The 56,869-nt window shown below is 67.0% G+C and carries 55 protein-coding genes and 1 pseudogene (2 of these 56 cut by a window edge); 31 read left to right on the top strand and 25 right to left on the bottom strand.

Annotated features, from left to right (window positions below; all coding sequences use genetic code 11):
- The 3 genes and pseudogenes from ACQHI0_RS10800 to ACQHI0_RS10790 form a co-directional block, all read left to right on the top strand.
- On the top strand, positions 1-670 hold the 3' portion of the coding sequence (locus ACQHI0_RS10800; protein ID WP_427907804.1) for a hypothetical protein. The gene continues 500 nt to the left of window position 1, outside the view; only the last 670 of its 1,170 coding nucleotides appear in the window; its start codon lies off the left edge, out of view; the stop codon is at positions 668-670.
- A gap of 183 nt (positions 671-853) precedes the next feature.
- Complete coding sequence (locus ACQHI0_RS10795; RefSeq protein WP_427907803.1) at positions 854-1,939, top strand: hypothetical protein; 1,086 nt, start codon at positions 854-856, stop codon at positions 1,937-1,939.
- 760 nt (positions 1,940-2,699) lie between these two features.
- Positions 2,700-5,252, top strand: a pseudogene (locus tag ACQHI0_RS10790) (Tn3 family transposase).
- 28 nt (positions 5,253-5,280) lie between these two features.
- On the opposite strand, the gene ACQHI0_RS10785 reads toward ACQHI0_RS10790, so the two are convergent.
- Complete coding sequence (locus ACQHI0_RS10785) at positions 5,281-6,393, bottom strand: hypothetical protein (RefSeq protein ID WP_427907802.1); 1,113 nt, start codon at positions 6,391-6,393, stop codon at positions 5,281-5,283.
- Positions 6,394-6,516: 123 nt separating this feature from the next.
- Here ACQHI0_RS10785 and ACQHI0_RS10780 point away from each other — a divergent pair, with 123 nt between their 5' ends.
- The 4 genes from ACQHI0_RS10780 (at position 6,517) to ACQHI0_RS10765 (ending at position 8,492) form a co-directional block, all read left to right on the top strand.
- Positions 6,517-7,143 carry a TetR/AcrR family transcriptional regulator gene (locus ACQHI0_RS10780; RefSeq protein WP_427907801.1) on the top strand — a complete coding sequence of 209 codons (627 nt, stop codon included), beginning with the start codon at positions 6,517-6,519 and terminating at the stop codon, positions 7,141-7,143.
- Positions 7,144-7,292: 149 nt separating this feature from the next.
- Positions 7,293-7,748, top strand: coding sequence for a hypothetical protein (locus tag ACQHI0_RS10775; protein WP_427907800.1), 456 nt, complete (start codon positions 7,293-7,295; stop codon positions 7,746-7,748).
- Positions 7,738-8,085, top strand: coding sequence for a hypothetical protein (locus tag ACQHI0_RS10770; protein ID WP_427907799.1), 348 nt, complete (start codon positions 7,738-7,740; stop codon positions 8,083-8,085). The genes ACQHI0_RS10775 and ACQHI0_RS10770 overlap by 11 nt, the downstream gene beginning before the upstream one ends.
- Positions 7,986-8,492 (top strand): GNAT family N-acetyltransferase, encoded by a 507-nt coding sequence (locus ACQHI0_RS10765; protein WP_427907798.1) that lies wholly within the window; start codon positions 7,986-7,988, stop codon positions 8,490-8,492. The genes ACQHI0_RS10770 and ACQHI0_RS10765 overlap by 100 nt, the downstream gene beginning before the upstream one ends.
- 16 nt (positions 8,493-8,508) lie before the next feature.
- Here ACQHI0_RS10765 and ACQHI0_RS10760 read toward each other — a convergent pair whose 3' ends face one another.
- Complete coding sequence (locus ACQHI0_RS10760) at positions 8,509-8,853, bottom strand: DUF1330 domain-containing protein (protein ID WP_427907797.1); 345 nt, start codon at positions 8,851-8,853, stop codon at positions 8,509-8,511.
- A 113-nt stretch (positions 8,854-8,966) separates the two neighbouring features.
- On the bottom strand, positions 8,967-10,418 hold the full coding sequence (locus ACQHI0_RS10755; protein ID WP_427907796.1) for an amidase: 1,452 nt from the start codon (positions 10,416-10,418) through the stop codon (positions 8,967-8,969).
- 378 nt (positions 10,419-10,796) lie between these two features.
- Here ACQHI0_RS10755 and ACQHI0_RS10750 point away from each other — a divergent pair, with 378 nt between their 5' ends.
- The 3 genes from ACQHI0_RS10750 to ACQHI0_RS10740 all read left to right on the top strand — a co-directional run bounded on the left by ACQHI0_RS10750 (position 10,797) and on the right by ACQHI0_RS10740 (position 13,478).
- Positions 10,797-11,078, top strand: coding sequence for a hypothetical protein (locus tag ACQHI0_RS10750; protein ID WP_427907795.1), 282 nt, complete (start codon positions 10,797-10,799; stop codon positions 11,076-11,078).
- A 134-nt stretch (positions 11,079-11,212) separates the two neighbouring features.
- A complete protein-coding gene (locus ACQHI0_RS10745; protein ID WP_427907794.1) occupies positions 11,213-12,184 on the top strand; it encodes a helix-turn-helix transcriptional regulator in 972 nt (323 codons plus the stop codon).
- A gap of 55 nt (positions 12,185-12,239) precedes the next feature.
- A complete protein-coding gene (locus ACQHI0_RS10740) occupies positions 12,240-13,478 on the top strand; it encodes an MFS transporter (RefSeq protein ID WP_427907793.1) in 1,239 nt (412 codons plus the stop codon).
- Positions 13,479-13,552: 74 nt separating this feature from the next.
- On the opposite strand, the gene ACQHI0_RS10735 is transcribed toward ACQHI0_RS10740, so the two are convergent.
- Positions 13,553-13,990: an SRPBCC family protein gene (locus ACQHI0_RS10735; protein ID WP_427907792.1), complete on the bottom strand. Its 438-nt coding sequence runs from the start codon at positions 13,988-13,990 to the stop codon at positions 13,553-13,555.
- Positions 13,991-14,104: 114 nt separating this feature from the next.
- Here ACQHI0_RS10735 and ACQHI0_RS10730 point away from each other — a divergent pair, with 114 nt between their 5' ends.
- Positions 14,105-14,881, top strand: a complete 777-nt coding sequence (locus ACQHI0_RS10730; RefSeq protein ID WP_427907791.1) for a helix-turn-helix domain-containing protein — start codon at positions 14,105-14,107, stop codon at positions 14,879-14,881.
- Between the two features lie 156 nt (positions 14,882-15,037).
- Here ACQHI0_RS10730 and ACQHI0_RS10725 read toward each other — a convergent pair whose 3' ends face one another.
- Positions 15,038-16,210 (bottom strand): macrolide family glycosyltransferase, encoded by a 1,173-nt coding sequence (locus tag ACQHI0_RS10725; protein WP_427907790.1) that lies wholly within the window; start codon positions 16,208-16,210, stop codon positions 15,038-15,040.
- A 5-nt stretch (positions 16,211-16,215) separates the two neighbouring features.
- Positions 16,216-16,896, bottom strand: coding sequence for a CatB-related O-acetyltransferase (locus tag ACQHI0_RS10720; RefSeq protein WP_427907789.1), 681 nt, complete (start codon positions 16,894-16,896; stop codon positions 16,216-16,218).
- 95 nt (positions 16,897-16,991) lie between these two features.
- On the opposite strand from ACQHI0_RS10720, the gene ACQHI0_RS10715 reads away from it, so the two are divergent.
- A complete protein-coding gene (locus ACQHI0_RS10715) occupies positions 16,992-17,603 on the top strand; it encodes a TetR/AcrR family transcriptional regulator (protein WP_427907788.1) in 612 nt (203 codons plus the stop codon).
- Positions 17,604-17,817: 214 nt separating this feature from the next.
- Here the strand turns inward: ACQHI0_RS10715 and ACQHI0_RS10710 are convergent, their stop codons facing one another.
- Both ACQHI0_RS10710 and ACQHI0_RS10705 read right to left on the bottom strand, forming a co-directional pair.
- On the bottom strand, positions 17,818-18,462 hold the full coding sequence (locus ACQHI0_RS10710; protein ID WP_427907787.1) for a DUF4097 family beta strand repeat-containing protein: 645 nt from the start codon (positions 18,460-18,462) through the stop codon (positions 17,818-17,820).
- 125 nt (positions 18,463-18,587) lie between these two features.
- Positions 18,588-19,118 carry a pyridoxamine 5'-phosphate oxidase family protein gene (locus ACQHI0_RS10705; RefSeq protein WP_427907786.1) on the bottom strand — a complete coding sequence of 177 codons (531 nt, stop codon included), beginning with the start codon at positions 19,116-19,118 and terminating at the stop codon, positions 18,588-18,590.
- 203 nt (positions 19,119-19,321) lie between these two features.
- Here ACQHI0_RS10705 and ACQHI0_RS10700 point away from each other — a divergent pair, with 203 nt between their 5' ends.
- Both ACQHI0_RS10700 and ACQHI0_RS10695 read left to right on the top strand, forming a co-directional pair.
- Positions 19,322-21,565 (top strand): ATP-binding protein, encoded by a 2,244-nt coding sequence (locus tag ACQHI0_RS10700; RefSeq protein ID WP_427907785.1) that lies wholly within the window; start codon positions 19,322-19,324, stop codon positions 21,563-21,565.
- Between the two features lie 113 nt (positions 21,566-21,678).
- Positions 21,679-22,485, top strand: a complete 807-nt coding sequence (locus tag ACQHI0_RS10695) for an IclR family transcriptional regulator (protein ID WP_427907784.1) — start codon at positions 21,679-21,681, stop codon at positions 22,483-22,485.
- 24 nt (positions 22,486-22,509) lie between these two features.
- Here the strand turns inward: ACQHI0_RS10695 and ACQHI0_RS10690 are convergent, their stop codons facing one another.
- On the bottom strand, positions 22,510-23,160 hold the full coding sequence (locus tag ACQHI0_RS10690) for a tyrosine-protein phosphatase (RefSeq protein ID WP_427907783.1): 651 nt from the start codon (positions 23,158-23,160) through the stop codon (positions 22,510-22,512).
- A 45-nt stretch (positions 23,161-23,205) separates the two neighbouring features.
- Positions 23,206-24,327: an epoxide hydrolase family protein gene (locus ACQHI0_RS10685; protein ID WP_427907782.1), complete on the bottom strand. Its 1,122-nt coding sequence runs from the start codon at positions 24,325-24,327 to the stop codon at positions 23,206-23,208.
- Positions 24,328-24,429: 102 nt separating this feature from the next.
- On the opposite strand from ACQHI0_RS10685, the gene ACQHI0_RS10680 reads away from it, so the two are divergent.
- Entirely contained in the window at positions 24,430-24,957 is a 528-nt protein-coding gene (locus ACQHI0_RS10680) for a MarR family winged helix-turn-helix transcriptional regulator (protein WP_427907781.1), read from the top strand.
- 23 nt (positions 24,958-24,980) lie between these two features.
- Here the strand turns inward: ACQHI0_RS10680 and ACQHI0_RS10675 are convergent, their stop codons facing one another.
- Entirely contained in the window at positions 24,981-26,102 is a 1,122-nt protein-coding gene (locus ACQHI0_RS10675; RefSeq protein WP_427907780.1) for an acyl-CoA dehydrogenase family protein, read from the bottom strand.
- Between the two features lie 90 nt (positions 26,103-26,192).
- Between ACQHI0_RS10675 and ACQHI0_RS10670 the strand changes: the two genes are divergently transcribed.
- From ACQHI0_RS10670 to ACQHI0_RS10660, 3 genes are all read left to right on the top strand, one after another.
- Positions 26,193-26,891 (top strand): winged helix-turn-helix transcriptional regulator, encoded by a 699-nt coding sequence (locus tag ACQHI0_RS10670; RefSeq protein WP_427907779.1) that lies wholly within the window; start codon positions 26,193-26,195, stop codon positions 26,889-26,891.
- Positions 26,892-26,975: 84 nt separating this feature from the next.
- Positions 26,976-27,215, top strand: coding sequence for a hypothetical protein (locus ACQHI0_RS10665; RefSeq protein WP_427907778.1), 240 nt, complete (start codon positions 26,976-26,978; stop codon positions 27,213-27,215).
- Positions 27,216-27,324: 109 nt separating this feature from the next.
- Positions 27,325-28,527: a site-specific integrase gene (locus ACQHI0_RS10660; protein WP_427907777.1), complete on the top strand. Its 1,203-nt coding sequence runs from the start codon at positions 27,325-27,327 to the stop codon at positions 28,525-28,527.
- Position 28,528: 1 nt separating this feature from the next.
- Here ACQHI0_RS10660 and ACQHI0_RS10655 read toward each other — a convergent pair whose 3' ends face one another.
- Positions 28,529-29,011, bottom strand: a complete 483-nt coding sequence (locus ACQHI0_RS10655) for a nitroreductase family deazaflavin-dependent oxidoreductase (protein WP_427907776.1) — start codon at positions 29,009-29,011, stop codon at positions 28,529-28,531.
- Between the two features lie 110 nt (positions 29,012-29,121).
- Here ACQHI0_RS10655 and ACQHI0_RS10650 point away from each other — a divergent pair, with 110 nt between their 5' ends.
- The 3 genes from ACQHI0_RS10650 to ACQHI0_RS10640 all read left to right on the top strand — a co-directional run bounded on the left by ACQHI0_RS10650 (position 29,122) and on the right by ACQHI0_RS10640 (position 31,987).
- Positions 29,122-29,667 carry a nitroreductase/quinone reductase family protein gene (locus ACQHI0_RS10650; protein ID WP_427907775.1) on the top strand — a complete coding sequence of 182 codons (546 nt, stop codon included), beginning with the start codon at positions 29,122-29,124 and terminating at the stop codon, positions 29,665-29,667.
- Positions 29,668-29,903: 236 nt separating this feature from the next.
- Positions 29,904-31,226: a family 1 glycosylhydrolase gene (locus ACQHI0_RS10645; RefSeq protein WP_427907774.1), complete on the top strand. Its 1,323-nt coding sequence runs from the start codon at positions 29,904-29,906 to the stop codon at positions 31,224-31,226.
- Positions 31,227-31,264: 38 nt separating this feature from the next.
- Positions 31,265-31,987 (top strand): TetR/AcrR family transcriptional regulator, encoded by a 723-nt coding sequence (locus ACQHI0_RS10640; RefSeq protein ID WP_427907773.1) that lies wholly within the window; start codon positions 31,265-31,267, stop codon positions 31,985-31,987.
- 16 nt (positions 31,988-32,003) lie between these two features.
- Here ACQHI0_RS10640 and ACQHI0_RS10635 read toward each other — a convergent pair whose 3' ends face one another.
- The 4 genes from ACQHI0_RS10635 to ACQHI0_RS10620 form a co-directional block, all read right to left on the bottom strand.
- On the bottom strand, positions 32,004-33,002 hold the full coding sequence (locus ACQHI0_RS10635) for an AurF N-oxygenase family protein (RefSeq protein WP_427907772.1): 999 nt from the start codon (positions 33,000-33,002) through the stop codon (positions 32,004-32,006).
- A gap of 121 nt (positions 33,003-33,123) precedes the next feature.
- A complete protein-coding gene (locus tag ACQHI0_RS10630; protein WP_427907771.1) occupies positions 33,124-33,717 on the bottom strand; it encodes a hypothetical protein in 594 nt (197 codons plus the stop codon).
- Positions 33,718-33,800: 83 nt separating this feature from the next.
- A complete protein-coding gene (locus ACQHI0_RS10625) occupies positions 33,801-34,541 on the bottom strand; it encodes a TetR/AcrR family transcriptional regulator (RefSeq protein WP_427907770.1) in 741 nt (246 codons plus the stop codon).
- A 7-nt stretch (positions 34,542-34,548) separates the two neighbouring features.
- The gene (locus ACQHI0_RS10620; RefSeq protein WP_427907769.1) at positions 34,549-35,262 is read right to left on the bottom strand and encodes a MerR family transcriptional regulator; all 714 of its coding nucleotides are present in this window, start codon (positions 35,260-35,262) and stop codon (positions 34,549-34,551) included.
- A gap of 99 nt (positions 35,263-35,361) precedes the next feature.
- Here ACQHI0_RS10620 and ACQHI0_RS10615 point away from each other — a divergent pair, with 99 nt between their 5' ends.
- Both ACQHI0_RS10615 and ACQHI0_RS10610 read left to right on the top strand, forming a co-directional pair.
- Complete coding sequence (locus ACQHI0_RS10615; protein ID WP_427907768.1) at positions 35,362-37,089, top strand: GMC oxidoreductase; 1,728 nt, start codon at positions 35,362-35,364, stop codon at positions 37,087-37,089.
- Between the two features lie 103 nt (positions 37,090-37,192).
- Positions 37,193-38,128 (top strand): NAD-dependent epimerase/dehydratase family protein, encoded by a 936-nt coding sequence (locus ACQHI0_RS10610; RefSeq protein ID WP_427907767.1) that lies wholly within the window; start codon positions 37,193-37,195, stop codon positions 38,126-38,128.
- A 42-nt stretch (positions 38,129-38,170) separates the two neighbouring features.
- On the opposite strand, the gene ACQHI0_RS10605 is transcribed toward ACQHI0_RS10610, so the two are convergent.
- The 3 genes from ACQHI0_RS10605 to ACQHI0_RS10595 all read right to left on the bottom strand — a co-directional run bounded on the left by ACQHI0_RS10605 (position 38,171) and on the right by ACQHI0_RS10595 (position 41,732).
- The gene (locus ACQHI0_RS10605) at positions 38,171-39,052 is read right to left on the bottom strand and encodes a DUF5995 family protein (protein WP_427907766.1); all 882 of its coding nucleotides are present in this window, start codon (positions 39,050-39,052) and stop codon (positions 38,171-38,173) included.
- Between the two features lie 92 nt (positions 39,053-39,144).
- The gene (locus ACQHI0_RS10600) at positions 39,145-40,572 is read right to left on the bottom strand and encodes a hypothetical protein (protein ID WP_427907765.1); all 1,428 of its coding nucleotides are present in this window, start codon (positions 40,570-40,572) and stop codon (positions 39,145-39,147) included.
- Between the two features lie 227 nt (positions 40,573-40,799).
- Complete coding sequence (locus ACQHI0_RS10595) at positions 40,800-41,732, bottom strand: IclR family transcriptional regulator (RefSeq protein WP_427907764.1); 933 nt, start codon at positions 41,730-41,732, stop codon at positions 40,800-40,802.
- A gap of 83 nt (positions 41,733-41,815) precedes the next feature.
- Here ACQHI0_RS10595 and cysD point away from each other — a divergent pair, with 83 nt between their 5' ends.
- The 5 genes from cysD to ACQHI0_RS10570 are packed head-to-tail and all read left to right on the top strand — an operon-like array spanning position 41,816 to position 47,742.
- Positions 41,816-42,721 carry a sulfate adenylyltransferase subunit CysD gene (cysD, locus tag ACQHI0_RS10590; RefSeq protein WP_427907763.1) on the top strand — a complete coding sequence of 302 codons (906 nt, stop codon included), beginning with the start codon at positions 41,816-41,818 and terminating at the stop codon, positions 42,719-42,721.
- Entirely contained in the window at positions 42,721-44,601 is a 1,881-nt protein-coding gene (cysC, locus tag ACQHI0_RS10585) for an adenylyl-sulfate kinase (protein WP_427907762.1), read from the top strand. The genes cysD and cysC overlap by 1 nt, the downstream gene beginning before the upstream one ends.
- Entirely contained in the window at positions 44,598-45,815 is a 1,218-nt protein-coding gene (locus ACQHI0_RS10580) for a hypothetical protein (protein WP_427907761.1), read from the top strand. Before cysC ends, ACQHI0_RS10580 begins: the two co-directional genes overlap by 4 nt.
- A complete protein-coding gene (locus tag ACQHI0_RS10575) occupies positions 45,812-46,597 on the top strand; it encodes an SDR family oxidoreductase (protein ID WP_427907760.1) in 786 nt (261 codons plus the stop codon). The genes ACQHI0_RS10580 and ACQHI0_RS10575 overlap by 4 nt, the downstream gene beginning before the upstream one ends.
- 11 nt (positions 46,598-46,608) lie before the next feature.
- Positions 46,609-47,742: a sulfotransferase family protein gene (locus ACQHI0_RS10570; protein ID WP_427907759.1), complete on the top strand. Its 1,134-nt coding sequence runs from the start codon at positions 46,609-46,611 to the stop codon at positions 47,740-47,742.
- A gap of 14 nt (positions 47,743-47,756) precedes the next feature.
- On the opposite strand, the gene ACQHI0_RS10565 is transcribed toward ACQHI0_RS10570, so the two are convergent.
- The 4 genes from ACQHI0_RS10565 to ACQHI0_RS10550 form a co-directional block, all read right to left on the bottom strand.
- Complete coding sequence (locus ACQHI0_RS10565; protein WP_427907758.1) at positions 47,757-48,296, bottom strand: hypothetical protein; 540 nt, start codon at positions 48,294-48,296, stop codon at positions 47,757-47,759.
- Between the two features lie 55 nt (positions 48,297-48,351).
- Positions 48,352-50,160 carry an exonuclease domain-containing protein gene (locus ACQHI0_RS10560; RefSeq protein ID WP_427907757.1) on the bottom strand — a complete coding sequence of 603 codons (1,809 nt, stop codon included), beginning with the start codon at positions 50,158-50,160 and terminating at the stop codon, positions 48,352-48,354.
- Positions 50,161-50,317: 157 nt separating this feature from the next.
- Positions 50,318-51,538: a serine hydrolase domain-containing protein gene (locus ACQHI0_RS10555; protein WP_427907756.1), complete on the bottom strand. Its 1,221-nt coding sequence runs from the start codon at positions 51,536-51,538 to the stop codon at positions 50,318-50,320.
- Between the two features lie 165 nt (positions 51,539-51,703).
- Positions 51,704-52,177: a MarR family winged helix-turn-helix transcriptional regulator gene (locus ACQHI0_RS10550; protein ID WP_427907755.1), complete on the bottom strand. Its 474-nt coding sequence runs from the start codon at positions 52,175-52,177 to the stop codon at positions 51,704-51,706.
- 106 nt (positions 52,178-52,283) lie between these two features.
- On the opposite strand from ACQHI0_RS10550, the gene ACQHI0_RS10545 reads away from it, so the two are divergent.
- The gene (locus tag ACQHI0_RS10545; protein WP_427907754.1) at positions 52,284-53,414 is read left to right on the top strand and encodes a GDSL-type esterase/lipase family protein; all 1,131 of its coding nucleotides are present in this window, start codon (positions 52,284-52,286) and stop codon (positions 53,412-53,414) included.
- A gap of 56 nt (positions 53,415-53,470) precedes the next feature.
- Here ACQHI0_RS10545 and ACQHI0_RS10540 read toward each other — a convergent pair whose 3' ends face one another.
- On the bottom strand, positions 53,471-54,163 hold the full coding sequence (locus tag ACQHI0_RS10540) for a disulfide bond formation protein B (RefSeq protein WP_427907753.1): 693 nt from the start codon (positions 54,161-54,163) through the stop codon (positions 53,471-53,473).
- Positions 54,160-54,324 (bottom strand): DUF5993 family protein, encoded by a 165-nt coding sequence (locus tag ACQHI0_RS10535; protein ID WP_427907752.1) that lies wholly within the window; start codon positions 54,322-54,324, stop codon positions 54,160-54,162. Before ACQHI0_RS10535 ends, ACQHI0_RS10540 begins: the two co-directional genes overlap by 4 nt.
- A 125-nt stretch (positions 54,325-54,449) precedes the next feature.
- Here ACQHI0_RS10535 and ACQHI0_RS10530 point away from each other — a divergent pair, with 125 nt between their 5' ends.
- Both ACQHI0_RS10530 and ACQHI0_RS10525 read left to right on the top strand, forming a co-directional pair.
- The gene (locus ACQHI0_RS10530; protein WP_427907751.1) at positions 54,450-55,646 is read left to right on the top strand and encodes an MFS transporter; all 1,197 of its coding nucleotides are present in this window, start codon (positions 54,450-54,452) and stop codon (positions 55,644-55,646) included.
- Positions 55,647-55,699: 53 nt separating this feature from the next.
- Positions 55,700-56,869, top strand: partial view of a nitrate reductase subunit alpha gene (locus tag ACQHI0_RS10525; protein WP_427907750.1) — the beginning only. 2,517 nt of this gene lie beyond the right edge of the window; 1,170 of the gene's 3,687 nt are visible here — the first part of the coding sequence; its start codon is at positions 55,700-55,702; the stop codon falls past the right edge of the window.

The raw sequence follows: 56,869 nt of genomic DNA, 5'->3' as shown, positions 1-56,869 counted from the left end.
GACCTCTGCGCATGCAACCTTCCGAAAGGGCGTCTACGCCACCGATCAGACTGAGACGGTAGACCTGTACCGCAACGGCATCGTTCACGGCACGCTGCCCAACTACAACAACATCATGGTCGCAACCAAGGCGTGGAATCGCCTGTTCGCTGTGGTCGACTGGGCCCTGGCCGAGGAGAAGCGGCAGGCGCCCGTCCAGCCTGACCCTACTCCGGAAGAGTCGTTAGAGAAGCTACTTTCGACAATCGAGCAGTCCAGCGACACAAAGCGGCGGATGGCCGCATTCCAACCCGAAACACTCCGATCCGGCGATCAGGGGATGGAGCTACATCCGGGATACCTTGCGTGCCAGGAGTTTCTGACGTTATGGACCCGCACAAACTATGGTCACATGCCCAAATCGCTTGCCCGTCATTCGAAACGCACACCGATCGTTCCGCCCGCGAAAATGCGAAAGCGCTATGACAAGTACCGACTGACCGCATTCGAGATCCTTGCTGTGGATCAGCCAGCCCTGGCCATGTGCAACATCACGGTCAAGCTCACTATCAACGACCGCGACTATGAGCCGACGCTCCGTTGGATATGGGAAGATCCTGACGGTGGCATCCACCCCGACACAGGTCAGTGGCGGCTGTACACGTCGTGGCCGAGCGAAATGATGACCTAGCAAGCCTGACACGGCCGACGAGCGAAAACCGAGATCAACTTCGCCCAAGCCGTTCGGGCTCGGCGGGCGGCTGCCGCTCCTCCTCCGCGAGAGACGACTTCATGGGACGCTTGAGGTTTCCGCAGCAAGGTCTCCCGACTCGGTCGCCCTGGTCTCCTGCCGCATTAGCATGAGCCACAGGCGGTGGCGAACGAGGCGCATGAAGGGTGGATTGGATTGATGTCGAGAAGTCGCGGAGACAGCAGAAAGAAGACGAAGGAGCTGGCTCTTTTCCTTACGGTCTTTGACACGAACCGGTTCGACTACACAGAAAGTGAACGACCCGACTTCTTGCTCAAGCGCACAGGGTCCGAGGAGTGGTCCTACGGTGTGGAGATCACCGAACTGTTCGCCAGCGAATCCGATGCCCGACTGATGAATGTTCCGGGCTACTTCGATGACATCCTCGCTGGCAAGATCAGTCGGAAGGGGTCACCGTATCGGCACGCCGATGATGTGCAGGAACTGCCAGTGCAGTCAGTTACGGTGCTCGACAAGGATGGCAACGTCAAGCACGAAGGCCTTCGGGTAATCTTCCGTGAGCAAAACCCAGAGGATCTGCACGGACGCAAGCTCGCGGCGCGGATCATCGATAAGAACACCCTCGCACCTGACTACCTCAAACAGGTGGCCCGCGTCGATCTACTCGTTTATGACTGGATCGAACACGGACCTCTTGTCGGTGAGTCGCATGACGTTGGTGAACTGCTCGTGGAGGAGTTGCGAGACGCTCTCAACGAGTCACCATTCGGCGAGGTCTATCTCGTCGCTACAACCAAAAACGACAATCAGGTCTACCGACCCCTCCGGCTGCTGAGTCTGCTCGAGGCCGCGTTCGTCTTCACCCGTTCGTTTGACGATACTGCGGAGATCGTCCAGTCTCTGGACCACGTCGAAATGACCCGACTGTTCGCTCACGCGGCCCGCGCACGGGGACTCCGGATTGGATTCGCCTGCGGCGACGACTCGTTCGTAACTTACGGTGGTGCGGGAGTTCGGTTCACAGAGACAGGGATCGAGCTCATCGAGTTCGAAGCCGAGCTCCCGGAGACGGCCGATGAACTGCCCACCGCACCGCTCGATCGCACCAGACTGGCGTCCATCATCGACAGCTACATGAGGACCTCACGTCGAGCACGGTTTCAGTCAGGCCTGGTGGCAAGTGCATGCGTACCGATTGGTGTGACGATGGGGTGGAAATCGGCAGCTCAAAACGATGAGCGTCAGTAGGTCGGCCCGGTTCGAGGAGGATTCGCGTCGACTGAGAAGGTCGACGGACTCAACGCGACCTCGGACACCAGGTAAGGCTCGAAGGTTCGCATCAGTTGGCTATCCAGCCGACGAGCGCGAACTGAGATCAACCTCGTCCAAGCCGTTCGACCTCCGCCCCGAGCTCCCCCCTTGGTCGACGTCGAGCGTGCTTGCTGATGACCTAGGCTTCGCCAGCGGGACCGATGCACGCGGCTGCGACTCCGCCCTGCGCTGGCTGACAGTGCCGGTACTGGGCAAGCCACCCCGTGCCGCAGAACGATACGGGCCGTTGCCCAGGGTTACGGGCAGAATCGCCTTTAGCTACTGACAGCACTTGACGTGTGCAACGACCCGGCAGCGCCGCGAGCAGGCAATATGTCAGCCAATGACAGCATAAGCGTCATCAGAATGTCAGTAGCTTGCCGGTCGCTGACAGCGGGTCCCGGGGGTACGTCGGATCGCAAGCGACAGTCGTGCGCCCCACCAAGGGCAGGCTGCTACCCGTCGCTCGACGAAGGCCGCCGACCACTGGTGAAGTCCGCACCAGGCGGTGAACTACATTGCAGAACAGCATGTTCCGACATTCGGCTCTATAACCCAAGACGGAGCTACTGACATCCTCATGACGCATCGCACTGACACTTTCATGACGTGTCTCACCTGGTTCGGCCTGCGGTGATGGCTGGTTGCTGGTTGGCTTGGCTCCCAACGCTATTGGTTGGTGTGGGAGGTCGGTTTCGTGGCGACGCGGGTGTTCGCGGATGGGGAATGGCCCGCTGCGGGAGTTCCCGGAGATCGGGCGTGAAGAGCTGTTCCGGTTCTTCACGCTCTCGCCTGCGGATCTGGCGTTCGTCGATCCCGGGCGCGGCCGCGGCCCGGCTGATCGGCTCGGGATCGCGATCGCGATCGCGTTGTGCACGTTGCCGTGGCTGGGATTCGTGCCCGATCGGGTGGTGACCGCCCCACCGATCGCGGTAGCGCGCCTGGCTGAGCAGTTGCGGGTCGACGGTACCGAGATCCGTTCCTACGGACGCCGCGCGCAGACCCGCACCGACCACCTTCGGCTGGTCGCCCAGTACCTCGGGTGGCGGGCGGCGGGTGCGCTCGAACTCAAGGAGCTCGACGAGTTCCTGCTCGCGCGGGCGATGGAACACGATTCTCCGACTCTGCTGTTCCGGTTGGGGTGTGAGTAGTACCTGATCTCGGCGCGGGTGATCCGGCCAGGCCCGGTGAGCATGGTCGAACGCATCGCCCACGCCCGCGAGCAGGCCCAGCGCGAGAAGCTGGCGTTCCTGCGCGGCCTGGGCGCGGATCGCCTGGATATGTCGGTGCTGCGGCGGTATCCGATCCTGCTCACGGTGCTGGCCCAGTCCGGTACCGACGTTCTCGGCGAAGTTCGGTGCCGCCGAGCGCCGGATGCAGCAGGAACTAGCCGAGTGTGGCAAGTCCGGGGAGGACCGCCAAGGGTTGCTCGACGACCTCCTGGCGATCGTCACCGATCCGGCGGTGGCCGATGATGAGATCGGTGCGCTGATCCGGGGGGAGAAGATCGGGTGGGAGCGCCTGCGCGCTGCGCTCGCGCAGGCCAAGCCCCGGTTGCCGCGTGATCACCGGCATCTGGCCGCGCTGGATTCCTCCTACAACTACCTGCGCCAGTTCACTCCCGCGGTGCTGTCGACGGGTGGGGTTCGCCGGCGGCACCGCCGCGTCCGAGCTGCTGATCGCGGTCGCGATGCTGCGCGAGCTCAACGCCACCGGCCGGCGGAAGGTGTTCGACGAGGCCCCGACCGGTTTCGTGCCCACGAAGTGGCGCGGGTACCTCGATGCGGCGCGAAAGTCCGGTAGCGCCACCGCCTACCGGCATTACTGGGAGCTGTGCGTGCTGCTCGGGTTGCGCGACGGGCTGCGCAGCGGGGACGTGTTCGTGCCCGGCTCACGCCGCTACGCCGACCCGGCCGCCTACCTACTCACTTTCGAGCAGTGGGCTCCGCAAAGTAGCGAGTTCTGCCGCCTGGTGGGGCGCTCGGCCGATCCCGGCGTCGCCCTGGCCGCCGTGGTCGACGAACTGCACACCGCCCTCGGTGAACTGGAGGCGGTGCTCGCCGAAGGGGAGGGCCCGGTGCTGGTCGACGAGGACGGGGACCTGGTGATCTCGCCGTTGACCGCGGAGGACGTTCCGGCCGAGGCGATCTCGCTCAAGGCCGAGCTGACCGAGATGTTGCCGTTCGCGCCGATCGTGTCGTTGCTGATCGAGCTGGACAAGCGCACGCGCTACCTGGATTGCTTCACCCACGCCGGCGGCCAAGCGAGCCGCACGCGAGAGTTGAAACGCAACCTGATCGCGGTGCTGCTGGCGCACTCGACCAACCTCGGGTTGACCCGGATGGCCGAAGCATGCGGCATCTCCTACGACATCTTGTCCTGGACCGACGAATGGTATGTGCGCGAGGAAACCCTGCGCGCGGCCAACCTGGTGCTCATCGACTACCACCAGCGTCTGCCGCTGACCACGGTGTTCGGCTCCGGCACAGTGTCCTCGAGCGACGGGCAGCGATTCCCCACGCGCGGGAAGTCGACGACCGCGCGGCCGATGAGCCGCTACTTCGCCCATGAGGGTCTGTCGACCTATACCCATGTCACCGACCAGCACGCCACCTACGGCACCAAGGTGATCGTGGCGACCAAACGCGAAGCCCACTACGTCCTGGACGAGATCCTGGGCAATGCCACCGATCTGCCGATCACCGAGCACGCCACCGACACCCACGGGGTCACCCTGGTCAACTTCGGGCACGCCACCGCGTCGCTGCTGGTCGGCAAGCTCTCGGCGTCGGGGCGCCAGAACACCCTGGCCGCGGCGTTGAAGGAGTACGGGGCGCTGCGGCGCACGATCTACGCCGCGAAGTACATTTCCGATCCGGACTACCGGCGCAAGATCTCCCGCCAGCTCAACAAGGGCGAATCCCTGCACGCGCTGCGCCGGGACCTGCTGTATGCCCACGAGGGCATGATCCGGGCCCGCTACCTCGCCGACCAGACCGAGCAAGCGTGGTGTTTGACCCTCGCGACGAACGCCGTGATCGCCTGGACCACCGAGTATTACGGGCTCGCCGTGGAACAGATGCGCCGGGCAGGGCAGCGTATCGACGACGAGGTCTTGGCCCACATCAGCCCGGCGCACAGCGCCAACATCAACTTCTTCGGCGCGATCGAAGTCGACATCAACGCCGAACTCGCCCAGCTGGGCCCGACCGGATATCGGCCTTTGCGGGTGCGCGACACACTGTTCTGACCGGGTTGTCTCCCGACGGGTGGTGATGTTAATGGGGTGTAACGGGAAGGGGATGGCTGCGGCCGCGCTGCGTGGTGATGGCCAATCCGGGCCCCGAGCGTTTGCGGCGGAGAGCGAAGACTGTGCCGATGCCGACGTGGGCGGTGATGGTGATCAGCAGGGCCTGGGTGCAGAACTCGGCCAGGCCGGTGGTCGTCGAGAACAGGGCCGATAGTTGCCCGGCAGCCAACAGGGGGATGTTGGCGTAACCGAAGCCGGTGTGGAAGCGGCGTAGTCGGTTGCCTCTCGGCGGTAACCCGTAGATGGTGATGCCGAGTTGGGCGTGGATGATGAGCAGGACCTGGTAGACCGCCTGGGCCACGGCGAGCAGGTCGTTACCGGTGGATGCCTCTGTGGTGGGGATGGTGCTGGTCGCGATCAGAAGCGGGAACGCGATCCAGCCGAGACGGCGGGCGAGGCGGGTGATCGGGCCGGCGGGCACCGGCGGAGTCTGGGGTAGACGGGCCAGCCAGTGAGCCGTGCCGACCAATCCGGCGGCCAGGATCAGTTCGCCGAGGTTGCCCAGCAGCGGTGAGCTCGCGGCAAGGGATGCGGCGACGGTCATGATCGAGGCGGTGATCATGAGCGGTGAGTAGCGGCGCCGGATCCATATACCGACCCCGATGACGAGGACGAACACCCCGGTAATGATCACCGGGAGGGCTTCAGAGTCGGGCGTGGGAATGTTGCTGTACCGCAGGGTGCCTGCCCACTGCTGAGCCTGCAACGACAGTCCGGCCACGTCGTTGACCAGCGCCAACCCGATCGAGCACACGGTCAGCACCCAGGTCGTGGCCACCGCCGGCCGCGAACCGGCCCACGCCACCCCCGCGCGGTCGGCGGCGGCGCGCGCCCACACGATCAGCAGCGGCGTGAGGACCGCGTGCACCGCGAACCGCGGCACGCTCACCAGTTCGAGAACCTCGCCGGCCCCGATCACGCGTCCCGCGCCGATCACGGCGTTGTCGTAGAGCAGGGCCAGGCACAACAGCATCGGGATGATCAGCAATTTGTTGCCGGTGCGAGCCAGCCATCGCATGCACAGGCACGCCAAGACGAGGTGGCCTGCGGCTATCAACTCGAACAGTACCGAGACGGTCATCGAACTCTCTTTCGGCGGCGCCACAGGCGCACGGTGACACTTCCGCCGGGCACGATAATATGACGTCACGGTGTCATAAAAATCGGGGTGTGATCCCGGACCGAAGGATCAAGGAGAGCAACTTTGCCGAAAATCACCAGCTCGTCGGTGGCCGAGCATCGCACCGATGTCGGACAGCGCCTCATCCGCGCATTCGACGAACTTCTCGCAGAGCGCGGCTACGAGCAGGTCACGCTACGTGATGTCGGCGAACGGGCACAGGTGTCGCGCAGTTCCATCTACAACTATCACCGCGACAAGACCGCACTGCTGCTTGCCTGGTCGCACCACCAAGTCGAGCAGTACATGCGCTTGCTCGACCGGGAACTGGCCGCCAGCGACGATCCACGTGAGCATCTGCGGATCGTCGTCGCCACCGTGCTCTCGGAATTCGCGCTGACATCATCGAGCGCCCAGAGCCTGGCCACGGCATTGCCACCCGAACAGCGCGCCGCACTCATCGCCCACGTCAACCCCATCCGTGACCGGCTGCGCGAGATCATCGAGCACGGAATCACCCGCGGAGCCTTCCGCGGCGATCAGGACCCCGATGCCACCGCGGACATGGTCCTGGCCTGCCTGGAAACACAGCGCCTGCGGTTGACCCACGGTGCGGAACTGGCCAGCGCGGTACGGCAGGTCCTGCCGTTCATCACCCGAGGCATCACACGCACCGAAGGCAGCGATCCCCACGCACAGCCTCTGGGATGAGTGGCAGGAACGCTACGTGGCCGCCATCTACCTCAGATAATGGGCTGTTATCCGGGGTATCGTGAGACTCGACTGACCTGCGGTGTACCCGTCGCGGCGTATACACGAAGCGACCCCGTTATCCGGGGCAAGCAGAAGACGGGGAACCGATGGCTGCGAAGGTGACCCGGCTGCGCACTGCGCCGGCGCGCACCCTGCGCACCGCCGCCGAGGCGTTCCTCGACACGATCGGCTCGGCGAACACCCGCCGCTCCTACGGCGTCGCGATCGTCAAGACCGTCGACGCGATCGAGGGCCGGGGCTCTGACGGGCTGATCGGGCACAGCCGTGCCCTGGACTCGGTCACCGACGCCGAGATCGGCGCGGCGCTGGAAACCCTGTGGGGCAGCGCGGCGGTCAACACCTGGAACGCGCGCCGCGGTGGGCAAATGGCTGAGCTGGTGCACCGAGCAGGGCTGGACCGCACCGACGCTCCCGGCCTCGGCCGGGCGGTCGACGCCGCCGCACTCCGACACCGCGGTCCGCTCACGGACCGCGATCGACCGGGTCATCGCCCGCCGCGAGATCCACGTGCGGGAGAAGACGCTGTGGCGGATGCTGTATGAAACCTGCGCCCGCGCAGAGGAACTGCTCCAGCTCAACATCGAAGATCTCGACCTGGCCGCCCGCAGCGCCCCGGTCAAGTCCAAGGGCGCCAAACCTCGCACCCGCCGCCGCGGGCCCGCTCACCACGAACACGTCCTCGAGACCGTGTACTGGGACGCGGGCACCGCCCGGCTGATCGGCGGCCGCAACTTCGCCATATCCGTTGATTTTTCGGCGGTTACTACCGGAACCCCGTTGTGCTCGAACTCATCTCGCCGACCACACAACTGCACCGCGCCTGGCTCGACGCACATGCCGAGTGGGGTGCAGGCGCACATGAAGACGGGTTCGGCCTGACACCAGCGGATGACGCCGATTCGCCGGCCGGATTTGCAGCCTGGGTCGGGCGACTGGTCGATGAGTCGGCGCAGACCACCTACCGGTGGATTGTCGATGACCAGCGGGTCCTGGGTGGGATCGCGCTGCGTCACCATCTCGACGAATACGCGCAGTGGGCCGGTCACATCGGCTTCGGCATCCGCCCGACGGCGCGCGGGCGCGGGCTCGCCGGCTGGGCACTCGGCCGCATGCTCGACCGAGCAAGCCAGCTCGGCATGGACCGTGTTCTGCTTGTCTGCGCCGTCGACAACGTCGCGTCTGCGAGAACGATCCTGAGCCTGGGCGGCGTCTTCGAAGGGGTTTGGGATACCGATCTCGGCCCCGCGCAACGCTATTGGATCACGCTCACCGAACCGAGCAACTGATGTTCATGGCCTGCCCTCAGTCGGTCAGCGCGGCACGCATGGCCTCGGCCGTGGCGGCGGGGTCGTAGTCCTCGGGGACGCCGCCGACCAGGATGATGTCGCCCTCGATGTGCCGGGAGCGCAACGGTGCGATCTCCTGATACGTCGGCGAGTCCCACCAGGCGCGCGCCTCGTCGATTCCCGGAAAGCCGATCATCACGATGCCCCCGCCCCAGCTACCCTCCTTCACTTCGTGTGGCGTCACGTGCACGAGAAAGCGGCCTCCGTAAGGCTCGAAGGTGGCGGGAATGCGCTCGATGTACTCGGCGATCTCCTCGTGCAGCGGGGCGTCCTGCAACCTGGCGATGACGTAGGCGGTCATGATTCTCCTCGATTCCGTAGCGGCTCGGTGCTCGCGTTTCCGATGTGATCACCAAGTTAGGTGGCCGAGACCGATCCCGAATCTGTCATCTATAGGTAGACCCTTGTTGGGCGCTACTGCGGTGGCACGAACCCGCCGATCTCGTGTTCGAGTAGTTCGGCCAGCCGCAGTGGGGTGCGGTCCTCGAACATCGGGCCGATGAGCTGCACCCCAACCGGCAGGCCATCGGGTGAGCGCCCCGCCGGTATGGCGGTGGCGGGCAGGCCGGGCATCGTGGCTAGGCCGGCCCAGACGAGCTGGTCGAGGTACGGGTAGTCGACGCCGTCGATGTCGATGCGGCGGCCCAGCAGGTCGGGGTTGTGGTCGTGGGCGAACGCGGGAGTGGGCGTGACCGGGCACACGACGGCATCGAACTCGGTGAACAGTCGCCGCCAGCCGGCGCGGTGGAGTTCGCGACTGGTGTTCGCCTCGATCCAGTCGCGGTGGGTGAGCACCATCGCGCGCAGCCGCACCGCATCGAGACGCTGATCGTCCGCGCTCACCGCCGCGGCCCGGGTCCGCAATTGCTCGTAGGCTTCGACGGGATACCGCGCGGCCGCGCCCGAGAACAGCAACCGCGCATAGACCGTCGCGGATTCGGCGAGATCGGGCAGCAGCGCACTGTGTCGTTCGACGTGGGCGCCACCATCGACCAGCGCGTCGGCCACCCGGTTCACCCCGGCCCGCACCGCGGACCCGGCCGGGATGAGCGGATGCTCGTCGAGGATCAGGACACGGAATTCGGCGAGTCGCTCATGACGCGCGGGCGGCAGCGCCAGGTCGTACGCCACGCCGCTGGTCAGTGGGTCCGGCCCGGCCATAACGTCGAGCAGGAGCGTGAGGTCGCGGGCGGTGCGCGCCATCGGGCCGACGACCGCGAGGTCGAGATCGACCGGCAACGCTGTCGCGGGCGGCGCGACCATACCGCGGGTCGCGGCCAGCCCGAGTGTCGGTTTGTGTGCGTAGATGCCACAGAAATGAGCGGGCGTGCGCAGTGAACCGCCGATGTCGGACCCGATCGACAGCGCGCCGAATCCGCAAGCCAGCGCCGCCGAGGACCCGCCGGAGGATCCACCCGGCGTGCGCGTGTGATCCCAGGGGTTGTTGGTGATGCCGTAGATCTCGTTGAAGCTCTGCACATCCTGCAGTCCCAACGGCACATTGGTCTTGCCGAGTATCACCGCGCCCGCGGCCGCGAGCCGCGATACCTGCACCGCGTCGTCGGGCGGGCAATAGTCGGCGAATTGCGGCATGCCCCAGGTCGTGGGGAGCCCGGCGATGTTGTAGGACTCTTTGACCGTCACCGGAATCCCGAGCAACGGTCGATCCTCGCCACGAGCGCGGGCCTGATCGGCACGGTGTGCGGCCTCGCGCGCGCGGTCGAAATCCCGCACGCAGATCGCGTTGATCGCCTTGTCGTCGCGCTCGATGCGGTCGATCGCCTGGTCGGTCACCTCCACCGAACTCACCGCACCGGCCCGCAGCGCAGCGACGATTTCTTCGGCCGACTGAAAGCTCCATTCCATGAATCCGACCGTACCGACCTGTTTCGGGCTCGCGATCGCACGCGAGTCGCCGGTAGCCACCAGCGACGTCGAACAGCTCACCCGCACTGAGGAACTCCCGCATTCGCACCCCCATCGGAGCTGACCCATCCCAGTTCACAGCGACGACGCCACGGGGCACAGGTGCGCGCGGGCCACGAAATTCCGCCGCGCACAACGCGATGGATGTCTCACTACATAACCTGCTTCACAACCAGGTTTTCGACAGTCGACGTCGTGGGTAAGTCGATCAGGGGAGTTTGCCCCACCATGACCGGTCGGCCACACTGCCGCGGTGCCGACTGTCGTCCGACGGCTGATCGGCACCGGGAGTTCGCCGATCCAACCGCCAGGAGAAACATGCGTTCTGTCAAAGCCGGTGCCGTCGCGCTCGCCGTCGCCGCCTCCATCGCCTGCCTCGCAGGCCCGGCCAGTGCCGCCGACAACCCCGCGGAGCCCAACGAGATCATCACCATCGACCTCAATCTGCTCGGGTGCTCGATCGGTGCCGGGCTCGGTGGTGAACTCGCCGCCGCGTTCACCGGTGCCACCACCGGCTCCGCTACCGGTTCGAGCAGCAGCGTCGACACCGGCTTCGCGTCGCGTCTGCGCGCCGCCGGCTGCCTGCCGTCCTGGAAATAGCCCAGGCGAACACTCCACGCCGAGCCCCCGGAAGCTGATCTTCCGGGGGCTCGGCGTTGGTCTCCTGCCAGTCCGACTACGCTACGAGCCTGCTAGGACAGTCACTGTCCTAGCAGGCGGGGAGAATGCGAAGTGTGTTGGAAACTTCGGCTCGACTCCTCGAACTCCTGTCACTGCTGCAGACACCCCGGATGTGGACCGGCGCCGACCTGGCCGAACGCCTGGAGGTCGACGCTCGCACGGTTCGCCGCGACATCGACAAGCTGCGCACGCTCGGCTACCCGGTGCACGCGGTGGCCGGCACCGCCGGATACCGGCTGGGCGCGGGCGCCAGATTGCCACCGCTGTTGCTCAACGACGACGAAGCGGTCGCCGTCGTCCTCGGGCTGCGTACGGCCGCGGGCGGATCGGTCACCGGGATCGAGGAGAGTTCGCTGCGGGCGCTGGCGAAACTGGAGCAGATCCTGCCGTCACGACTGCGACAGCGGGTCGCGGCGTTGCAGGCCGCGACCGTCACGATGCCCGCCGGTACCGCGACGGTCGACCCGGATGTACTGACCGCGATCGCCGCCGCGATCCGTGACCACGAACAGCTCCGTTTCGACTATCGCACCCACGACGGCACCGAAATCCGGCGCACAGCCGAACCCCACCGACTCGTCCATACCGGGCGCCGCTGGTATCTGGTCGGCTGGGATGTCGAGAAGAAGGATTGGCGCACCTACCGGGTCGATCGACTCCAACCGCGCATCCCGAACGGGCCACGCTTCACCGCGCGCGAGGCACCCGAGGTCGATTTGGCCGGCTGGGTGTCGCGCGGTGTCAGCACCTCCGCTTACCGGTATCGGGCCCGCATCACGCTCGAGGCGTCGGCGGCTGTGGCGGCCGATCGCATCCCGCCGACGGTCGGGGTCATCGAAGCCATCGACGACGGACACTGTCTGCTGCACACCGGCTCGAACTCACTCGACGAAATAGCCGTCTACACCGGGCTTTTCGGGTTCGGATTCCAGGTACACGAACCACCCGAACTCATCGACCACCTCCGTGCGCTCGCCGAGCGAGTCACCGCGGCCGTCGCGCACCGCGACGCGGCGGCGGACTGACGGTGCCGTCTGTTTTCCGCCGGACCGACGGTGCCGGGATTCCTATCGTCGGTGCATGGAAAGCGAACGGATTCCGAAGATGTCGAGCGCGGTGTTGCGGACATCGGTCGTGTGGTTCATGGCGCTGGCCGCCGCGCTCGCCACCGCGAGTGTCTACCTGCTCCACCCCGCCGTCGCCGAGGTCGCGGGGTCACTGGACACCTCCGCGGCGGTGATCGGTACCGCGTTGGCGTGCGGGCCGATCGGCTATCTGGCGGGGTTGGTGTTGCTGGTGCCGCTGGTGGACCGGTTCGCGCCCCGGACTGTGGTGGCGGCGCAGTTCGCGGTGCTGGCGATCGCCTCGGCCGCCGGGGCGGTGGCAGGTTCGTCGTGGGTGCTCGGGGTTGTCCTCGGTGTCGTCGGGGCAGGATCGGCTGTCGGTGCTCAGCTGAGTTCGGTGGCTGGGCGATTCGCGGGGCCGCATCGGCAGGCCACGATCCTGGGGATCGTCACCGCGGGCATTTCGGCGGGAATTCTCGCGGGACGCATTGTCGGCGGGTGGCTCACCGAGGTGATCGGCTGGCGAGCAATGCTGTTGGTCTTCGCGGTGCCCTGCGTCGTGGTGGCGGTGGTGTCGTATTCGGTCCTGCCCGCGGTGCGCGGCCGGGCAGGTTGCGGATATCTGGATACGCTGCGGGGAATTCCGGGACTTTTCGCGCGCTTCGCGGCGCTGCGCTGGGCGGCAGCGCGTGGTGCGCTGTGGTTCTTCGCGTTCTGTGCGATCTGGGCCGGCCTCGCGGTGGCACTGTCGCAGCCGCCGTACTCCTACTCCCCCGAGCGGATCGGTCTGTATGCCTGCGCCGGTCTGGCAGGTGTTGTCGCGACGCGGATCGCCGGGAACTGGACCGATCGGGTCGGCCACCGGAGGGTGATCCTGGTCGGGCTCGCGCTTGCGCTCACCTCGGTGGTGGGCTTGGGCGTTGCCTTGTCGAACATTGCGGTGACGCTGATCTGTCTCGGTCTCTTCGATGCCGGACTGTTCGCGGCGCAAGTAGCCAATCAGAGTGCGGTCCTGGCCATCGATTCATCGGCTCCGGCACGATTCAACAGCGCCTATATGGCGGTCTACTTCGTGGGGGGCAGTCTGGGCACGGCGTTCGGCGCGGCCGCGATCGGCTGGTTCGGCTGGCCAGGGCTGGTCGCTTCCGCCGCGGCGGCGACGGCCGCAGCGGGCATTGTCGCCCTGGCCGATCGCCCACTCGTCGGCAGTCCGGTTGTCGCACACGATGTTTCGGCTGTCCACAGCGAGCGGTGATCTACACGCTGGCGGAGGGCGGCGAGGATCCTCGGTCGCCCGCCCTCCGCGCTCCGGCGCGAACTCGGGCACGGCTACCGAGTGACCTCGTGCACGCCACGTGACTGTGTCGCCGCCGCTTCCAGTGCCGTACGCATGACCGTGGCACCGTGTTCGACGAACTCGGCGATCGACGCGGCGAGCGCGTCGGGCAACACGTCGGTGTGCCAGACGAACCGCGTCCCGCCCTCGGCCTCCGGCAGCGCCTGCATCCAGGCGTGGTGATGGGAGGGGTGCAGACTCCCGCCGACGACGGTGTAGGCGACACGCCTGCTCACCGGGTCGAGGTCGACGAGGCGTTCGGCGACGACGGTGCCGTCGGCGAAGGTGACTGTGCGGGTGTCGGCGTCGAGTCGGGTGTCGGTGACGAACCCCGGTACGAGCCGTTCGTGCACAGCGCCGTAGTCACGCAGCACATCCCAGACCTGGTCCGGTGTGGCGTCGACGTGAAATTCCTTGTGAACAGATGCCATGGTGTCGCTCCTCGGTGTGGGTCGGTGCCCACCCAGCATTCAGTCCGGACCTGCCCCCGGTCTTGAAGATTGTTGCGGGGCCGATGTGTCGTAGCCTCGGCGTACGGTCATCGCATGTTGTGCGCCGTTCCCGTTGCCGCACGGGCGGACTTCACCGTGACCGCCGTGACGTGCCGTGCCGACCACACCCGATGGTCGGCGCCGGAGCCTTGCGGCGAGCATCGGCTTGTGCTCGTGCGGCGCGGCAGGTTCCGGCGCCGAGCCGACGGGGTCGACGCCGACCTCGATCCCACCCTCGGTTATCTGGGCGCTCCCGGAGAGGAAGAACGGTTCGCTCACCCCGCCGGCGGCGACGTGTGCACCTCGGTGAGTATCGCGCCCGAGTTCTGGGACGGGCCGATGGTCGCGCGCGCGGTCTACATCGACGCGCGCGTCGAACTGGCCCACCGCAGGCTGCTTGGTGCCGCCACGGTCGGTGATATCGACTACGCGCTGACCGAGGAACTGCTCCGGCTCGTCGCCGCCGCCACCGGCCGGTCGACTCCGCGCCCACGTCCCGCCGATCGGGCGATGGTCACCGCGGCGCGCCACGCGATCCTCACCGGTGCCGCCGAAGCTGCCGGGTTGCGGTCGCTGGCCGGACTGCTGATGGTCTCGCCGTATCGGCTGAGCCGGGCGTTCTCCCAGCAGATGGGTGTTTCGGTGACCCACTACCGCAACCGAGTTCGCGTCGGCCACGCCATCGACCGGCTCACCGATGGCGAAACCGGCCTCGCCGATCTCGCCGCTGACCTCGGTTTCGCCGACCAGCCCCACCTCACTCGGACCATCCGTGCGCACCTCGGCCACACCCCTGTCGCGCTGCGCCGATTACTCACCCCCTCAGCGTGACGAGCCGGACTCTCGGCGACACCGCGCACCGCCCGGCCTAGGTACCCCTCCCGTAACCGACCCAGCACGGCAACCGTGGGCGTGCACAGCTCGGTTCATCGGCGGCCCATGTGAACCGGCGGTCAGTGCATGTTCAGCACGTCGATTGCGTCATCTTCAGTCCAGCATCTTTTCGATGAGGTCGGCGGCGCGCAGGGTCCCGCCTTCGGCTTTCGCGTCGGCGCTCAGTTGCGCGGAGCGGTGGGCAACCTCGGGATCGGTGATCAGGTCGTGCAGGGCCGCCCGCAGGTTCTCGGCGGTGGCGTCTTCGGTGTCGATGCGGCAGGCCACGCCCAGTTCGACGAGTCGATCCGCGTTCATGAACTGCTCCGCGCCCTGGGGCACGGCGATCATCGGGACGCCCGCTGACAGCCCTTCACCGCAGCCACCCATGCCGGCGTGGGTGATGAAGGCGTCCGCCTGTTCCAGGATTGCCCGCTGAGGCACCCAGGAGTGCACTTCGACATTGGGGGCGATGTCGCCGAGTTCGTCGGGGTCGGTGTGTTTGCCGATCTGAAGGACGATGTGCCAGCCGGGCAAGTTACCGAAAGCCTGTAGGCATTGGCGGTAGAACTCCGGTCGGTGGGTGTAGGCCGAGCCCAGAGAGATCAGCAGCACCTTCCCCGCACGAGCCGGGCGGATCCAGCCCGCTGATCGGCGGGTATCGAAACACGGGCCGACGAATGTCACTGTGCCCGAGTCGACTCGGTCGGCATGAGGTTGCATCGCCCGGGGAATCAGAGCCACGGTGTCGGCGGGCATGCCGGAGAATTCGTCGACATCAGTGGTCGTCGCGCCGCAGTCGGCAAGCCACTGCGCGAATCTCGCCTGGAAGGTGTCGGCGCCGGGCAGTTGCCGGACCTGTGCCACCACGTCCTGTTCGTATCCTTGCCACGCGACGAAGGTGGGCGAGAGCTGGAGCAGCGGGCGATTCTGTGATTCGGCGAGGGCACGTCCGGCATAGGCGCCGATGTCGTACATATAGAGGTCGGCGGGGTCGGCGTCGTAGGCCGCGCGGAGTGGGGCAAGCGCGAGTTGCGCATTGTCGAGGAACAGGTTCATCACCGCGACCGGGTCCTGCGGCCAGTTGTTGTCGGCCACCGGCAACAACGACGTGCACGGAATCAGGTCGGCGCCGGCCCCGGTGATCAGGTCGGCGACCGCCGGGTCGTTGGCGTAGGTGACGCGATGGCCGCGAGCCACCAGCTCACGGATGACTTCGAGGCTCGGCAGGACATGGCTGACGATGGGGATGCCGACCATCGCGATATGGGCGGGGCGAGAGGGCATTTCGCTCACTTCAAAGATTCGGCGGCGGCTTCGAGGTCGTCGATACTGCCGGACATGATCGTGGGCACGTGGGCGGTGATGTGTTCGGCGGGCCAGTTCCACCACGCCACCGCCAGCAATCGGGCGATATCGCGGTCGTCGTAGCGGGTGCGGATGAGACGGGCGGGGTTTCCGCCGACGATGCCGTAGTCGGGGACGTCACCGGTGACGACGGAGCCGGTGCTGATGATCGCGCCGTGGCCGATCCGCACGCCGGGCATCACCGTCGCGCCGTTGCCGAACCAGACGTCGTTGCCGACGACCGTGTCGCCTCGACCCGGCAGCCCGGTGAGCAGGTCGAAGTGGTTCGACCATGATCCGCCCATGGTGGGGAACGGGAAGGTCGACGGGCCGTCCATCCGATGGTTGGCGCCGTTCATGATGAACCGTGTTCCGGTGCCCAGCGCGCAGAATTTTCCGATGATCAGTTTCTCCGGGCCGTAATGGTAGAGAACGTTGCGGGTTTCGAACGCTGTCGGGTCGTCGGGGTCGTCGTAGTAGGAGTACTCGCCGACCTCGATGAGCGGCGAGGTGACCAACGGCTTCAGCAGCACGACTCGTGGCTGGTCGGGCATGGGGTGCACAACGGTCGGGTCCGCGGGAACGGGTGCGGATTCGTGGGGCACAGCGAAACTCCTTCGGCGCATGAGTCGTCCAGCCGCGCACGACTTCCTAAAACGACAACTGTCGCACTAAGCTTACGTCGATAACCTCGCCCGTCAAGCGATCGGACAGCCCGACAATGAGTTCCGAACCGCAAGCCCTCGCTTCGGCCGGCCGCCGACCAGGTGGGCGAACCGCCCGCATCCGAACCCAGGTGCTCGACGCTGTCACCGCCGAGCTGACCGAGCACGGCTACGACGCACTCACCATGGATGCCGTCGCCGCCCGCGCAGGAGTGCACCGCGCGACGGTGTATCGCCGCTGGCACAACGTCGGCGGTCTGCTCGCCGACCTCTTCGACGCGGCCACCGACCAGCAATGGCACCCCCGCGACACCGGCTCCCTCCGCGGCGACCTCGCCGCGCTCAACCACGAGATCCAGGACTCCTTCGCCGAGGAACCATCGCTCGCGCTGGCGTTGATCGCCGTCTCGTTCCGATCCGAGGAAGCCGCCCGAGCGCTGCGGCGCTTATGGGACGACCGGTACGCCCAGTCCGAGATCATCGTCGACCGCGCGATTCAGCGCGGCGAGCTCCCCACCGCCATCGATGCCCGCGCCCTGCTCATCGCCGCTACCGCCCCCATCTACCACCACCTGGTCCTCCTACGCACCCCACCCGACCCCTACTTACCCGACCGAGCAGCAGTCACCGCCGCGCTCGCCGCGGAGGCGGGTGCATTCACCACGTGACTTGCCTCCGGATTCCGCGCGGCACCGGAATCACCAGAGCGCCAATCGCTGTGCCGCTGTTCGACGAACTCACGCCAGGACAGCCGCAGATCATCCGGAGATGGTCTGCGGCTGCCGCGATGCTCGAGGTCGGGCACTGGTTGCTACCGTGTGCTGCCGGTCGGTCACCGGTGATGTTGCACGCGAATAGCTTCGGCCACAACAGCTTTGACCGCTACACGAGGGCTCCGTGCCCGATAACGACGTTGCCGTAGAGATTGCGTGCGATCACCTGCACGACATCGCCGCTCTCCTGCGATTGATCCACCGGATCCATCAGGTTCTGCACGTTGCCGTACATGGCGTTGACCTCGAGCCGGGCCGCGCTGCCCCGACGGATCCCCACTTCCAGGTCACCCATCGACGTCTCCAGCCGAAGTACCCCACGCGCGGCATCGTCGACGCGAATGTTGCCCTTGGCGGTTTTCGCGGTCACCGAACCGCGCGGACGCTCGACCACGATGTCGCCGGCGGCGACCTCCAGGTCGCACTGGTCGTATTCGCCGACACTCGCCAGCCGACCCATCGCGAGGGTCGCGTCGAGAACGGAACCCGAGGGCACCTCGATGGTCACCGAGAGCGTCGCAGTGCCGCCGAACGGCCTGATGGTCTTCCACTTCTTCGGAGTCTCGACCGTCAGCTTGCCGCCGACGAACTCGACCTGGATCTCTTGGGCAGCACGCACATCCGCCTTGCTGGACGCGACCGCCGGTCGAATTTCGACCACCGTGTCGGTGCGGTCGGAGGCGATGACGGTGACGTCGCCACAGGGCACATCAACGGCGACGGCGATCGGCTGCGGTGTCTGGAAAGTGGGCATCTGGACTCCTAGGTTGCGAACTTCGTTATACGTAGATGTATACGTACATTGCGTGCTCTCACTATAAGTAGATGTATACGTATAGCGCAACCCTTGATTTCCGCGATTTCCGCGCAGCCCGAAAGTCAGGACCGAGACTCCCCGGCGAGCCTCGTGGCGCCGGGGGCGTAGACCGCCATCCAGTGCGGATGCAGCCGGTAGTAGACCACCTCGTTGTCCCAGTCGAACGCGTCGGCGCCGTAGAAGTCCTCGAAGTACGCGCGCAGCTCCGGCCAGTCCGCGGCCGGCTCACCGCCCTGCGGGTTGAGGATCTCGACCGTCCCGTGCGTGAACACACCCAGGTCCTCGCCACGCATGTGCGCGACGCTCGCCGCCGGCCGCGCCGCGAGATGGCGGGCCTTCGCGGCAGTGCGCGCCGTGCCGAAATGCCACCGCCCGTGCAGGAAATGACCGTCCACACCACTGATACGTGGCTCACCCTTCGCCGTCACGGTGGACAGCGCCAGGGTGCACATACCGGTGAGGATCTGGGTGAGCCCCGCCGCGGTCAGCGTGTTCTGCTCATCGATGATCGACCGCAGATGCGATGTGGAGCTGGCGAGCGAGGAGTCGAGAAGTATCTGGAGCTCGGCGAGATCTTTCGGAGTTTCGCGCAAGGAGGGCCCTTATCTATCCGTGGTGTGCCAACCGACGAAACCCATCCTCGACCACAACCTTGACATCTTCTGTCATCTTTCGCCCACCGGTTTCGAGTCCAGAACCCGCGCGGGGCCCACCACCGCAGACTGGGTGTGCGACGAATCAGTCTGTGCGACAGTAGGGCGTGGGCAGGCGTGTTGCGGGGAACCTCCCGGCGGAAGTGACGAGCTTCGTCGGACGCGACGACGATGTCGCGGCAGCCAGGAAGCTGCTCGGCGGAACCCGGTTGCTCACCCTGACCGGGGTGGGTGGCGTCGGTAAGACCCGGCTGAGCAGACGTGTCGGCGCGGTCGTGCGGCGGGCATTTCCCGACGGTGTGTGGCTGGTGGAATTGGCCCACGTCAGCGACCCCGACCTGGTCGCCGCTACCGTGGCACGCGAACTCGGGCTGCGCGATGACACCACTGCACCGCAGGCCGCGCTCACCGAGCACCTCGCCGCAGCGGATCTGCTGCTGATCCTGGACAACTGCGAACACGTGATCGGCGCCTGCGCGACACTCGCGGACCAGCTCATCCCCGCGACCACCGGACTGCGGATCCTGGCAACCAGCCGCGAGCCGCTCGGCGTGCCCGGCGAACAGATTCTGCCGGTGGCGCCACTGCCGGTGCCCGACCCCGAACACGCCGAACTCGACAGCCCGGCAACCCGGCTTCTCGTCGACCGCGCCACCGCCGCGGACCCGACCTTCCGGCGCAGCGCGGCCAACGCGGCGACCCTGGCCATGATCTGCCGACGACTCGACGGCATCCCGCTCGCGCTGGAACTGGCGGCGCTGCGCTTGCGGATGTTCACCCCCGACCAGGTCCTGGCCCGCCTCGACGACGCCATGGGCCTGCTCACCACCGGGCTCCGCGCCGCGCCACAGCGCCAGCAGACCCTGGCCTCGGCGATCCGCTGGAGCTATGACCTGTGCACACCCGACGAGCAACGCCTGTGGGAACAGCTGTCAGTCTTCGCGGGCGGTGCCGGGTTCGACGCCGCGCAAGCGGTCTGCCACCTCGGTGACCCGCACACACTGCTGGACGCGCTGACCGGTTTGGTGGACAAGTCGGTACTGACCTACGGACCAGGCGCCGACAGCACCGGCCGGTACACGATGCTCGAACCGCTGCGCCAGTTCGCCCGCGACCGGTTGCGGGCGCGCGGGGACGAATACGCCTTCCGAATCGCCCACCGCGAGTACTACTACCGGCTCGCGCGGCGCGGGCGCGGCGAATACTGGAACGCCGCCGATCAGGGCTGGTTCGCCGATGTCGCCCGCGAACACGCCAATCTGCGTGCCGCACTGCAATTCTGTCTCGACGATCCCGCCGGCGCCCGGCGCGCCCTCGAGATCGCGACCGAGCTGTGGCCGTTCTGGGAGCACTGCCACCTCCTGCTGGAGGGATACCGCTGGCTCTCGGAGGCGCTGGCCAACAACACCGAGCCCACCGTCGACCGAGCCAGGGCGCTGGCCGCGTCCGCGGTGATCGCGGCCATGCGCTCCGAGACCGAGCAGGCGGCGGAATTCGCCATGGCCAGCGCGGCGATCGCCGTCGAATCCGGGTCGGCGCAGGTCAAGGCCGAAGCCGAGATGGCGCGGGCCGTGCTGGTCTTCGGGTCCGGCGATCTGCGCGGTGCGCTCGACATCGCCGTGGCGGTCTCCGGATGCGCACGTGAGTGCGTCCACCCGCGGGTCGAGATGGAGAGCCTGGCGTTCGCCGCCGTGTGCGCGCTGGCCCTCGACGACCCGATCGCCGGTGCGATAACCGAACAACTGCAAGCGCTGACCACCGAGCACGGCTCCCACCTGCTCGGCGGGCTCGCCCAGTGGGCGGTCGGTACCCAGCGGCGGCGTGCCGGTGACCAGCGTGGCGCGGTCGCCGCGCTGCGCCGATCGATCGAGTTGTTCCAGCTCTTCGACCGCTGCGCCTGGATCGCCACCAGTGTCGACGGCCTGGCCTGGGCGGCGGCTGCCGACGGTGACCGCGAGCGCGCCGCGCGGCTGATGGGCGCGGCATCGGCCATCCGCCGGGGCAGTTCGCAGCGGCTCGCGCACGCGATGACCCAGCTCATCGGGCAGCGAGTCCGCGAGCAGGTCCAGACCGCACTCGGCGAGCGGGAATTCACCGCATGCTTCGACGCCGGCGCCGCGCTGACGATCGAGGACGCCGTCCACTACGCGATGCAGACCGCACCGCAGGCGGTCGCCGACGGCGAACCGACCGGACTCGACGTGCTGACACGCCGGGAACGCGAGGTCGCGCGGCTGATCGCCCACGGCTACGGCAACCGCCGGATCGCCCAAGACCTGGTGATCTCGGTCCGCACCGCCGAGAGCCACGTCGACCACATCCTCACCAAACTGGGCTTCACCTCCCGCACCCAGATCGCCACCTGGGTCAGCCGCAGCACCGTGTGACGGCGTCATCTCCGTAGCCGCCACGCGAGATCTCCGTAGTTTCCGCGATTCCCGCGCGCCGCGATGACGGCAAGGTGATGCCGAGGGCACAGCGAACTGCAGTGAGGTGATGCATGACGGTCGATGAGCGCTTCGCGCCCCGGTCGGTGGCGCACATCGGCCACACACCGGTATCGATGATCGAACGGATGACGCTGATCATGGACACCTTCGACGGACCCGCGCCGGTGCGCACCCTGCTCGACGTGGCCGAACGCACCGGCTTACCCCGATCGAGCGTGCACCGCATCATCGATCAGATGATCCGGCTGCGCTGGCTGGCGCACGCACCCGGCGGCTACCGCCTCGGCACCAGGACATTGGAACTCGGCGGACTCGCCATCGAACACAACGAGATCCGCGATGCGTGGGGACCGCTGCTGCACGAGCTGTGCCAGCGCACCGGCATGGTCGCGCACCTCGGTGTGCTCGACGGCCCCGAGGTGCTCGTCATCGACAAAGCCGTCGGCCGCGGCGGCGACAGCATCCCTACCCGCCTCGGCGGCCGGGTGCCCGCGCACTGCACCGCCGTCGGCAAGGCCCTACTGGCCACCTTGCGACCGAGCGTCATCGAACTGGCTTTCGGGGAACGGCTGCCGCAGCCGACCCCCCACACGATCGGCCACCGCGCCGAACTGCACAGCGAACTGGATCGGGTCCGCCGCCATCGGGGAGTCGCCGTCGACCGCGAGGAAGCGCTGCCCGGTGTCGTCTGTGTCGCGGTGCCGATCCGGGCAGGTACCGGGATCGCCGCGCTGTCGCTGTCGGGCCGGGTCGGCGGGACCCGTGCCCCCGGCACGAGCCGGCTGGCCCGGATTCTCGTCGATGTCGCCGACGAGGCCGCCCGGACGGCGACACCCCGTCACCGGCGCCAGCCCTGACCAGGGCACTGGGCAGCCGACTCGCTACGAGCCCGCTCGGGCACACCGACCGCGCAACACCACATAGGTGAGGAAACCGGTCCGGTCCTTGCCCGAGGTGCAGTGGTAGAGCAGCGGGCCGTCGGTGGCGGCGAGTTCGCGGACGGTGGCGCCGAACGCGGCCCGCGACTCCGCGGACAGGAAACTCGCGTAGACGCCCTGCATGATCGTCTCGGCGCCGCCGTTCCCCAGCACTTCCTGCTGGCGTTGCGGGTCCTTGGACTGGATGACCTGCATCATCTTCGTGAACAGTCCGGTGTCGTCGATCGGGCGCGCGACCAGCCGAACACCGGCGGGCAGCCGGTCGGCACCCATGAACTGCACCTCCCCCGGGGTACGCAGATCGACGACGGAGGACAATTTGCGAGCGCCCAAGATGGCGACGTCGGCGTCGGTCAGTCCGGACAGGGCGTCGGCCCGGATCGCCTTGCCGGACTTGACGGTGGCGCCGTCGTAGGTGCGGAAACCGCCGAGGTCACGGACATTGACCGCCCCGTGCAAGGCGATCTGGCCGCCGGTGCTCGGCGCCGCGGCCGCGGGTGCCGACGGCAGCGCGACAGTGGCGCCGAGAGCGATGGCGGCCAGGGCGGTGGTCAATACGGAGACGACGGAGCGTTTGGTACGAATTGCTTTCACGTGCAGCGACGGTAATGATGTGGCCGTCCCGCCAGGCACGCACAATCAATGGCCGGGATTGCGGCTTGACACAACCGAATTCGCGCGCGGCCGGTCGATACTGTGCAGGAAGAACTCCCGGATATCCCCGGCGAGCAGGTCCGGCACCTCCATCGCCGCGAAATGACCGCCGCGGTCGAATTCCGACCAGTGCCTGATGTCGTAGAGCTGTTCGGCCAGCGGGCGCACCGATTGGGTGATGTCGTGGGCGAACACCGCGACGCCGAGGGGGACCGGGCACGGCTCGCTCCCCCGCGCCGACTCGCGATGCAGCCGTGCCGAGGACGCCGCAGTGGCAGTGAGCCAGTACAGGGAGATGTCGGTGAGCATCCGGTCGTCGCTGACCGGCGTACGCGGGTCCGTCCATTGCGCGAAACGTTCGGCGATCCAGGCGAGTTGACCGACCGGCGAGTCGGTGAGCGCGTAGCCGATGGTCTGCGGGGTGGCAGCTTGGAGAGCCTGGTACGGCGGGCGGCTGGCCATCAGCTGTTTGACTTTGCCGAGTCGCGCTTCGTCTGCCTCGGAGAGTTCGACGTCCGGGTTCGGCCTGGTCGGCAGGTAGTTGACATGCACTCCGACAACATGTTCCGCAGCCACCGCGCCCAGCGATTGCGAGATTCCCGAACCGAAATCGCCACCCTGCGCGCCGTAGCGCTCGTAGCCGAGGCGGTGCATCAGCTCGGCCCAGGCGCGCGCGACGCGGACGATATCCCAGCCGCGCTCGTGCGTAGGTCCGGAGAATCCGTAGCCGGGAATGGACGGGATCACCAGATGGAAGTCGCGCGACAGCGGGTCGATCACGTCGAGGAATTCCAGGAACGAGCCGGGCCAGCCGTGGGTGAGGATCAGCGCGAGCGCATCCGGCTTCGGCGAGCGGACATGGACGAAATGGATGTTCTGGCCGTCGATTTCGGTGGTGAAGTGTGCGAACTCGTTGAGTTTCTCCTCGTGCGCGCGCCAGTCGTAGGTCGTGCGCCAGTATTCGGCGAGTTCTTTCAGTCGAGCCAACGGGAAGCCGTAGTCCCAGCCCGCGTCGTCGATTTCATCGGGCCAGCGGGTGCGGGCGAGCCGGTCGTTCAGGTCATCGATATCGGACTGCGGGATGTCGACGCGGAACGGTTCGATCATGGTCTCGACTCCTTCATCCACCCAACGTTTGGGCGACGAACGTTTGTAGGACCAACGATATCGCGATCGTTGGTCACACAAACGATTTGTTAGTGTTGTCACATGGAGCACCCACCCGAGCCGACCGCAGCCAGATGGGCAACCTTGCCGACCTGGCTACTCACCCAAACCGGCAACCACGCCCACCGCCTGGTCAGCGAAGGTTTCGCCGCCGTCGACGCCCGCGGCTACCACTACCGCCTCCTGGCCACCCTCGACGAATTCGGCCCCGCCAGCCAAGCCACCCTCGGCCGCCGCAGCGGCATCCACGTCAGCGACATGGTCGCCACCATCAACGAACTCGCCGACCACACCCTCGTCGAACGCACCCCCGATCCCACCGACCGCCGCCGCAATATCATCTCCCTCACCACCGCGGGCAAGCGCCGACTGCGCCGCCTGGAAAAGCAACTCGCCCACAGCCAGGAAGAACTTCTGGACCCACTCTCGCCGGGAGAACGACGGCAACTGACCGGGCTGCTGGCCAAGCTGTTAGACCACCACAACCGGAAAACGGACACCACCGAGCCATCCCACCAGCGATCGGATCACGTGGGCGCGCAAACGGAGAGGCGCGATACTCCGCACTAGCGCAAGACACAGCACCTCTGAACTCAGTCGAGTGGACTGTGCCCCAACAGAACCCGTCCGCTGAAGTGGGTCTGTTTGGCGCGAGGCAGGGGATGGAACTGGCAGCCGTGGACGTCGCGGTAGAGGCGTTCGAGGTCGCAGGCGCGGGAATAGCCTGCGCCGCCGGTGGTTTCGATGGCAAGGCGGACGGTGGTGATCAACGCGTCGGCGGCGACGGTTTTGCGGCTGAGAGTGCGGGCGGCGTAGGTGTCGGTGTTGGGGAAGGCCAGGTTCTCCGAGTCGGCGAACATCGCCGCGATGAGGTCCTGCGCGGTGGTATGGGCGTTGAGCATCTCGCCGGCCGACTGGATTGTGTGGGCTTCGGAACGGCCCGCGAGTAGGTGTGCGGTGAGGTCGACAGCCGCGTCCGCGACACCGAGGTAGGCAGCCAGCACCAGGGGAAGCGCCGCGCCGATCACCACATTCAGCACCGGCGGCCACGGACCGGCCGGGCGGGTCAGTGAGATCGCGGCGTCGGGGACGAACACGTCGTCGAGCACGACCGTATGCGAACCGCTCGCACGCAAACCGAACGAATCCCAGGTCTTGTCGATGCTCACGCCCGCGGCGGCCAACGGGATCGCGAAGTGCAACACCTCATCGTCGTATCGAACACTGGTGACCAGCACGTCGCCCACCTCACACCCACTCGCGGGCGCCTTGCGCGCACTCACCCGATACCCACCGTCGACCCGCACCGCCTGCCCATTGGAATCGACCCAATCCGAGGCACCGGTGCTGACCAGAATCGCCCCGCCCGCGACCTTCGCGAACACCGCCGAGGCATCCACCCCATGGTTGTGCCGCCACACCTGCGCGGCCACCAGATGCGAATGCATCGCGAACGCCACCGCCGTCGACGGATCATGCCTACCGAGTTCGCGCAGGATCTCCCCCATCTCCCGATGGCTGGCACCCCCGCCGCCGAACTCGAGCGGCACGAGCGCCGCCGACAACCCGCTCGACCGCAACAGGTCGAACGCCGTGACAGAGACCGCGCCGGTGCGGTCGCGCTCAGGGACCTCCGGACGCAGGGTTTCACCGATCTCGCGGGCGAGGGAAACCCGGTCGGCGCTGGACATGGTGCCGGAAATTGTCGAAGTCATGTTTCGAAGGTAGGAAGCGCCGCGATAACCAGATAGTCCAGAAAGTGGACTCTCCCGGTCCAGAAAATGGACCCTGTCGGCGAGGTGACCATGACAAGCACGACCGCAGGCTACGGCCAGTACTGCCCGATCTCGCGCGCCCTCGACGTGCTCGGCGAACGATGGTCGCTGCTCATCCTGCGCGACCTGTTCCTCGGCACCACCCGCTTCAACGACCTCGCCCGCGGCCTACCCGGCCTCTCGCGCAGCCTGCTCGCCAAACGCCTGCGCCAGTTCGAACGCGCCGGGCTGATCGAAAAGCTCGGCACCGAACACCTGCTCACCGAGGCAGGGACCCAACTCCAGCCCATTCTGTTCGGCCTCGGCGAATGGGGTGCGCGCTGGACATTCGGCGCACCCCAGGAAGAGGAACTCGACGCCGCCCTGCTCGTCTGGTGGATGCACACCCGAGTCGACACCTCGATGCTGCCCGGTCGGCGGCAGGTGCTGCAGGTCAGGTTCACCGACGACCTACGTCGTTTCTGGATCGTGGTCGAAGCCGCCGTTCCCTCGGTGTGCGAGACCGATCCCGGCTATCCCGTCGACGTCACGATCAGCGCGGATGTCGCCGGACTGTACGAGGTGTGGTTGGGTCGCATGCCGCTCACGCACGCGCAACGCACCGGGCGGATCACCTTCACCGGTCCGCCCGCGCTCACCCGCCGAATGCCCGCCGTGTTGCGGCTGAGTCCAGTGGCCGGATATGTCGCGGCTACGGCTCGATTGGACCCAACAGCGCGCGCGTCATGAACTATATCGAACAAAACGTGGCGGTAATCACTACTTGCCGCGTCATGTTGGCAGCCGCCGTAATCAAAACGTTAGGATTCGACCATGGTACGTACCGGAGCAGTAACCTCAGAGCCGTACGAACCGAATGCCCTTCTCCCCCAACAGCATCCGGCGCGTCTCGAACTCGTCAGCGATACTCCTGACACCGCCGCGGCGACGCCCGAACAGGCCGACGACCACTTCCCGCGCCTCGGCGACACCAGTTTCCTCACCGGCGCGGCCAAACACCGCCTCGCCGCCTACATCCACACCCAGCTCGCCGAACTCGAAGAGATGCCGTGACACCACGCCACTGACGACGCCTACCCGGCCCATCGCGTCCGCGCACGATTAGGCTGCACAGCCAGAAGTCATCGGCGCCAGAGGCGAATTCACGCGAGGAGTGGCCAGGTTGAGCGACACATCGGTCGTCCTCCCCGAACAGGTACGCACCGAACTGCGTCGCGGCGTACGCAGCGTCCTCGTCGACACCGCCGCCCTGCGCCTGGTCCGTGAACGCTTCGACGACAACCAGGCAGGCACCCTACGCCGCTACCTCGAAGCGTCCCAATCGGCGAATACCCTGCGCGCCTACCGAACCGACTGGATCGCCTGGGCAGGCTGGTGCGCGGTCGAGCAGCGACAGGCACTCCCCGCGGACCCACTCGACGTCGCCGTCTATCTGGCCGCCTCCGCTGATGCCCGACGCGAAAGCGGCGCATGGGCATTCAGCCCGGCCACCCTGGATCGCAAGTCCGCCGCCATCGCCGCCGTCCACGCCGCCAACGGACTCCCCTCACCGACCCGCTCCGACGTCGTCCGGCTCACCCTGCGCGGTATCCGTCGCACCCGTCGCACCCCGCCGACCCGCAAACGGCCGGTCCTGCTGCACACCCTCGACCAACTTCTCGCCGAACTCCCCGCACCCGACTGGCCTACCGAACCCGCGCGCCGCCGAGACGCCCTGGCACTGCTGGTCGGTTTCGCCGGCGCCCTGCGCCGCAGCGAACTCGCGGGCTTGCGCGTCAGCGACGTGCACGTGCGCACCGACCACACCACCGGCGAACCACTGCTCATCGTGCACCTGCCGACCACCAAGACCGACCCGACCGGCATCGCCGAACAGCGCATCGCCCTGCCCCGCGGCAAACACCCACGCACCTGCCCGATCTGCGCGTTCGCCGACTGGGTCCGGCTACTGGAGGTCCACACCGACGCAGGCGACGCAGGCACACGATCCTGGACCACGAACAACCCCGCCGCCGACACCACGATCCACCGCTGCCACGGCTTCACCGGAACCCCACTCAGCACCGACGAGGACCGCCCGCTGTTCCCCACGATCAACCGCCACGGCTCGATCGGCACCACCGCACTGTCGGGCCGCGCCGTCGCCGAACTCGTCAAACGCTATGCGGCCCGCGCCGGCCTCGACCCCGACCTGTTCTCCGGGCACTCCCTGCGCGCTGGATTCGCCACCCAGGCCGCCCTCGGTGGAGCGAGCGACCGCGAGATCATGCGCCAGGGCCGCTGGGCCAACCCCCGAACCGTCCACCGCTACATCCGCACCGCGAACCCACTCGAAGACAACGCGGTCACCAAGCTCGGGCTGTGAGCTAGCGAATCCGGTCGAGCCGGAAGATCCGGAACTCGCGACCGCCCGAGAGCTGGAACTCCATCTCGTAACCCGGCCAGAACTCGACGGCCTGGTCCCAGACGCGCTTGCGTTCGACCCCGGAGATCTCGGCAACGCTCACCGGGAACGCACTGCTGCCGTCGAAGCGGACCGATGCGGTGCGGGCCGCGCGCAGGTTCGCCGACCATGCCGGGTGCTCCGGCTTACCCCAGTTCGAGCCGACCAGGTAGAAACCGTCGCCATCGGGCACGCACAGCAGCGAGGTGGTGCGCGGCTGGCCGGACTTGCGTCCGACCACCGTGATCTCGATCGATGGGAGCCCAGCCACGTCGAGAACACCCCACCGGCCACCGCTGAGCCTGCGCAACAACCGTTCGGTCGGCAGAACGAGGCCGGCGCCACGCATTACCCAGGGCTGTGTCGCGACCACGCGTGCGAAGCCCGGCAAGGGATTCCAAACCATCCCCGAATCCTGGCTCGAGCGAACCGCATTCGCCCACTCACGACGGTGCGCTGAGAGACAACTCACTCGATGTGCTGGACGGCCGATCACCCTGGGCGGACCATGGAGGCATGGACGAGGGTCGAAACGAGGCAAGGCGCGCCGCGGCCGAGGCCGAGATCAGCAAGCACGGCCGACTCGTGCGCGGCCCCCGCGACGGCAAGCTGCTCAGCGCCGGCATGCTGCCGTTCTTTCGCCTCCGTGCCCCGCGCGGCTACGGGATTCTCACAACCACGGGACGCAAGACGGGCCTTCCGCGCCCGAAGTGCGTACGGATCTTTCGCGACGCCGATCGGGCGTACCTGGTCCAGTTGATGCCGCCGCATGTGACGGTTCAGCAGCCGGATGCGGTCAATGCCTGGCTGCTCAACGTCCGCGCCGACCCACACGTCACGGTGCGGCTGACCGACGGCACCTTCAGCGGAACCGCCAGGGAGATCACCGACCCGGCCGAACTCGCCACCGCCCGCGCCCTGCTGTGCGACACCGTCGTGCTGGTGGACTTCGGCGAATGCACCCTTCACCTGCGCGGGATTCCCTCGCGGACGAAGATCCGCGAGCTACACGAGTACTGGTTCGACACCGGTCGTGCCGTAGCCATCGATTTGGCGGTCTAGCCGAAGCCCTCCTCTGTCCGTGCTGGTGAGTTGTCGTGTCGTGCGGACATGGTGGGAGGTGAGGCGTGAGTATATGGACGGAGTCGGACACATGGTTAGATGCGCATATCTACGTAACTACATGAAGAAATTGTGAAAGGCTCCAGCTTCGCCGCTCCGCCCTAATTCCCCCGCACAACCACCTCGATGTCGCACACTGATCGCACTCCCCTTCTCCCTAGCCCGCCAGGAGTGCCATGCCCTCCCCCACTGGTCGCCGATTCCTCGCCACGGTCGCCCTGGCTGCGGCCGCGCTGCTCGCGACCAGCCCCTCCCCCGCCCTTGCTCGGCCACCCGCGCCGGCTCAGCTGGCACCGCTCGGACCCGAATTCCTCTGGGGCGTGGCAGCTTCCGGCTTCCAGGCCGAAGGCGATGCGCCGGACAGCAATTGGCGCCGCTATGTCAAATCCGGGACCACCGCCGACCCCTACCTGAACTCGGTCGACTTCCGGAATCGCTACCGCTCCGACATCGCCCTCGCCGCGAAACTCGGTGTGCGCGTGTACCGCATCGGCATCGAGTGGGCACGCGTCCAGCCGCGACCCGGCGTCTGGGACGAGGCAGCGCTCGCGTTCTACGACGACGTCGTCGGCGCTATCACGGAGGCGGGGATGCGGCCGATGCTCACTCTCGACCACTGGGTGTATCCCGGCTGGGCCGCCGACCGCGGCGGGTGGCGCGATCCGGAGATCGTCGCGAACTGGCTGTCCAACGCGCGCCATGTCGTCGACCGATACGCCGGCGCCGACCCGTTGTGGGTGACATTCAACGAGCCGACGTTCTATCTGGTCAACGATCTGCGCCACGGAGGTATCGCCGCCGCCGACGTCCTCACCATGGGTGAGCGAATCATTCAGGCGCACAACAGCATCTACGACTACATCCACGCCGTGCACCCGGGCGCCCAGGTCACCAGCAATGTCGCCTATATCCCCGCCGTCGACGACGCGGTCAGCGGATTGCTGCTCGACCGGATCTCGGCACGCCTGGACTACATCGGCATCGACTACTACTACGGCCTGTCCCCCACTCAGCTGCACATCCCCGATCCCGACAAACTCTGGACGATTCCGCTGCAACCCGAGGGCATCTACTACGCGCTCGACCACTACGCGCGAAAGTTCCCCGGCCGCCCGCTCTACATCGTCGAGAACGGCATGCCCACCGAGAACGGACGCCCCCGCGCCGACGGCTACACCCGCGCGGATTCATTGCGCGACACCGTGTATTGGTTGCAGCGCGCGGTCGCCGACGGCATCCCACTGATGGGCTACAACTACTGGAGCCTCACCGACAACTACGAATGGGGTTCCTACACAGCACGTTTCGGCCTCTACACGGTCGACGTGCTGACCGACCCGACCCTGACCCGCACCCCCACCGACGCGGTCGCGGCATACCGCGCGATCACCGCGGCGGGCGGCGTCGGCCCCGACTACCGACCGACGCGCCCCGTCGCCCCGTGTTCACTCGTCGACGGGCTCGCCAGTTGCGCCGATCCGGTGTCGGTCCCTCGGTAGCGGTTTGAAGAACCGATGGTTGCTCTACACTCGGGCGGGTGTCGAGCACAGCGTCACACCCTTCCAACGCCGTGAGCGGCAGGCAGGCCCGATGGCAGCCGCACAACGACAGCCGCCGGGAGCGGATCGTGCTGGCCGCGGTCGAGCTGATCGAACAGGCGCCCGCCGGTGTCGAGGTGCCGATCATCCAGGTCGCCGAGCACGCCGGGCTCGCGAAATCGGTGGTCTACCGGCAGTTCGCCGGTCGCGACGAGCTGGATCGCCGGATCAGGAGCGAGATCGCCGACCGTTTCGTCGCCGACATCGAGGACGCGCTCGACATCGCCGAGGGCTCCATCCACGAGATCCTGGTGCGCACGATCGGCGGCGTCGTCACCTGGATCCAGGACCATCCCCGGCTTCACGAGTTCCTGCGGACGGGTCCGTCGGAGGCCGATCCCGATATCGATGCGATGAGCGCGCTGATCGCCACCATCGCGGGGTCGACCAGAGCGCTGGTCACCGGACTGGCCGGGGTGGTCGGGGTAACCGACGAGGCCTCGGCCGACACGATGACCTTCGCCATCGTGTCGATGACCGAGGCCACCGTCACCCGCTGGGCCAACGACCCGAACCCGGCACTCACCAGGGACCAGCTGATCGAGGAGGTCGCCTCCTACGCCTGGCACGTGGTCGACGGCGTCGCCCGCCGCCACGGCCTGAACCTGGACCCCGACCAGCAACTCACCGAGATCATCACGCAGCTGATCGCCGGCGACTGAGCCGCGGGCGATTCGCTCAGGCGGCGCGGCGCGCGCTGCGTTCGGGCTCGCTGCGGTAGCGCGACACGGGCCCGTCGATACCGAACTTCCGCCACAGCCACTTGGCGGTCGGGTTCATCAGGCCGAGATCGGTGGCCAGTTTGCGCATATCGCCGAAGTAGCCCGACAGGATCTGCTGGGAATGCTCCGACTTCCAGAACGCCTGCTCGATGACCTCGCGCGGAATATCGAACTCGCGCTCGAACGAACGCGGCGGTGCCATGATCTCGCTGACCAGCCAGCGCATCGCGATCGGGAACGCCACCGAGCAGACACCACGGTTGAACTTGCCCATCCGCCCGATGTGCGCGGTGAGGAAATCCCCGGCGAAGGAGATGTGGCGCGCTTCCTCGGCGATGTGAATCTCCATGGTGCGCAAGACCATCGGCGGCAGCGACGCGCCCTCGCGGATCATTGCCTTCTGGTAGTGGTCGATCGGTTCCTCGCCACCGAGGATGCCGATGAACAGGATGGTGTGGGCATAGCCGCCCGCGACTCCGATCAGCGGGGACAGCGCCCGAAACATCGGCCGCATCCCGGGCACGTCGACGTCGATGCGGTTGACCAGCTCCTGGAACATCTGGATGTGGTTGCACTCTTCGGTCATTTCGTGCAAGCAGTACCGAAACTCCGGCGAGCCGTTCGGCAGCTTCATGATGTATTGCATCATTCCGCGGATCAGGATGCTCTCGAAGGCGGCGCCGACCTTGATCGAATTGGCTGTGCGCCATTTGCCGATCGCGATGCGCCGGTCGAGCGGTTGATCGCGGTACCACTGCGTGGCGCCGAGGGGATCGACCTCCGGTGAGAGAACCCACCGCACATCGTTCGGGTCAAGGGCGAGCTCGGGCGAATCCCAGTCGATATCGAGGTAGGGATCGAAATGACGGTCGACAGAACCCTGTGACAGGGTTGCCAGCGCCTCTCGGTACTCCTCGGTGATGGGTCCGCCACGGCTCGATTCGGTCAGCGTCATCGGTGCCTCCTCGGTTCGCGTCGGGCGTGCACGACGCTGTTAGCGCCGTCACACCGTTACCCCAAGAATAACTGAGACCGTCAGTCTCATACAACCCTGACTCGATAACGTTTCCCGCGTCCTATTCGACGAGCAGAACCACCAGCTGACGCGCCAACTCGCCGTCACCGGGACCGCCGAGCCAGATCAGCGGTCGCCGCTGGTCGAGATGGTCCAGCGCTTCGGGCAGGGATACGTACACGCGATCGGCGCGGACGACACACACCTGCGGCACGGCCTCGGAGACAGCAGGCCCCCCGTCGACGTCGAGTGCCAGCGAGCCGGTCGACGCGTCACCGGCCACCGCATCGCGCACCACCGCGTCGCCGGGCTCGGCCGAGTCCGAGCCGCTGTGTACGACCTGATGACCTGGCGCACCGGCCCAGTGGTCCAGCCACGCCGGGCCCGGCTCCACCGCCGCGAGCACCGTCTGCACGCTCATGCCGTAGAGCACGTCGGCGACGGCGGCGGGCAGGCCCGCGATGTCGACGGTGCGCACCAGCGAGCCGTGCTCGCGCAACCGGTCGACGAACCGTTCGAGCACCTCGGCCCGCTCGGCCGGATCCACGATCGCGTGCCTGCCTGCGGATCGACGCATGGGTACCCGGCGCTCGTCCTCGGGCAGGTCGAGCAGCCCGTCACGGACTCTGCGCAAGATCTCCTCGCGGGAATTCACTCGGGCACTCTCCTTAGTTGGCGACGCCGATGTCGCCGTTCACACATTCCTCTCCCCACATACCGCGGGAACTCTTCAGATCGCTACCGTACCGACCGGTCCACATGGTCCGGGCGCGGCACGACGAAGCCGAGCAGGTGCAGTAGCTGGTCGACATGCAAGTCGAAGATCTCGGCGCGATCGGCGAAGGTGTCGCGGCCGTACATGTCGAACACGTCGAAGTTCACCGCGCCGAACAGTGTGGTCCACGCGGTAAGGGCGGCGGCGATCACCCGATCCGGGGTGGCAAGGCCGAACTGCTCGCGGACCGTCACGAAATCGGCCGCGGTACGCGGGGAGATTGCGGGGTCGGCCCCGGGGACGTCGAGCCGGCCCTGGCGGTAGGCGCTGTCGATGATGCCGAGCAGGATCGCGATCACCCGGATACCCGGCGCTTCGGTGTCGTCGGCCGGGGCGGCGTAGCCGGGGACAGGTGTGCCGAAGAGCATGCCGTACCAGGCCGGTTCGGCCAGCGCCCATGCCCGCACGGCCCGTGCGGCGACCCGGAAACGGGTCGCGGGATCCTCCGGCGCGTCGATCAGTGCCGCGTCGACGGCGTCGCCCAGCGCGTTGTAGCCGTCGACCACCAGCATGGTCAGCAGTTCGTCACGGCTGCGGACGTACCGATACACCGCCGACGAGACCACGCCCAGATCGCGGGCGACCGCGCGCAACGACAATGCCGCGGCACCCTGTGTGGCCAGATGCTCGCGGCCGATGCGTTTGATGTCGGCGATCGTCTGCGCGCGGGCCAGTGCGCGCGGACCCGGCCGGTCGGAGCTCATCGTCCGATCATCGCGCACTCGCGGCGCGGGCCGGGTCCCGGCGTCCGGCCGTGTCGTCTTCGGCGGCGGCGCGTTCGATCTCGGCGGCAAATGTCGCGCCGCCGACCGCCCAGGCCATCGCGAGCAGTCGGTCGCGGAAGCGGCTCAGGTCTACGCCCACCCCTTCGCCGCCGTAACCGGTGCCCGTCGCATCGCGGACCGTGGACACCACGTCGTCGGCGAGATCGGCGATGCGTGACTGAATCAGTGTCCGCAAGACCCCACTGAGCGTGATGTCGATACCGACGTCGTAGAGGACGAGTGCGGCTTTGAGCATCGTGCGGTCCGCGACGAACCAGTGTTGGCCGCGCCGTTCCAGATATCCGGCCGCGACGAGTTCGGTGAGCACATCGGTGCCACGCTCCCCCAGCATGGCGACCAGCTCGGCATCGTCGACGGAGGACGAGCGTTCGACGGACTGTCCCGCGCGCGGATCGAACAGCGTGCGCCAGTCGCCGGCCTGCGGTTCGGTCTCGAACACCTCGCGGATGGCGTCCAGCCGTAGCCCGCGCGCCTGCATGGCGACGATGTCGCGCAGCCGGTCCACATGCTCGTCCGAGTAGACGACTTCCTTGCCCGCGCGACCGGGTTTCGGCAGCACGCCCAGCGAGTGGTAGTAGCGGATGGTGCGCGACGCCACGCCGCTGACGTCGGCGAGTTCCGCTCGGGTGTATCGGGCCACCCGACCAGCATAGGGCGAGCCGGAACCTACGTTGACAGCTCTGGCTGTCGCCATTAGCGTTACCCGCGTCACTGCCGACACCGATCGAGGAGCTCCCCCATGCCCGAGCGCACCACCGATTTCGACGTTCTGATCGTCGGCTCCGGCTTCGGCGGCAGTGTCACCGCACTGCGCCTGGTGGAGAAGGGCTACAAGGTCGGCGTCATCGAAGCCGGCCGCCGCTTCGCCGATGACGAACTGCCCAAAACCAGTTGGGACCTGCGCAAATTCGTGTGGGCGCCCAAGCTCGGCTGCTATGGCATCCAGCGCATCCACCCGTTGCGCGACGTTCTGATCCTGGGCGGCGCCGGTGTCGGCGGTGGTTCCCTGAACTACGCCAACACCCTCTACGTGCCGCCGGAGCCATTCTTCCAGGACCCGCAGTGGCGCGAGATCACCGATTGGCGCACCGAGCTGACGCCCTATTACGAGCAGGCGAAAAAGATGCTCGGTGTGGTGACGAATCCCCACATGACCCCCGCCGACGAGATCTTCAAGGCCGTCGCCGAGGACATGGGGGTGGGCGAGACCTTCGTCCAGACGCCCGTCGGCGTGTTCTTCGGTACGCCGGGCGAGACCGAGGCCGACCCCTACTTCGGTGGTGCCGGTCCCGAGCGCACCGGCTGTGTGGAATGTGGCGACTGCATGGTCGGTTGCAAGTTCGGCGCCAAGAACACCCTGGTGAAGAACTACCTCTATCTCGCCGAAAAGGCCGGCGTACAGGTCATTCCGATGACCACGGTGTCGTCGTTGCGACCACTGCCGGACGGCACATGGGATGTGGCCACCGAGCGCACCGGTGCCTGGGTGCGTAAGGCACCCAAGACCCTGACCGCCAAGCATGTCGTGCTCGCGGCGGGCACTCTCGGCACGCAGAAGCTGCTGCACGCGATGCGCGACGAAGGCTCGCTGCCGAACCTGTCGGACAAGCTCGGCCTGCTCACCCGGACGAATTCCGAGTCCATCGTCGGCGCCGCGACCAAGACGCTCGGCCCCGACCAGGACTTCACCAAGGGTGTCGCGATCACCTCGTCGATCCACCCCACCCCCGACACGCACGTCGAGCCGGTGCGCTACGGCAAGGGCTCGAACTCGATGGGCATGCTGCAGACGCTGATGGTCGACGGTGGCGGACGGGTGCCGCGGTGGCTGCGATTCCTCGGCCTGGTGCTGTCCAATCCCCTGATCTTCCTGCGCTTCATGAGCGTGAAGAACTGGAGCGAGCGCACGATCATCTCCCTCGTCATGCAGCACCTGGACAACTCGATCACCACCTACACCAAGCGCGGGCTGTTCGGTGGTCGCAAGCTGACCTCCAAACAGGGCCACGGACAACCGAACCCGACGTGGATCCCGGCGGGCAACGATGTGACCCGCCGGGTCGCGGAGAAGATCGGCGGCGTCGCCGGTGGTACCTGGGGTGACGTGTTCAACGTGCCGATGACGGCGCACTTCCTCGGCGGTGCGGCGATCGGCGCGGACCGCGAGCACGGCGTGATCGACGCCTACCACCGCGTGTACGGCTACCCGACGCTCAGCGTCGTCGACGGTGCCGCCGTGTCGGCCAACCTCGGTGTCAACCCGTCGCTCACCATCACCGCGCAGGCCGAGCGCGCGGCCGCCTACTGGCCGAACAAGGGTGAAATCGACACCCGTCCCGAACAGGGCGCCGGCTACACCAAGATCGCCCCGGTTCGACCCAACCAGCCAGCCGTGCCCGCGAGCGCACCCGCCGCACTGGTGCTGCCGATCGTCGAGATCCGCAGCTCGGAGAAGACCGCAGGCTGATTCGACGTCATCAGGCCCCGGCCTCGCGGTCACCCACCGCGAAGCCGGGGCCGATCCCGTTCCCGGCCACGTAGCATCGGTACGGACGACGGGAGGACCTGCGATGTCGGTGCTGGTTCTGGGCGGATACGGAACGGTCGGCGCGCATCTGGTGCGCTTGCTGCGCGCCGAAGGAGTCGCCGTGCAAGCGGCGGGGCGTGATCCCGCCAGGGCGGATCAGGTGGTCGACCTGCGCGACAGCGCCGGTGTCGACGTGGCCATGGCGGGGGCGACCATCGTCGTGAACTGCGCAGGCGCGGAGGACATTCGGTTGGCGAGGGCCTGCGCCGCTCGCGGGATCCCGTTCGTCGACATCTCCGCGACGTCGGACTATGTGCAGGCGCTCGAAGATGTCGACGGCCCCGTGGTGCTCGGCGTCGGGTTGGCTCCCGGCTTGACCACCCTGCTGGCCGTCGACGCGCTCACACACCACCGCGGTCAAGTCGACATCATGATCGGCCTCGGCTCCGGCGAAACCCACGGCCCCGCCGCGACTGCCTGGACCTATCGGCTCCTCGGCAGGCGCTTTCCCGACGCCGACGGCACCAGCATTCTCAATTTCACTGGGCGGCAACGCTTCTCAATACCTGCGGCTGCCGCCTACCGACCGTTTCCCGCCTTGCGCGCCGACTTCGCCGATCAGCACCGCCTCACCCGCGAGTTCGGCGTCCCGGTGCGTACCTACCTGCGCCTCGACTCCCGGCTCGCCACCCTCGGTCTGGCGGCTCTCACCTGGGCGCCGCCCCTGCAATCGCTGTCACCGGCCCATATGCCGGGTGGTAGTGACCGCTGGGTCGCGCTCGCCCGGTCTGCGGACGGATCGATCAGATCGGCGAGCGGTCGTGGACAATCGCTGGCTACAGCCGTGATCGCCGCTGTCACGGTTCGGGCGCTGATCCGGAATCCGGTCGCCGTGCCGACCTGGATCCACCAGCTTCTCGCGCTCGACGACATCGGTCACGACCGTCTCGCAGCCGATATCCGGTTCGACCGCTCCTGACAACTCCGGCCAGAGCTGTGCGAGAAGGTATCTCGAACGTGCTCAGAGTGCGTTGATCCGGGCGAGTGCTTCGAAAGCCACGTCGCCCGCGTGCCACAACGCCGTGATCTCCGCGCGGATCGTGGGTGCGAGAACAGGGTCTTGCAAGGCAAGGCCGTTGGTGAAGATCACCGTGTTCGCGCCGAGGTCGGCGGCGATGAGCAGCTGTTCGGTGGCGACCCCCGCGCCGAACAGCTGGTCGAGCCCCTCGCCGACGAAATAGAACCGCCATAGTGGGCCGAGGTCGGCGCCGTAGGCCGCCTTGGTGCGGTCGATGATCACGTCGCCGACCGCCGCGATGCCGGCGACGATCTTGAAATAGTCCGCCGCGTTCTCCGGCCTGCTGCCGACAGCTGCCACCGAGTAGGTCAGGTCGACGGTCAGGTGCGCGTTGTAGCCGGCCATAGCGGTGCGGGCGCGCGAGGCCCCGCAGTCCTGGGCGAGTGAGAAATAGTGCGCCCATTGTGGTTCCACGATCCCGCCGGTGAATTCGGCATGCAGATTGTCGAGGAATCGGCGCAGCAGTTCCGAGCTGATCGCGTGTGCGTACTCACTGTTCGCGAACGCCGCCGGGTCGCGTTGCATCGGCATCACCGCGGCGTACTCGACGCCGTCGAGCCCGATCGCGAACAGTCCACGCAGGTCGCGATGTTCGACGAGAATCTCGGTGATCCGGTGGTGGCGAGCCACCGCGTCCTCGAGCCGGTCCAGGCTGTCGGCGCCGGAGATCGCCGAGGTGTCCGACAACCGCACGATGTCGGCGATGTCGGTCTGCGACAGGGTCGACCCGCAAGCCGTGTCCCGGACCGCACCCTGGGCCGGGCCTGCGGGCAGAACCAGTGCCACGACGGCGGCACAGGCGGCTATTCCACTGGATACGCGCACGCGCCGATTCCACCATCTCTCGGCGTGATTCGCGCATCGACGGTCCGATGGGCGTGTCGGCCACACAGCTTTGGCGGTGGCGCCGAAGCCGCTCAGACCAGGCGCAGGCTGTTGATCATCTTCTTGGCTTGCTCGGCGGTGAGTTCGCCGGTGGTACCTCGGTCGACGAGGATGGTCATCACGAGCGCGGTGTTGGCGGCGTTGCGGAAGCCGAAGGTGTAGACGGAGTACGCGTTCGCGGTGCAACCCGGGACCGTCGGGGTCCACGCTCCCGAGGTTTCCACGAACTGGCCGCTGACTCCGCTCTGGGTCTTCAGCGACGTCGGGGTGCTCAGTGTGCCACCGCTGGGATCCGAATACCCGCCGCCCGCAGAGATTTTCGCGACCGATTGGGCTGCGGCACCCAGGTCGGTTTCGGTGGTCGAGGTGACGGCGGCCATGGCGCGATAGACCGAGCCGGGGCAGTAGTCGGCCCCCTCGGTCGCCTGGCCGCGCCCATTGACGGTCCCGGCCGCGGTGCTGAACGACATCGGGTCGGAGTCGGCGTGGATCGTCCAGGCGGAGGGGACGTCGTAGGCGACGCGGTAGATGGGGATGAGCACCCCCTTCGACCCGGGCGCCAGCGGTGCGGTGCTCGTGCCGGTCAGCGGACCCGTCTTCGTGGTGGTCGTCGTGCTCGCCGCGGTGGCGGATTCATCGGACGATGCGACCGAGACGGCGACCGCGACGGCCACCCCGATCACCAGCACGACGACCACGGCGATGACCGCGATGATCGCGCCCGATCCTCCGCTACGCCGCGGCGGCGGCGAATATTGTTGCGGCGCGGGCGCATAACCGTACGGCTGCTGGCCGTACCCCGGCTGGGCGAATGGTTGTTGGCCCGTTCCGAATTGCTCTCCATACGGCTGATGGCCGCTCCCCGGCTGGGACGCGTACGGTTGCGCGCTGCCCGCCGGCGGGGCGTAGGGGTCCTGCCCGATCCCGGTTTGCCCGAACGGTTGCTGACCGGTCCCCTGCTGCGCATAGGGCTGCTGCCCGGTCCACGGCTGCCCGACCATCGGCGGCGGCGCGACCGGATGCTGTCCGCTACCAGGCTGCCCCGTCCCCGGCTGTTGCCACTGCGGTTGATTCCCGGTGCCGGGTTGCTGCGCGTACGGCGGCTGCCCCATCGCCGTCTGCCCGAATACTGTCGGCGGCGCGACCGGATGCTGTCCGCTACCCGGCTGCCCCGTTCCGGGCTGTTGCCACTGCGGCTGATTCCCGGGTTGCTGTCCCGATGGCTGCTCACCCGTCCCGGGCTGCGCGAACACAGTCGGCGGCGCGACTGGATGTCGGCCGCCGCTGCCAGGCCGTTCGACCGCCGTCGAGTCGGCCGACTGTTGCGCGCCGTCTTCCGGGCGCTCGGGTGGGTTGCTGGGCGACCGCAGGAGGGTCGGATCGGCGGGAGATTGGGCGGGGTCGGGGGTGGGACCCGACATTCCGGGAGCCTCCCACCACCGATCACTGTCGTTTGCCACGTCCGGAGTCCTTCCTCGCCCTCTGACGCTGCGACCGTCGAGCGGGCCGCATTCGGTCAGATCCACTCTCAGCGTAACGGCGAATCAGCTCGGCCGAGAACTCGAAAACCGTGCGGATGGCACCTGTTCGGCACACTGGCGCCCCGCGCGGCTCGGTGGCAACATCGCCGCCGACACACCATCGACTGATCCAGCGACAGCGACCTCGACGCCATGCGGGATCCGGCTCAATCCCCGGTCGGCCCACCGGCGGTGATCAGGTTCGCGGCCGCCACCGTCGCCGCACCCAATTCGTTCAGCGCCCCGGCCGACAACCGGGTATCAGGGCAGCTGACAACCGCGGCCACGACAACACCCTGGCGATCGCGGACCGGGGCCGAGAGGGTGACGACCGCGTTCTCGGAACCGAGTTCGTCGGGGAGATAGTCGATGGTGATCAGTTCGGTGATGACCGAACCCAGCTGGGCGCGCAGTGCCGCCGTGATCGGTGAATCACGCAGGCCCGCCAGTACTTCCAGCATCGGGGTCGATTCGTCGACGAGCCGTTCGACGGAGTAGCCCCTGGTGCGGATCTCGTCGAGTACGAGGGCCAGTCGCGCGCGATGGGCCGGATCCGCCCTGGCCAGCCAGGCCTCCTGCACGGATTCGGTTGCCCAAGCGACGAATTCGCGGCAGACGGGCGGCGCCAACGGAAGGCGGCGTCCGGCACGAATCCAGCCGGCCGACGGATGCCCGACGACCTCGGTGACCACGATGCTGTCGCCCGCTCGCTCGGCGAGGAACACCGGCACCTCGGCCCGCTCGGACAAGGCGCGCAGATGCGGAACAGCGGTGCGCCGCAGCGGAAATGCCGCTTCGGCCCGCTTCGCCACGGTCAGCAGCCGCAACCCGATGCCGTAGCAGCCCTCATCGTCGCGCACCGTCCAGCCATCGGCGGTGAGCTGGGTGAGCACAGCATGCGCGGTGGCACGGGAGAGCCCCGCTTCGCGCACGATGCGGGCCAAGGACAACCGTTCGGTGGCATGGCGCGACAGCAGCTCGAGGACCTTGACCACGCGCTGAGTCGGCGGCGACGCGGCACCAGGAATGTCGGCATCGCCCATCGAATCCGGGGTCACCTCTTGACCGGCGCGCGCGGCCCGGCTTACTGTTGGTGTCACAATACCGAACAATAGCGTCGAATATTCGACAACGCAACCCGTCGGGGCAACCTGGCGAAACGCAAGAACGAAGTGGGTGAGCAGTGCAGGCGGGGTACGAGTTATCGCATCTGGCGGCCTTGGAGGCCGAGTCGGTGCACATCTTCCGGGAGGTCGCGGCCACGCTCGCGCGACCGGCCCTGCTCTTTTCCGGCGGCAAGGATTCCGCCGTGCTGTTGCATCTGGCGCGGCGCGCGTTCTGGCCCGCGCCGCTGCCCTTTCCGCTGCTGCACGTCGACACCGGTCACAACTTCGACGAGGTGATCGAGTTCCGTGACCGCACCGCCGAGCGCACCGGGGCACGTCTCGAGATCGCCCGCGTCCAGGACGACATCGATGCGGGCCGCGCCGTGGAACGCCCCGGCGGCACCCGCAACCCGTTGCAGACCACCACTCTGCTCCGCGCGATCGGTGAGCACCGGTTCGACGCGGCATTCGGCGGGGCACGCCGCGACGAGGAGAAGGCGCGCGCCAAAGAGCGAGTGTTCAGCTTCCGCAACAGTTTCGGCGAATGGGACCCACGGGCACAGCGACCCGAGGTGTGGAATCTCTACAACGGCCGCCACCAGCCCGGCGAACACATCCGGGTGTTCCCGCTGTCGAACTGGACCGAGCTCGATATCTGGGAGTACATCGACCGCGAGGCCGTCGAGCTGCCGTCGCTGTACTACGCGCACGGGCGACAGGTCATCGAACGCGACGGAATGCTGTTGTCGGCAACCCGATTCATCACGCCCGCGCCCGGTGAACGCGCCTTCGAAGCCACCGTCCGATTCCGCACGGTCGGCGACGCCACGTGCACCGGCTGCGTCGAGAGCACCGCCGACACCCCCGCGAAGGTGATCGCCGAGACCGCCGCCACCCGACTCACCGAACGCGGCGCCACCCGTGCCGACGACCGGATCTCCGAGACCGGTATGGAAGACCGCAAGCGAGAGGGCTACTTCTGATGCGCCGCAACCTGTTACGACTGGCGACCGCGGGCAGCGTCGACGACGGCAAGTCCACTCTCATCGGCCGGCTGCTCTACGACTCCAAGTCGCTGTTCGACGATCAACTCGCCGCCATCGAGCGGGTCAGCACCGAACGTGGCGGCGCCGCGGCCGATCTCGCCTTGGTCACCGACGGCCTGCGTGCCGAACGGGAGCAGGGCATCACCATCGACGTCGCCTACCGCTACGTGACGACACCGCGGCGCAAGTTCGTCATCGCCGACACCCCGGGGCACGTGCAGTACACCCGCAATATGGTGACCGGTGCGTCCACCGCGGACCTCGCATTGATCCTGGTCGACGCCCGCACCGGTGTTTCCGAGCAGACCCGCAGGCACGCGTTCCTCGCCACGCTGCTCGGGGTGCCGCACCTGGTGGTGTGCGTGAACAAGATGGACCTGGTCGACTGGTCGCAGGAGCGATTCGAGGAGATCCGCACCGAATTCGCCGCGTTCGCCGCAAAATTGACGGTCGGTGATCTGAGCTTCGTGCCGGTGTCGGCGCTGCTCGGCGACAACGTGGTCGAGGGCTCCGAGCACATGGACTGGTATCCGGGACCGCCGTTGCTGCGCCATCTCGAGGACGTGCACATCGCCTCGGACCGCAACCTCATCGATGCCCGGTTGCCGATCCAGTACGTCATCCGGGCGCAGGAGGGACTCGACCACCGCAGCTACGCGGGCACCGTCGCGGGCGGGATCTTCAAGCCCGGCGACGAAGTGGTGGTGCTGCCCTCGGGGCGGTCCTCACATGTCAAGGAGATCTGGGGTCCTGGCGGCACGAAGGTCGACGAGGCGTTCACCGGGATGGCTGTCTCGCTGACCCTGGAAGACGACATCGATGTCGGTCGCGGTGACCTGCTCGCCCGGCCGGGCAATCGTCCCCATATCGGCACCGAACTCGACGCGATGGTGTGCTGGTTCGCCGAGGGTTCCCAGTTGCGGGCGGGCGCTCAGTACGTGGTGCGTACCGCGGCGCAGACTTCGTCCGCACAGATCACGGCCATCGACTACCGGCTCGATGTGAACTCCCTGCACCGGGTCGAGGACGTGGAGTCGCTGTCGCTCAACGACATCGCGCGCATTCGTCTGAGCAGCCGCCAACCCCTGTTGTCGGATCCGTATCGCGAGAATCGGCGCACGGGCTCCTTCATCCTGATCGATCCGGTGACCGATCAGACCGTTGCCGCCGGCATGGTGACCGGTCGGGAATCGGGGCCGGACCACACTGAGCAGATCGCCGCCTCAGTCGATTCCGCGCAGTCGCTGGTCTGGCATCGCTCGGCGGTGAGTCGCGCCGAACGCGGACATGCGGGCGTGACTGTCTGGCTGACGGGGCTCTCCGGGTCGGGGAAGTCCACGCTGGCCGTCGAGCTGGAGCGGCAACTGGTCGCGGCCGGGCGTCCCGCCTACCTGCTCGACGGGGACAACCTGCGCCACGGTCTCAACGCCGGCCTCGGCTTCTCCCCCGCCGACCGGGACGAGAACGTGCGCCGGGTCGCCGAGGTCGCCGCACTGTTCGCCGATTCGGGTGCGGTGGCGATCGTGTCGGTGATCAGCCCGTTCACCGCGCAACGTGCCAACGCGCGGACCACCCACGACGACCGTGAACTTCCGTTCCACGAGGTCTTCGTCGACACCCCACTCGCGGTGTGCGAAAGCCGCGACCCCAAAGGCCTCTACGCGAAAGCCCGCGCGGGCGAGCTGCCCGGCTTCACCGGGATCGGTTCGCCCTACGAACGGCCCGAGCACGCCGATCTGGTCATCACTCCCGATCTCGGCACCCCCGCCGAGATCGCCGCCCATGTCCTCCGAGAGCTAGGAATCGCAGACCGTTGACCCACTCCAGTACCGCCACCGAAGCCGGTAGCAGCGCGCCACCGGAGCCGCTGACCGCACCATTTCTCGCCGCGGTCGCCCAGGCCGAAACACTCATCGCAGGCGCGGAATTCGTCCGCGACGAGCAGGACCTCGCCGAGGGCTACGACTATCTCGCCGCGAGTATCGCTGCCTGCCTGCGCCTTTCGGGCGCGCACGGCACGTCGCATCCCTACTTCGTGTCCTCGACCGGCCCTTACGCCAAGATGGGCCTGGACAACCCGGACACCCTCTATTACCACGCGAACATCGAGCCGACCGCTGAGTACGTGGTGAGCGGTGTGCGCGGCAGCACCGTCGACCTGAGCTTCCAAGTGCTCAAGGGTGATTACACCGCGACCGATGTGCCCGGTGGTGCCGACGCGTTCGACGACCGGCGCATCTCGATCGCCGCCGACGGCAGCTTCTCGCTCCGCTTCGGGCCCGCGAAACCCGATGCGGGCCCGGACTATTTCCCGCTCGGGGAGGGCGCGTCCATGTTGGCCGTGCGCGAGGTCTACAGCGACTGGACCGAGCGCAAGGGCTCGATCCGGATCGAGCGAGTCGACACCATCGGCACCGCACCGGCCGAACCGGACCTGGCGCGCCTGCGTAAACGGTACGGCGCGGCGGCGAAGATGCTGCTCACCCGTGTGCACACCTGGTTCAACTTCCCGAAGTGGTTCTACCTCGACCTGCCGGTGAACACGCTCACCGCACCCCGGCTGACGCCCGGCGGGCTGAGTACCCAGTACTCCTCGGTCGGGCATTTCGACCTCGCCGACGATCAGGCGCTGGTGATCACCGTCCCGAAATCCGATGCGCCGTATCAGGGATTTCAGCTGGGCAGTCTCTGGTACATCTCCCTGGACTACGTCAACCATCAGACGAGCCTCAACCACTCTCAGGCGCAAGTGGATTCGGACGGCATGATCCGGATGGTGGTGAGCAAGCAGGATCCCGGCATCGCGAACTGGATCGAGACCACCGGGCGCACCCGCGGGATTCTGCAGTTCCGGTGGCAGCGCACCGATCGGCCGATGACCGAGGCCGATGGCCCGACTGTCGCCGTGGTACCGATCGAAGAAGTCGCACAACACCTTCCGAACTTCGAACACAACCGGATCGACGCCGCTGGCTGGCGCGACCGGATCTCGGCCCGGCAGCGGGCCTTCTCCGAAAGGATGATGGGATGAGCGGGGCACTGCTGGACGGCAAGGTTGTCGTTGTTTCCGGCGTCGGACCGGGTCTCGGCCGGTCGATCTGCCTGGAAGCGGCTGCGGCAGGCGCCACGGTCGTGCTCGCGGCACGCACCGAATCCCGCTTGCTCGAGGTGGCTGCCGAAATCGAGGCGGCGGGCGGCGCCACGCTGAGTGTGCCCACCGACATCACCGACGAGACCGCGGTACAGAATCTCGTGGCGCGCACGGTCGAAACCTTCGGCCGGGTCGACGCACTCGTGAACAACGCGTTCTCGGTGCCGTCGATGAAACCCCTCGACCGCACCGACTTCGACCACATCCGGTCGAGCCTGGACATGACGGTGCTCGGTGGCCTGCGGATGACCCAGGCATTCGCGCCGGCGCTCTCCGAGTCCAAAGGTGCTGTGGTGATGATCAATTCGATGGTCGTCCGGCACTCCGAACCCCGGTACGGCAGTTACAAACTCACCAAGGCGGCGCTGCTGGCCATGTCGCAGACCCTTGCCACCGAACTCGGCGGCAAGGGCGTGCGGGTCAACAGCGTGCTGCCCGGCTACATCTGGACCGACCAGCTGAAGTGGTACTTCGGTCAGGTCGCCGAGAAGTACGGCATCACCGTCGAGCAGGTGTACGAGCAGACCGCGTCGAAATCCGATCTGAAGCGGTTGCCCGAACCCGACGAAATCGCCCGTGCCGTGGTGTTTCTCGCGTCCAGCTGGTCATCGGCGATCACCGGCCAGACCCTCGACGTCAACTGCGGCGAATACCACAACTAGGAGCTTCCCTGATGACTGTGCGCACCGATGTCGGCACCGTGGCCGACCTGCACGCCTCAGCCACCAAACTCACCGGTCTCACCGATTTCGGGGCCGACGACTACACCGCGGCGTTGCAGGTACTGCTCGACTCGTATCGCGACGAGGCCGGGCTCACCGAGCTCGGCTCCAAGATGTCGCGGTTCTTCCTGCGCGGCACGCTCATCGCCCGCGCGCTGAGCGAAGCCGCATGGGCGGCGAATCCCGGGTACGTCGAAACACCGGTCACCCGGCCGATTTTCGTCACCGGCCTCCCCCGGACCGGCACCACCGCACTGCACCGATTGCTCGCGGCCGATCCGGCCAACCAGGGATTGGAGATGTGGCTGACCGATTTCCCGCAGCCCCGCCCGCCGCGGGACACCTGGGCCGACAATCCCGCCTACCAGCAGATCGACGCGGGTCTGCGACAGCATCAGGTGCAGAACCCCGAATTCATGGGCCTGCACTACATGAGTGCCTCCGACGTGGAGGAATGCTGGCAGCTGCTGCGCCAGTCGGGCACGTCGCATTCCTACGAGTGTCTCGCCTACGTACCCGGCTATTCGGCATGGCTGTCCACCCAGGACTGGACCCCCGCCTACGCACGGCACCGCCGCAACCTGCAGCTCATCGGCATGAACGACACCCGCCGCTGGGTCCTCAAGAACCCCAGCCACCTGTTCTGCCTCGATGCGCTCCTGGCGACCTACCCCGACGCCATCGTCATCCAGACCCACCGCGACCCCGCCACCATCATCCCCTCGGTGTGCAGCCTCAACGAACACGCCACCCGGGGCTGGTCAACCACCTTCACCGGCGAAATCATCGGCCGAACCCAACTCGACCTGTGGTCGCGCGGCCTCCACGAATTCACCGCCGCCCGCACCCGCCACCCCGAAGCCACCTTCATCGACGTCGACTTCGACGACCTCCGCACCGACCCCCTCGGCGTCGTCGACCGCATCTACGCCCGAACCGGCACCGCGCTCACCTCCGAAGCCCGGACCGCCATCACCGCCCTCGACAACGAAAGCCGCACGGGCGATCGCAAAGCCGCGCACCACTACTCCCTCGCCGACTACGGCCTCACGGAGAACATGGTCGCCGAACGCTTCGGTAGTTGATCTCGAACGGTCAGCTACCGACGCTCGCCCGGCATCCCCGACCGGATGCCGGCGAGCGATGCGATGTCCTGCTTGTCAGCGAGGCCGGTATCGACCGACAGCAGGGAAAGCAAACGAAGTGGTCGACCGGCCTTCGCCGCTGCTTCCAGCTTGTGATGGCCGTCGAGCAGGAAGTGGATCAACGAATAATGCGTGTAGTAGTCACGGCGTTCCTCGGCGACGGCCGGCTGGACCACGTCCAGGATCGACACCGCCACCGCCGTTGGCGTCGAAACGCTGCGAAGCTGCTCTTCGAACTGCGCCACACGGGTGGCGTCGTTCCACGTCGGTGGAACCATCGGAACCACGAATTCGTACAGGTGCGCGTCAGCGCTCACCGCGGTCTCGAAGGTCCGGTAGTAGACCGTGCGGGGATGGACGGGCAGCCCCCAGAACGAATCGATACCCCACGTCTCGACCTGTTCGTGAGCGAAATAGTCGTCGCGATCGAGAGGATGCACGAGCCGGGGGTTGATGCCCACCAACATCGGCTGGTACCGCCCCGCGGGCAGCAATTCGCCGATGGTACGAAAAGATCAGCGCGCGAACCGGCCGCCACTTCGTGCGGCTTCACTCGTCGACGTCGACCCCATAGCGCCTGGCCAGGTCGGCGAGATCGGTCTCGTAGCCCTGGCCCACCGCGCGCAGCCGCCAATCTTCACCGCGCAGATACAGTTCGGCGAGCAGCAGGGTGCGTTCCACGGTTGCGGCATCGAGCGTGGAACGCACCGCGGTGCTCGATTCCGTGCCGGCGGCGAAGTCGAGCTCGATGGCGCCGACGTCGCCGAAGGTGAGACCGGCACCGTCGAGGGAAGCGGCGAGGACGATCCGAGTGCAGTACTCGGGCAGGTCATCGAGGACCAGGGTGATCGACTGCTCGTTCGGCCCATCCTCGGAAAGCTTGGCGCCCTGCGATTCCGGCTGGTTGTAGAACAGGAAGTCGGCGGAATCGTCGACTCGCTCATCGCTGCCGAGCAGGAACGCGACGAGATCCACGGTCGGCGCACTGAGCTGGCTCCACGTTGCCCGCAGAGTCCACGTGGTGCCGCCCTCGGTGATCGGCACGTCGATCACCTGACCTCGCGACAACACCGTCGACTCCGCGGGCCGGATTTCGGCATGACCGGGTTCGGTCGATGCCGCAGGGATCGCCGCGGGCGCGATCGCACCTTGCTCGAGCAGGTCTGGTCCGTGGACCGCCAGTGCGAGTTCGCCTGCCTTTCGCGCGCGCCGGTCGGATTCCCCACCTGCGAGAAGGAGTACATCGGTCACTGTCGCGGAGAGATTGACCGCGGCCGAACCGCCGAGCTCGACGATCCGCGAGCGCGCCGCCGCAGCCTGGCCGTGGGTTCCGCCCAGCACCAGAATCCGCCGACCGGCCAGCGGACCCGATATCGCCCGTGCGGGTGCCACTGACCGGCGTGGCGCCGCAACCTCAGGTGCCGCCGCCCCTTTCAAGTGCCCCGGTTCTATCGACTCGAGCAGTGCGGCGAACCGGGCCTCATCGATCACCGGCGTGCCGAACTCGAACGCCTTGCGCGCCTTGCCCGTTCCCGCCAGCGCATTGTTGGTGACCAGCACACTGGTTCGGTTGCTCACCATGCTCGTCACGTCGAGTCCCGCAGCCTCTGCACGGGCGACGAGCACTTCCCGTTCGATCCGGGTCTCTCCCGTCAGCGCCACCTTCATCCCCTGTCGCAGGCGACCGGCCACCGCCAGCTTTCCGGGATAGACGAAGTCACACGGCGGCTTCGGGCCGCGACGTTCGACTGGCCAGCTGGACTGCGTCGGTCTGGCCGAATCAGGTGCGCATTCGAGCAAAGGGGGTGCGATACCGAGATGGGCCGCGTCGGCGACCAACGCTCGAAGGACATTCGCGAGAACACGGGTGTCGTCGAGCGCATCGTGCGCCTTCTGTTGCGGCACACCGTAATACGTCGCCAGCGTGCCCAACCGGTAGTCGGGTGTCGGCAGCGCGATGCGGCGAGCCAGGGCCAACGTGCACAGTCGGCGCTGTACCGGCAGAGCTCCCCCGGCCCGGGCGAACTCCTGCAGCAGGAAGCCGTAGTCGAACAGCGCGTTGTGCGCCACCATCACCCGGCCGTCCAGCATGGCCGACAGCTGGTCGCGCACTCGGCCAAACTCGGGCGAGCCCCGCAGCACGTCGGCAGTGAGCCCGTGGATGTGCACGGGACCCGGATCGCAACCCGGATCGATCAGGCTGTGGAACTCCCGCGTCACCCGGCCGGTGCCGTCCAGTGTCACCGCCGCGACGGACAGCACCCGGTGCTGGTGCGGCCGTAGCCCGGAGGTCTCGACATCCACCACGGTGAACGCACCGAACCCAGCTGTCTGCTGCTGCTCATCAACCTGTGTCATCCCCTGCATGAGCATCGCATCGTTCGCCGGGCCCGCAACGTTGCACTCGACGACCAGTGACGCGCGAGTTGCGTTGCGAGACTTCGGCGCCGAGTCGGGGCACCCGACCCGTGCCGTTGGCGCCGACGGGCCGGGGGCACAGAGCGCCGCCGAAGGATCACTCGCCGCCCATCGCGAGCTGGTAGAGGGTGTCGAGGGCGTCATCGATGGGGTGTGGCTTCGGCTTTCCGTCGGGACCGATCTCGTTCCACCGCACGAGGTTTGTCGCGACCGACATCTGGCGGGTGCCGTCGGCGCTGGTCAGCGATAGCGCCTGGGCACCGAAGACGCTGCCGTCGTGGCCCCAGAATGTTTCGCCGCCCGGAGCCTGCACCCGGTGCAGGCCGAGACCGTACTCGATCTGTGTACCGTCCAGCGCGATGACGGGCACCGTACGCTGCATCTGCGCCAACGACTCCCGGCTCACGATGTGCCTACCGAGCAGCATGCGGTAGAAGCGATTCAGGTCCGCCATGGTCGAGACGAGTCCGGCGCCGGGCAGCGCCCACGACATGTTGTAGACGCTGTAGTCGCGCGGCGGATCGATCATTCCGAACAGCCGCTCGTACATTCGCGGGTGCGGAACCGACAGCGTCGGCCCGTCCGGAAACGCGGTGTGCTCGAGCCCGGCGCGTCCGATCACATTCTCGGCGACATAGGTCTCGAATGCTGTTCCGGTCACCTGCTCCAACAGTTGGGCAAGCAGGAAGTAGTTGGTGTTGGAGTACACGCCGGGGGTTGCTCCGGGCTCAGGGGTGGCGGGCGGCGCGCTGACGCCCATTCCGATCAACTCGACCGGGTCGAACTGGGTGAACTGATGCTCGTCCAAGCTCTCCGACGACAGCTGCGTCCCGCCGAAAAAGGCTGCGAGGGAAGGAAAGGAGTACGGCAGGTGCTCGGCCAGCCCGCTGGTGTTGTTGAGCAGCATCCGCACCGTGATCTTCGCGCCACGCTCACCAGGGACCAAGTGCGGCAGGTAGTCACCGATCGATGTGTCGAGTCCGATTCGCCCCTGCTCGACCTGCTGCATGATCGCGGCCGCGATGAACGTCTTGGTGATGCTGCCGACTCGGTGGACCATGTCGGGCCCGATGGGCTCGCCGGAGGTGACGTCGGCGACCCCCGCAGTGCCACTCCACACCCGGTCGCCGTCACGTACCTCCATGTACACCCCGGTCATTCCCGCGTCGCGGACCGCATCCAGCGCGGATTGCAGCGCAGCCGGATCGAGTCCGGAACCTGTTCGCGCAGTGTCTGTTTCGCCGGATGCCGCCCGCATCGTGCATGCGCTGACGGTCAGAACGGCGACGCCTACCAGCATTGCCAGTGAGATCTTCACGATTTCTGTCCTCCCGTGGTCGGCCGCTGTAGTTCGAAGCGGCGCACCGTTACCGTGGCAGGTGAGGCCGATGGGGCGCTTTCGAAATCATGCGGTCCGGCACGGTCTCCGGTGATCTGGACTCGGCGGGGTCATGCCGGGCATCCCGGGCTCGCGTGACTCGTCTCAGGACCGATCGGCCAAGGCAGTGGCCGCCGGGTTCGTGGCGTCACGGATGACGCGAAGGCCCGTAGTCAAACCGTCGAGTTGAGCGGGGGTCAGCAGACCGGTGAGCCACCGTTCCAGGGCGGCGAGGTAATCGGGAAGGACCTCTTCGAGGCGGCGGACGCCCGCATCGGTCAAGGCGGCGTAGGCGCTGCGGCGGTCGGCCGGGTCGAGTTGTCGTTCGACCAGGCCACCGGTGGCGAGCCGGTCGACCAGGCGGGTGACGCCGCTGGTGGAGAGCTCGGTCTGGGTGGCGAGGTCCGACATACGGAGGCGGCGGTCCGGGGAACGGCTCAGTCGCAGTAGGGCATTGAGGTCGAGGCCGGAGAGCCCGTGGGCTTTCCAGGTCGGCTCCAGCTTGGCGAGCAGGCCACTGTGCGCCTCGAAGAGCAGGCCGGAGACGGTGAAGCGGGGGTCGTCGAACAGGTCGGACATAACACCAGCGTAGCCCATATTTGCCATGCGGATAGTTGACACGCGGAATACTTTCCCGTAGACCTATGTCAACGCATTATTCCGCACAGCAAGTACTGGAGAAATCATGCAGAACAACACGTGGGTAGCGGGCTTCCGAACCGGTGTCATCAACCCGAACGAGCAGATCAAGCTCGCCGAATCGCGGGAGTTCGATGACGAAACCGTGCGCCACGTCCTGCACATGGCCGGTGGCGGTGACGCGGTACGCGTCCGGTTGACCAACCGCTACGGTGCCGCACCGCTGCGCATCGGAGCCGTGCGCATCGCCCAGCGCAAAGCCGGTTCGGCGATCGCCGAGGACAGGGAGATCACGTTCGGTGGGGCGGCGGTGGTCACGATCGACGCGGGTGCGGAGTCGGTGAGCGATCCGATCGACTTGCCGGTCACCGCAGGCGAAGATCTGCTGCTCAGCCTCTACCTGCCGGAACCGACCGGCCTCGCCACCTTCTCCCACCAACCCGGCGAGGTGGCCTACATCGCCGCCGGAGACCGCACGTCGGAGGTGGAACTTACTGGTGCACAAGAGGTTCCGTTCCGGTTCTTCGTCACCGGCGTCGACGTGCTTGTCTCCGACCAACCCCCGATCGCGGTGGCGATCGGCGACTCCTGGTTCGAGGGTTTCGGCACCACGCTGAGCGCCAATCGCCGCTCGGTCGACGCCCTCAATGCCCGCCTCGCCCAGGGCTGGGTGGTCAATAACGGCATCTCCGGCAACCGCCTCACCGCCGCGCAGATCGGCGAATCGGGATTGCGCCGTTTCGATTCCGATGCGCTACGAGTGCCCGGGGTTACCGACATCCTGATCAACTTCGGCATCAACGACCTCATCCTCGGCGCGATGGGCGGCCAGCCCTCCGCCACCACCGAAGAGCTGATCGCCGGTTTCACCGACCTGGCCGAACGCGCGCATGCCGCCGGACTGCGCATCCACGCCGCCACCATCGGCCCGTACGCCGGCTGCGTCTACCCCGGCATGCCCGTACCGGAAACGCAGCCGACCCGGCACGCCGTGAACGAATGGCTGCGCACCACCGACCTTTTCGACTCGATCTTCGACGTCGACCACGCCGTCGCCGACCCACATCGCCCCGACTACATCCGCGCCGAATTCGACTGCGGCGACGGCATGCACCTCAACGACGCGGGCGCCGCGGCGATGGCGGCCACCATCGATCTCACCGCACATTTCCACTGACCCGCGAGGACCATCACGCTCCCACGGCGTTCGGCTCTCGGGCGGGAGCGTGGTGATCAACTGCCCAGTCCGGGTGCGTCCGATGACTGTTCAGTGCCGGGCACTACGCAGCCGCCGTCGAGAATGCCGAGGTCGTAGAACAAGCGGTAGCACGCGGGGTCGTCGGGGAGTTTCCAGTGGAAACCCTCGAGGCCGAACACGACCACCAGGTTCCCCGCGATCACCAGTCCGCAGAACCACAGCGCAAACCTGCCGATCTTGGCCAGAGACGGCGCGATCACCCTGGCCGCCGTCGGATACGACAAGGCAGTCACGACACCGATGGTGGCGATCGCGGCGATGTAGAGAACCAGCGCCCACACATACAGGTGCAAGCCGAGAACGGTGCCGCCGTAGCCCGGATCGCCCGGCAGGATGTGCAACATCGTCTGCCGCCATGCGGTGAAACCGCCACCGACACAACCGATTATCGCCAGACCCCAACCCACGGCATAGTCGCGCGCCCCGATGATCCCGGTCATCCCCTTGCGCACGATGAACGCGCCGCCGAGCGCGGCCAGCACCATGAACATCCGCTGGAGCATGCACAGCGGGCACGGGTATTCCCAGTCGGCGAACTGCACTGCGAAGCCGCCACAGATCACCGCCGACCAGCCGACCACGAAGATCACAGCCAACAGATATTGCAGGGAACCGAGCGGGCCCGACTTCTCCTCGGTCACCGCCACGGTCTCGGTCACGGCGCTCACCAGGTCAACCCGAGGCCGAGACCGCTGGTGATGTGCAGCTTCAGCAACAGCAGACACAGGGCGAAGGTGATGAACCATGCGAGCAACACGATTCGACGAACACTGTCGCGGTAGATCAGCACGAGGGTGATCAGCAGACCACCGAAGATCAGCGTGTCCATGACCGGGCACGTTACGCAGCCGGTCGAGCCCGACCGCACGAACACGCCGACCGCGCGTACCCGATGGTTGCTGACTTGTTGCGTGTTGCCCGTTCCAACGCGCGGGTGTGTGTTCTCCTGATTCGGTGACCTCGCTACAGGCAGCGGTACGCGCCGGGTCCCCGGCCCTCAATCTCGCCCTGGCCACCTGGGTTTCGGCCATCAACTTCTGGGCGTGGAATCTCATCGGCCCCCTCTCGCCGAACTACGCCGACAATATGGCGCTGAGCAGCACGGCAGCCTCGATCATGGTGGCGATGCCGATTCTCGTCGGCTCGCTGGGCCGGATCGTGTCCGGCGCGCTCACCGATCGAATCGGCGGCCGGACCATGTTCATCGCGGTCTCGCTGGCCTCGATCGTGCCGGTGGTCGCGGTCGGCATCGCGGGCAGCATCGAGTCCTACCCGTTGATGCTGGCCTTCGCCTTCCTGCTCGGCATCCCCGGCACCGTCTTCGCCATCGGTATCCCCTTCGCGAACTCCTGGTATGTACCCGCCCGGCGCGGCTTCGCCACCGGCGTGTTCGGCGCGGGCATGGTCGGCACCGCGGTCTCGGCGTTCTTCACACCCCGGTTCGTCCGCTGGTTCGGGTTGCTGCCCACCCACTTGATCGTGGCGGCCGCGTTGGCCGTGACCGCGGTGCTGTGCATCCTGTTCATGCGCAACTCACCTGATTTCACCCCGAGCACCGACCCGGTCCTGCCCAAACTGCGCGCCGCGATGAAGCTGGGCGTCACCTGGGAGATGTCGTTCCTGTACGCGGTGGTGTTCGGCGGTTTCGTCGCCTTCAGCTCGTATCTGCCGACCTATATCAAGCATATCTACGGCTTCTCCGCGGTCGAAGCGGGCAGCCGCACCGCGGCTTTCGCGCTCGCCGCGGTGATCGCGCGCCCGATCGGCGGCGCGCTCTCGGACCGCATCGCGCCGAAGTACATCGTGGTCGTCTCACTGGCAGGCACCGCGGTGATGGCGGTGGTGGCCTCGTTCAAACCACCTGCCGATGTCGCCTCGGCCGCCACGTTCATCGCGTTGGCGCTGTTCCTCGGGGTCGGCACCGGTGGCGTCTTCGCCTGGGTGGCGCGGCGGACACCCGCGCAGAGCGTCGGCAGTGTCACCGGCGTCGTCTCGGCCGCGGGCGGACTCGGTGGATATTTCCCGCCGCTGATCATGGGCATGACCTACAACGAGGCCAGCAACAGCTACACCGTCGGCCTGCTGCTGCTCGCCGCGACCGCGTTGGCCGCGCTGCTCTACACGGTGTTCAAACTGCACGCTGTCGAGTAGCTGGGCTCCGCCGCGCCATCCCTGATCGGACCTCGTCGAAGGAGAAATGCACAGTGGCATCCAGAGCGCGGATCGGCGGCCCCGTCGAAGACCTGCTGGTGCGCAGCGGCCGGTTCTTCACCCCCGGTGCCGAATCCGCGGACCAGCGCACCGTCACCCGGTCCGGCGGCCGCGAGGGTGACATCTTCTATCGCAACCGCTGGAGCCACGACAAGGTGGTGCGTTCGACCCACGGCGTGAACTGCACCGGGTCGTGTTCGTGGAAGGTCTACGTCAAAGACGACATCATCACGTGGGAAACCCAGGACGTCGACTATCCCTCGGCAGGGCCGGACCGGCCGGATTACGAGCCGCGCGGCTGTCCCCGTGGTGCCGCGTTCTCCTGGTACACCTACTCACCGACGCGGGTGCGCTACCCGTACGCGCGCGGTGTGCTGGTCGAGATGTATCGCGAAGCCAAGCAACGGCTGGGCGATCCGGTCCTGGCCTGGGCCGATCTGCAAGCCGATCCGGATCGCCGGCGCGCGTATCAAAAGGCCAGGGGCATGGGCGGTTTGGTGCGGGTGAGCTGGGATGAGGCGGTCGAGATGATCGCCGCGGCGCATGTGCACACCATCGCCGAGTACGGTCCGGATCGGGTGGCGGGGTTCTCGCCGATTCCGGCGATGTCGATGGTGTCCTTCGCGGCGGGTTCCCGGTTCGTCGAGATGATCGGCGGGGTCATGACCTCGTTCTACGACTGGTACGCCGACCTGCCGGTGGCTTCGCCGCAGGTCTTCGGTGACCAGACCGATGTCCCCGAGTCCGGTGACTGGTGGGACGCCTCCTACCTGATGATGTGGGGATCCAATGTGCCGGTGACGCGCACACCCGACGCGCACTGGATGGCCGAGGTGCGCTACCGCGGTACCAAGGTCGTCACGGTGAGTCCCGACTACGCCGACAACACCAAATTCGCCGACGAATGGATGCCGTGCGCGGCAGGCACCGACGGCGCCATGGCGATGGCGATGGGGCACGTAATCCTCACCGACTACTTCGTGCGTCGACGTGAGCCGTTCTTCGTCGACTACGTCCGCCAGTTCACCGATCTGCCCTTTCTGGTCAGCTTGATCGAACGCGACGGCCGTCTGGTTCCCGGCAAGAACCTCACCGCCGCCGATCTCGGCGCCACCACCGAGAACGCCGCCTTCAAACCGGTGCTCATCGACAGCGTCACCGGC

Source organism: Nocardia sp. FBN12 (assembly GCF_050320175.1).
Classification (GTDB): Bacteria; Actinomycetota; Actinomycetes; order Mycobacteriales; family Mycobacteriaceae; genus Nocardia.
This window is presented reverse-complemented; position numbering and strand designations above follow the sequence as displayed.

What these genes read in the sequence shown, in the direction of transcription:
- ACQHI0_RS10755 (WP_427907796.1), bottom strand. Translation starts at nt 10,418, where the DNA reads ATGGAATGGAGCTTTCAGTCGGCCGAAGAAATCGTCGCTGCGCTGCGG.
- ACQHI0_RS10715 (WP_427907788.1), top strand. Translation starts at nt 16,992, where the DNA reads ATGAGTTCCGAACCGCAAGCCCTCGCTTCGGCCGGCCGCCGACCAGGT.
- ACQHI0_RS10785 (WP_427907802.1), bottom strand. Translation starts at nt 6,393, where the DNA reads ATGACCGTCTCGGTACTGTTCGAGTTGATAGCCGCAGGCCACCTCGTC.
- ACQHI0_RS10670 (WP_427907779.1), top strand. Translation starts at nt 26,193, where the DNA reads ATGACAAGCACGACCGCAGGCTACGGCCAGTACTGCCCGATCTCGCGC.
- ACQHI0_RS10545 (WP_427907754.1), top strand. Translation starts at nt 52,284, where the DNA reads ATGCAGAACAACACGTGGGTAGCGGGCTTCCGAACCGGTGTCATCAAC.
- ACQHI0_RS10610 (WP_427907767.1), top strand. Translation starts at nt 37,193, where the DNA reads ATGTCGGTGCTGGTTCTGGGCGGATACGGAACGGTCGGCGCGCATCTG.
- ACQHI0_RS10685 (WP_427907782.1), bottom strand. Translation starts at nt 24,327, where the DNA reads ATGATCGAACCGTTCCGCGTCGACATCCCGCAGTCCGATATCGATGAC.
- ACQHI0_RS10665 (WP_427907778.1), top strand. Translation starts at nt 26,976, where the DNA reads ATGGTACGTACCGGAGCAGTAACCTCAGAGCCGTACGAACCGAATGCC.
- ACQHI0_RS10735 (WP_427907792.1), bottom strand. Translation starts at nt 13,990, where the DNA reads ATGGCATCTGTTCACAAGGAATTTCACGTCGACGCCACACCGGACCAG.
- ACQHI0_RS10695 (WP_427907784.1), top strand. Translation starts at nt 21,679, where the DNA reads ATGACGGTCGATGAGCGCTTCGCGCCCCGGTCGGTGGCGCACATCGGC.
- ACQHI0_RS10635 (WP_427907772.1), bottom strand. Translation starts at nt 33,002, where the DNA reads ATGACGCTGACCGAATCGAGCCGTGGCGGACCCATCACCGAGGAGTAC.
- ACQHI0_RS10625 (WP_427907770.1), bottom strand. Translation starts at nt 34,541, where the DNA reads ATGAGCTCCGACCGGCCGGGTCCGCGCGCACTGGCCCGCGCGCAGACG.
- ACQHI0_RS10720 (WP_427907789.1), bottom strand. Translation starts at nt 16,896, where the DNA reads ATGCGCCGAAGGAGTTTCGCTGTGCCCCACGAATCCGCACCCGTTCCC.
- ACQHI0_RS10770 (WP_427907799.1), top strand. Translation starts at nt 7,738, where the DNA reads ATGCTGTATGAAACCTGCGCCCGCGCAGAGGAACTGCTCCAGCTCAAC.
- ACQHI0_RS10750 (WP_427907795.1), top strand. Translation starts at nt 10,797, where the DNA reads ATGCGTTCTGTCAAAGCCGGTGCCGTCGCGCTCGCCGTCGCCGCCTCC.
- ACQHI0_RS10560 (WP_427907757.1), bottom strand. Translation starts at nt 50,160, where the DNA reads ATGACACAGGTTGATGAGCAGCAGCAGACAGCTGGGTTCGGTGCGTTC.
- ACQHI0_RS10710 (WP_427907787.1), bottom strand. Translation starts at nt 18,462, where the DNA reads ATGCCCACTTTCCAGACACCGCAGCCGATCGCCGTCGCCGTTGATGTG.
- ACQHI0_RS10725 (WP_427907790.1), bottom strand. Translation starts at nt 16,210, where the DNA reads ATGCCCTCTCGCCCCGCCCATATCGCGATGGTCGGCATCCCCATCGTC.
- ACQHI0_RS10680 (WP_427907781.1), top strand. Translation starts at nt 24,430, where the DNA reads ATGGAGCACCCACCCGAGCCGACCGCAGCCAGATGGGCAACCTTGCCG.
- ACQHI0_RS10740 (WP_427907793.1), top strand. Translation starts at nt 12,240, where the DNA reads ATGGAAAGCGAACGGATTCCGAAGATGTCGAGCGCGGTGTTGCGGACA.
- ACQHI0_RS10730 (WP_427907791.1), top strand. Translation starts at nt 14,105, where the DNA reads ATGTTGTGCGCCGTTCCCGTTGCCGCACGGGCGGACTTCACCGTGACC.
- ACQHI0_RS10650 (WP_427907775.1), top strand. Translation starts at nt 29,122, where the DNA reads ATGGACGAGGGTCGAAACGAGGCAAGGCGCGCCGCGGCCGAGGCCGAG.
- ACQHI0_RS10535 (WP_427907752.1), bottom strand. Translation starts at nt 54,324, where the DNA reads ATGGACACGCTGATCTTCGGTGGTCTGCTGATCACCCTCGTGCTGATC.
- ACQHI0_RS10615 (WP_427907768.1), top strand. Translation starts at nt 35,362, where the DNA reads ATGCCCGAGCGCACCACCGATTTCGACGTTCTGATCGTCGGCTCCGGC.
- ACQHI0_RS10775 (WP_427907800.1), top strand. Translation starts at nt 7,293, where the DNA reads ATGGCTGCGAAGGTGACCCGGCTGCGCACTGCGCCGGCGCGCACCCTG.
- ACQHI0_RS10655 (WP_427907776.1), bottom strand. Translation starts at nt 29,011, where the DNA reads ATGGTTTGGAATCCCTTGCCGGGCTTCGCACGCGTGGTCGCGACACAG.
- ACQHI0_RS10550 (WP_427907755.1), bottom strand. Translation starts at nt 52,177, where the DNA reads ATGTCCGACCTGTTCGACGACCCCCGCTTCACCGTCTCCGGCCTGCTC.
- ACQHI0_RS10675 (WP_427907780.1), bottom strand. Translation starts at nt 26,102, where the DNA reads ATGACTTCGACAATTTCCGGCACCATGTCCAGCGCCGACCGGGTTTCC.
- ACQHI0_RS10575 (WP_427907760.1), top strand. Translation starts at nt 45,812, where the DNA reads ATGAGCGGGGCACTGCTGGACGGCAAGGTTGTCGTTGTTTCCGGCGTC.
- ACQHI0_RS10570 (WP_427907759.1), top strand. Translation starts at nt 46,609, where the DNA reads ATGACTGTGCGCACCGATGTCGGCACCGTGGCCGACCTGCACGCCTCA.
- ACQHI0_RS10645 (WP_427907774.1), top strand. Translation starts at nt 29,904, where the DNA reads ATGCCCTCCCCCACTGGTCGCCGATTCCTCGCCACGGTCGCCCTGGCT.
- cysC (WP_427907762.1), top strand. Translation starts at nt 42,721, where the DNA reads ATGCGCCGCAACCTGTTACGACTGGCGACCGCGGGCAGCGTCGACGAC.
- ACQHI0_RS10760 (WP_427907797.1), bottom strand. Translation starts at nt 8,853, where the DNA reads ATGACCGCCTACGTCATCGCCAGGTTGCAGGACGCCCCGCTGCACGAG.